The organism is Aeromonas sp. JL9 (assembly GCF_024436075.1).
GTDB lineage: Bacteria > Pseudomonadota > Gammaproteobacteria > Enterobacterales > Aeromonadaceae > Aeromonas > Aeromonas veronii.
Genome location: NZ_JANFNV010000002.1, coordinates 57672 through 111757 on the forward strand (window position 1 = coordinate 57672; position 54086 = coordinate 111757).

The window sequence follows — 54086 nt, forward strand, 5'->3', positions numbered from 1 at the left end:
GTCACGAGCGTTTTACCACCTTCGAGATGGCCGAGCTGGTGATGCCCCGCGTCATCAAGTCCAACGGCTCCCGCGAGCCGTTCAACGAAGACAAGCTGCGCGCCGGCATCCTGCGGGCGCTGGAGAAGCGGCCGGTGAGCATGGAGGCCATCGAAAAGGCGGTCAACCATATCAAATCCCGCCTGCGTGCCACCGGTGAGCGCGAAGTCGCCTCCGAGCTGGTGGGCAATCTGGTGATGGATGAGCTCAAGAGTCTGGACAAGGTGGCCTATATCCGCTTTGCCTCCGTCTATCGCAGCTTCGAAGATATTCGCGAGTTCGGTGAAGAGATCGCCAAATTGGAGAAATGATGGTATCGGATGGGCAAGTGGATATCCGCTTCGCCCTCTCTACCTCAGGACTCGAAGATATTCGCGAGTTCGGTGAAGAGATTGCCAAGCTGGAGAAGTAAACCTCCATGCTCACCCATGTTGCCGCGTCCGATTACGCTGCGCTAATCGAACCTACGATACTGCGTAAAGTCGAGATGTGTTGTCAAAGGAGCCCGAATGTTTAGTCAAGATGATTACCAATGGATGAATCGGGCCCTCGAACTGGCCCGCCGCGGCCGCTACACCACGGCCCCCAATCCCTGCGTCGGCGCCGTGCTGGTGAAAGATGGCGTGGTGGTTGGCGAAGGGTGGCATCAGAAGGCGGGCGAGCCCCATGCCGAGGTTTACGCCCTGCGCGCCGCCGGTGACAACGCCCGTGGCGCCACCGCCTATGTGACCCTCGAACCCTGCTCTCACCACGGTCGTACTCCCCCCTGCGCCGAGGCGCTGATCAACGCCGGTGTGGCCCGGGTGGTAGCTGCCATGGTCGATCCCAATCCCCAGGTGGGCGGGCGTGGCCTGCGGATGCTATCCGAAGCGGGCATCAAGACCGATTTCGGCCTGCTGGCGAGCGAAGCGGAAGCGCTCAACCCGGGCTTTTTCAAGCGGATGCGGACCGCCTTCCCGCGGGTGACCGTCAAGCTGGGGGCCAGTCTCGATGGCCGCACCGCCATGGCGAGCGGCGAGAGCCAGTGGATCACCTCTCCCGATGCGCGCCGTGACGTGCAACGGCTGCGGGCCCGCCACGATGCGGTGCTCTCCAGCGCTGAAACCGTGCTGGCCGATGGTGCCTCCCTGACCGTGCGCTGGGACGAGCTGCCCCCTTCGGTCAAGGCGAGTTATCCCAAAGAGACCCTGCGCCAGCCGCTGCGGGTCATCATCGATTCGCAAAACCGGCTCACCCCGGATCTGCCGCTATTCCAGAGCGAGAGCCCGGTACTGCTGGCCCGTCACAAGGCGTCCGGCGAGTGGCCCGAGTGGGTGCAGCAGCTGGAGCTGCCGCTGCTGGATGGCAAGCTGGATCTGGTCAGCCTCTTCATGCTGCTGGCCAAACAGAACGTCAACTCGGTACTGGTCGAGGCGGGGCCACGGCTGTGCGGCGCCCTGCTGGAGAAGGGGCTGGTGGATGAGCTGGTGCTCTATCAGGCGCCCAAACTGATGGGGGATGAGGGGCGTGGCCTGTTCCATCTGCCGGGTCTGACCCGGCTGTTCCAGGCCCCCAAGCTCGCCATCAAGGATGTGCGCATGGTGGGGCCGGATATTCGCATTACCGCCAAAATAGCCTGATTTATCAATGTTCAGGGGGGCATAATCAGCCCCCGTCATCAGCAAGGTGATCTGCATGTTTACCGGAATTATCGAAGCGGTGGGAACCCTGGCCGAGCTGCGCCGTCAGGGCGATGACATGGCCCTCACCGTCCACGCACCAGGTCTGGATTTTAGCGACGTCAAACTGGGCGACTCCATCGCCACCAATGGCGTCTGCCTCACCGTGGTGGCGCTGGGCGACAAGAGCTATACCGCTGATGTGTCGCTGGAAACCCTCTCCCGTACCGGTTTTGCCGCCGCCAGAGTGGGCGATCGGGTCAACCTCGAGAAGGCGCTGATGCCCACCTCCCGCCTCGGCGGCCATCTGGTCTCCGGCCACGTGGATGGGGTAGGGGAGGTGAAAAGCGTCTCCAGCAGCGGCCGCGCCATCGAGTACTGGATCAAGGCGCCGGGCGAGCTCTCCCGCTATATCGCCGAGAAAGGCTCCATTGCGGTGGATGGCATCAGCCTCACCGTCAACGCGGTGCAGGGCGACCTTTTCCGCTTGACGATCGTGCCCCACACCGCCCAGGAGACCACCATCGCCAGCTGGAAGCCGGGCCACAAGGTCAACCTCGAGGTGGATCAGATCGCCCGCTATCTGGAGCGGCTGATGATGGGGAAAAGTCAGGAGAGCAGCGCCTCGACCCTGACCATGGAGACCCTGGCCAAGGCCGGTTTTCTCTGACGGTGTGCGCTATATCGGCCCACCAAAACGATTTTCTGTGATCCCGCTCTGATTGAAATGGAGCCGCTAGCCCCAATCTAGAGCAACATACACTCGCATTTGCGTTGAGCCTGCGGGCTCAACCCCCAAGCACACTGATGGAGTAGCCCATGGCGCTGAGCACAACCCAGGAAATCATTGCCGATATCAAGGCTGGCAAGATGGTGATCCTGATGGATGACGAAGACAGGGAGAACGAAGGAGACCTCATCATGGCCGCTTCCTGCGTCCGTCCGGAGGATATCAACTTCATGGCCCGCTACGGCCGTGGCCTCATCTGCCTGACATTGACCCGGGATCGCTGCAAGCAATTGGCGCTGCCGCTGATGGTGGATCGCAACAATGCCCAGTTCTCCACCGCTTTTACCGTCTCCATCGAGGCGGCGGAAGGGGTGACCACGGGTATCTCAGCCGCCGATCGCGCGGTGACCGTGCAGGCGGCTGTGGCGCCCAATGCCAAGGCGGCCGATCTGGTGCAGCCGGGCCACATTTTCCCGCTGATGGCGCAGGATGGCGGTGTACTGACCCGCGCCGGTCACACCGAAGCTGGCTGCGATCTGGCCCGTCTGGCCGGTTTCGAGCCAGCAGCTGTTATCGTCGAGATCCTCAACGAAGATGGCACCATGGCGCGCCGCCCTGACTTGGAGATCTTCGCCGAGGAGCACGGCATCAAGCTTGGCACCATCGCCGACCTTATCGAGTACCGCAACCAGCACGAGACCACGGTCGAGAAGGTGGCCGAGTGCAAGTTGCCGACCGAGTTTGGCGAGTTCGACCTCATCACCTTCCGCGATACCATCGACAATCAGGTTCACTTCGCCCTGAAAAAGGGTGAGGTGCAGGCCGATCAGCCGACCCTGGTTCGCGTCCATCTGCACGACGTGCTGAGCGATCTGCTGCTGACCGACCGCCACGCCGCCCGCAGCTGGCCGCTGCCCAAATCCATGGCCCGCATCGCCGACGAAGGCGGGGTGCTGGTGATTTTGGGGGCGGAATCCCACGGCGCCGAGCTGCTGGCCCGGGTCAAGGGTTTTGAAGCCGCCGACAAGGGACTGGCACCGGAAGGGGCCAAGTGGCAGGGCACCTCGCGCCGGGTGGGTGTGGGTTCCCAGATCCTCAAGGCGCTCGGCGTGAGCAAGATGCGCCTTTTGAGCTCGCCGAAGAAGTACCATGCCCTCGGTGGTTTCGGTCTGGAAGTGGTTGAGTACATCGGCGAGTAACGTTCTACCAGAGAAGTACCATCCCCTTCCGAGCTGTTTCGATCTGGAAGTCGTGGAATTCACCGGCGAGTAAGCGCGCCGGACTGGTTAAATCGCGATCATGGCCGTCTATTGCGGCCATGGTTTTTGTCGTGGGTCTGTTGTGCTAGAATGTGCGCACTTTTGACTCCGGCCCTTTTGATTGCACAGATACAGGATTTCCAATGAAGGTTATCGAAGGAAATATCGCCGCTCCTGAGGCGCGCGTTGCTATTGTTGTTGCCCGTTTCAACAGCTTCATCAACGACAGTCTGGTGAACGGCGCGGTGGACGTACTGAAGCGTCAAGGTCAAGTGCAGGACAGCAACCTGACACTGGTAAAAGTGCCGGGCGCGGTTGAAATGCCATTGGTCATCAAGAAGCTGGCCAAGAGTGGTCAATACGACGCCATCGTGGCGGTCGGTACTGTCATCCGTGGCGGCACCTACCACTTCGACCTGGTGGCAAACGAGAACAGCAAGGGCATGGCCCAGGTAATGATGGAATATGAAATTCCCGTTGCCTTCGGTGTGCTGACCACTGAAAACATTGAACAAGCCATCGAGCGTGCAGGTACCAAGGCGGGTAACAAGGGTGCAGAGGCTGCACTGGCAGCGCTCGAAATGATCAACGTCCTGAAAGAACTGGACGTGTAACGAGGAGAAGTACATTGAAACCGTCTGAGCGCCGTAAAGCCCGCCATTGCGCCACCCAGGCCATCTACCAGTGGCAGATGACCAAGGCTAACGTGGGTGACATCGAAGAGCAGTTCAAGATCGATCAGGACACCAAGGGTGTAGACCTGAACTATTTCCGCGATCTGCTGTTCGGGGTAGCCCTCCACTGCAGCGAGCTGGACAAGGTGTTTGCACCTTTCCTCTCCCGTCCGCTGGAAGAAGTGGACATGGTGGACAAGGCGATCCTGCGTCTGGCGACCTACGAGCTGACTCGTCGTGATGATGTTCCGCCGCGCGTGGTCATCAACGAAGCGATCGAGCTGGCCAAAGCTTTTGCTGCCGATGACAGCCACAAGTTTGTCAACGGTGTACTGGACAAGGTGATCAAGTCGCTGAACAAGCGTTGATCCTGCTGTCCGTCAGCATCTAAGAGAGGAGCCAGCTTATTGCTGGCTTTTTACTGTATGGGTGAATTTGAGCTGATTGATAAGTACTTCAAGGTTCCCCACGCCCGCAAGGACGTGGTGATGGGCCCTGGAGATGACTGTGCCCTGCTGACCCTGCCCCCCGATACCCAGCTGGCGGTGAGCACCGACACTCTGGTGAGCGGCGTACACTTCTTTCCCGACATGGATCCGGTGGATCTCGGCTACAAGGCGCTGGCGGTCAATCTCTCCGATCTCGCCGCCATGGGGGCCGAGCCGCGCTGGGTCTCGCTGGCGCTGACCCTGCCTGCCATCAACGAAGGTTGGGTCGCCGGTTTTGCCGAAGGGTTTCTGGAGCTGGCCGAGTACTACAATGTGGCGCTGGTGGGCGGAGACATGACCCGCGGGCCGCTCTCCATCACCATCTCGGTGAAGGGATCGGTGCCTGCCGGGCGCGCTCTGATGCGCAGCGGTGCCAAAGCCGGTGACGGCATCTATGTGACAGGCACTCTGGGAGATGCCGCGCTGGCGCTTTCCCACCTGCTGGGCAAACGTACCCTCAACGAGAACCAGCTGGCCGCCGTGCTGCCACGGCTCGACCACCCCCATCCCCGCATTCTGGCCGGTCAGGCGCTGCGCGGGCTGGCGGGTAGTGCGCTGGATCTCTCCGACGGTCTGGCATCGGATCTCGGCCATATCCTCAAGGCGTCCGGTGTGCGGGCCCAGATCGATCTCGATAGGCTGCCGCTCTCGCCGGTGCTGCAGGATGCGGTGAGCGAGCAGGAGGCGTGGCAACTGGCGCTGGCCGGTGGTGATGACTACGAGCTCTGCTTCACCGTACCGGAGGAGCACCGCGGCGCGCTCGATACGGCGCTGGCCCACAGCGGGGTCAAGTTCAGCCGCATCGGCCGCATCGTGGCGGGCGAGCCGGGCATCGACTACCTGCGTGGCGACCAAGCGGTCGAGTTGCAACTGAAAGGGTGGGATCACTTCGCATGAGTTTGTTCAGGATAAAGCCCGAGCTGACACGACTGGATCTGAAAAATCCGCTTCATTTTTTGGCGGTGGGGTTTGGTTCCGGTCTCAGCCCCAAGGCGCCGGGCACCATGGGCACCCTGGCGGCGATTCCGCTCTATCTGCTGGTGAGCGGTCTGCCGACCTATTGGTTTATCGCCTTGCTGGTGGTGGGTTTTGTGGTCGGTATTCGTATCTGCCAGAGCGCGACCGATGCCATCGGTATGCCGGATCACGGCGCCATCGTCTGGGACGAGGTGATCGGTTTTGGCGTCACCATGATCGCAGCGCCAGCCGGTTGGGAGTGGGTGGTGGCGGGCTTCGCGCTGTTCCGGTTGTTTGACGTGCTCAAGCCTTGGCCCATCTCCTGGTTTGATCGCCGGATCCACGGTGGCCTGGGCATCATGCTGGACGATCTGATCGCCGGCCTGTTCGCCCTGTTTTGTATGCAATTACTGGCATTCTGGCTCGGTTGAGAGCCATCTTCCGGGGGATGACCGTTCTGGCATCCCCCGATTTATATCTGCTTAATTTTCATTCATCGGCATATGCTGCCGTTTATCATCCATTTCACATAAATATTCACTACTCATTCGGGGCTCGTGATCGTTTTTGAAATAGTGATAAATGCTGCTTGTTGCGTTGTTGTTGAAATTAAAGTAATGATACCAATAGATGTACGGACGCACCGGCCATTTTTGTGATGAAAATCATCATTTATCTCTGCCGAATTGGTGGTTATCTGCACAAAACATTGCGGAATTGTATAACTCAATCATTTACACCCGTGGTCAAACCGTCTAAGTTACTCGCGGGTTATTCCAAAAAAATGCAAAAAACCCGCCCGGATCGCTGGTTTCGCTGCCTCATGGATTGAGCAAATATTGCCCAAGGTAACAACCGGCATCTGCGGCTGATTTACGGACGAATTATTTGGGACGGATGTCCCCCGCAGAGGTAAACATGTCCTTGCTCGAAGTAAAGAACTTGCGGATCGAGTACCCCTCCCGCTACGGGGTGCTGGCCGCGGTGAAGGATCTCTCTTTCTCTATCGAAAAGGGTGAGATTGTCGGGGTGGTCGGTGAATCCGGCGCCGGCAAGTCCACCATAGGCAACGCCGTCATCGATCTGCTCAGCCCGCCGGGTCGCATCGCCCGTGGCGATATCTACCTCAATGGCGAGCTCATCTCCGGCAAGAGCCAGAACGAGATGCGGGCCATTCGTGGCTCCCGTATCGGGTTCATCTTCCAGGATCCCATGACCTCCCTCAACCCGCTGTTCACCGTTGAGCATCAGCTGGTGGAGACCATTCTGGCCAATACCGACCTCTCTCGCGAAGCCGCTTTTGCCAAGGCATTGGAGCTGATGGGGGCAGTGGGGATCCCGAGTCCGGAGCTGCGCATCAAGCAGTACCCACACCAGTTTTCCGGTGGCATGCGTCAGCGGGTGGTTATCGCCATCGCGCTCTCCTGCGATCCGGAGCTGATCATCGCCGATGAGCCGACCACGGCGCTCGACGTCTCCATTCAGGATCAGATCCTCCAGCTTATCCGCGCCCTCTGCAAAGAGCGTCAGGTGGGCTGTATGCTGGTGACCCACGACATGGGGGTGGTCTCCAACGTTACCGACAAGGTGGCGGTGATGTATCGCGGCGATCTGGTGGAGTTCGGCCTGACCGAACAGGTGCTGGGCAGCCCCAATCACCCCTATACCCGCAGCCTCATCTCGGCGGTCCCCCGCTCCGACGTGAAGCTGGTGCGTTTCCCGCTGGTCTCCTATATCGAGGATGCCAGTGCGCCGGATACCAATATCGACCTCAAGACCCACTGGCTCGGCCAGAGTCAGGACGAGCGTGCCTATGAAGGGGCGCTGCTGCGGGTGGAGAACGTCGATCTGAAGTTCGTCACCAAGGACTCCATCTTTCCGAGCCGCCGCCAGTATGTACGCGCTTGCAACAACATCAGCTTCGAGATCTTCGAGGGTGAAACCTTCGGTCTGGTGGGGGAGTCGGGCTCCGGTAAATCGACCATTGCCCGCGCCATCACCGGTCTCTATCCGCCTGATACCGGCAAAATCTTCTTCGAAGGGATCGATCTGACCGCCCTCAAGAGCGAGCGCGAGCGTCGCCCGCTGCGTCGCCAGATGCAGATGGTGTTCCAGAACCCCTATTCCTCGATGAACCCGCGGATGAAGGTGCGCGACATCATTGCCGAGCCGATCCGCTTCCATCAGCTGGCGAGCAGCGAGAGCCAGATTGAGGGGATTGTCGGCGATCTGCTGGATCACGTGGGTCTCGGTCGTGGTGCCGGGGTCAAGTATCCCCACGAGTTCTCAGGCGGTCAGCGCCAGCGTATCTCCATTGCCCGCGCCCTGGCCACTCGCCCGCGTTTCCTTATCTGTGACGAGCCGACCTCGGCGCTGGATGTGTCGGTGCAGGCCCAGATCCTCAACCTGCTCAAGGATTTGCAGCAGGAGCTCAAGCTCACCATGCTGTTTATCAGCCACGATCTGCCGGTGATCCGTCAGATGTGCGACCGCATCGGGGTGATGCAGCACGGTCATCTGGTGGAAGTGGCCGAGACCGAGAAACTCTTTACCAATGCCGAGCATGAGTACAGCCGCAAGCTGATCTCCCTCATGCCGGAGTTCAAGGGAATGTCCCGCGAGGGGCTGGAAATCGCAAGCTAGGAGAGCGCCGGTGCGCCGGTCTGCTTGTCAAAAAAAGTGTCATAAGAAAGCCAAAAGCATGGAGAACAAGATGAAGAAAGGATTGTCCAAGATTGCCCTGGCGCTGTTTGCCGCCGGTTTCGCCTTCAGTGTCTCAGCCGCTGATATCAAGGTGGGTGTCGCTTCTGACGCCACTTCGCTGGATCCGCAGGAGCAGCTCTCCGGTCAGACCCTGGAGATGTCGCACCTGGTATTCGATCCCCTGATGCGTTACACCCAGGACCTGCAGTTCGAGCCCCGTCTGGCCGAGAAGTTCGAGCGTGTCGATGACAAGACTGTCCGCTTCCACCTGCGCAAAGGGGTCAAGTTCCACTCCGGTAACGACTTCACCGCAGACGACGTGGTGTGGACCGTCAACCGCCTGAAATCCTCCGTCGACTTCAAGGCGATCTTCGATCCCATCAGCGAAGTGAAGAAGGTCGATGACTACACCGTCGATCTGATCACCGCCAAGCCCTTCCCGCTGGTGCTGCAGACCGTCACCTACATCTTCCCGATGGACTCCAAGTTCTACACCGGCAAGACCGAAGCGGGCAAAGACAAGGCCGAGATCGTCAAAAACGGCGACTCCTATGCCTCTACCCACGTCTCCGGTACTGGCCCGTTCACCGTCAAGTTCCGCGAGCAGGGTGTGAAGCTGGATTATGCCCGCAACGCCAACTACTGGGATAAAGCCTCCAAGGGTAACGTCGAGAACCTGACCGTGGTGCCGATCAAGGAAGATGCGACCCGTGTTGCAGCCCTGCTGGGTGGCGACGTGGACATGATCTATCCGGTTGCGCCGAACGATCTGGAGCGCGTGAAGAATGGCAAGGACTCCCAGCTGGTCACCCTGTCCGGTACCCGCGCCATCATCATCGAGCTGAACCAGAACACCAACCCGGCACTGAAAGACAAGCGAGTGCGTCAGGCGATCAACTACGCCATCAACCAGGTGGGTATCGTCGAGAAGATCAACAAGGGCTTCGGTACCCCTGCTGGTCAGCTGAGCCCGAAAGGCTATGCCGGTCACAACGAGGCGCTGGTGCCCCAGTATGATCTGGCCAAGGCCAAGGAGCTGATGAAAGAGGCCGGTTACGAGAAAGGCTTCAAGATGACCTTCATCTCCCCGGCTGCCCGCTACGTCAACGACGTCAAGATTGCCCAGGCGGTCTCCGCCATGCTGGCCAAGATCAACATCAAGGTGGATCTGAAGACCATGCCGGTGGCCCAGTACTGGCCTGAGTTTGACAAGTGCGCCGCGGACATGCAGCTGATCGGCTGGCACTCCGACACCGAAGATACCGCGAACTTCTTCGAGTTCCTGACCTTCACCAAGGACGCCAAGACCGGTATGGGCCAATACAACTGCGCCGGTTATGCCAACGCCGAAGCTGACAAGCTGGTGATGGATGCCAACGCCGAGACCGATCCGGCCAAGCGTGCCGAGATGCTGAAGAAGGTCGAAGCCATGTTGATCGAAGATGCTGCCTACGTGCCGTTGCACTGGGAAGATCTGGCCTATGGCGCCAAGAAGAACGTCGACATCAAGCCGGTGGTCAACGTGATGAACTTCCCTTACCTGGGTGACCTGGTGGTCAGCAAGTAAGAGAACGTCGCAAGGAAGGACGGGGCGGGGTGGTCAGCTGGCCACTCCGCCCACTAACAGAAGCCTGTGCCACGACACAGGCCACGTAGAAGGACAAGCATGTTTACATTCCTGCTGAAACGGTTCTATCAGGCCGTGATAGTGATGTTCGTCATCAGCCTGGTCGCCTTCTCCATCCAGGACAACCTGGGTGACCCGTTGCGCGAGCTGGTGGGACAATCCGTCTCCGAAGCCCAGCGTCACGAGTTGCGCGAGAAGATGGGCCTTAATGATCCCTTCCTCATCAAATACAGCCGCTTTTTGAAAAATGCGGTGCATGGGGATTTGGGCACCTCCTATTTCTTCAAGCGACCCGCTCTCGAGGTGATCCTCGACAAGCTGGTGGCTACCCTTGAGCTGGTGTTTGCTGCCGCGCTCATCATCGTGGTGGTTTCCATTCCACTCGGCGTCTATTCGGCGATCCGCCCGCGTAGCATTCCCACCAAGATCATCATGGCGGGGAGCAGTATCGGCATTTCGATCCCGGTGTTCCTGACCGCCATCATGCTGATGTATCTCTTCTCCATCCAGCTGGGCTGGCTGCCGGCCTATGGTCGCGGCGAGACCCGCAACCTGCTGGGCTGGGAGTCGGGCTTCTTCACTTGGGACGGCATCAAGCACCTGATCCTGCCGGCGGTGTCTCTCTCCTCCATCATGCTGCCGCTGTTTATCCGGCTGGTGCGCTCCGAGATGCTGGAGCAGCTCTCCTCCGAGTACGTCAAGTTCGCCCGTGCCAAGGGGCTGGACAACAATAAGGTCTACTACCAGCACGCCCTGAAGAACACCATGCTGCCGGTCATTACCGTCGGTGGTGTGCAGATCGGCACCATGGTGGCCTACACCATCCTGACCGAGAGCGTGTTCCAGTGGCCGGGGACCGGTTTCCTGTTCCTCGAGGCGATCCATCGGGTCGATACCCCGCTGATCACCGCCTATGTCATCTTCGTGGGCTTGATCTTCGTGGTGACCAATACCTTGGTCGACCTGCTCTACGGGTTGATCAACCCGACCGTTAACCTGACTGCCAAGGGGTAAGCGCATGACTAATGCTGTAACTGCAAGCCCAAGCCGTTGGGCACGTTTCAAGAACTCCGACATCGTCTACTACTTCCTGCGGGACAAGGTAGCCATGTTCAGCTTTGCGGTGTTCGTGGTATTTGTGCTGGCGGCGCTGCTGGCCCCCTGGCTCGCCCCGCACAACGTCTATGACCAGACCAGTTTTGATCTGATGGATGCCGAGTTGCCCCCCTCCTGGCTCGAAGGTGGCGAGGAGCGCTTCTGGCTCGGCACCGACAACCAGGGACGAGATATCTGGAGCACCATCCTCTATGGCGCCCGTATCTCCCTCACCATCGGTCTGTTTGCGGTGGCGCTGCAGCTGGTGCTCGGTATCGTCATCGGTCTGATTGCCGGTTATTTCGGTGGGCGCATCGACAACCTCTTGATGCGCTTTGCCGATGTGCAGCTGTCGTTCTCCACCATGATGGTGGCGATCATCATCTCCGCCATCTTTCAGGCAACCTTTGGCTCCGAGTTCTACTCGAAGTTCGCCATCATGATGCTGGTGGTGATCATCGGTATTGCAGAGTGGCCGCAGTACGCCCGTACTGTGCGCGCCTCTGTGCTGGCGGAGAAGAAGAAGGAGTATGTGGAAGCGGCCAAGGTGATGGGGTTCCGCGCCCCGCGCATCATGTTCCGCCACATTCTGCCCAACTGTTTGTCGCCGATTCTGGTGATCTCCACCGTGCAGGTGGCCAACGCCATCATGAGTGAAGCTGCGCTCTCCTTCCTTGGTCTGGGGATGCCGGTTGATCAGCCCTCGCTCGGTTCGCTTATCAGCGTCGGCTTCAACTACATCTTCTCCGGCTCCTGGTGGATCACCGCCTTCCCGGGTATCTGTCTGGTGGTGCTGGTGCTGGTCATCAACCTGCTGGGCGACTGGCTGCGGGATGTGTTTAACCCCAAGGTCTACAAAGGGTGAATAGAAAATCAGAGCGTTGGGAAGATTTCTGTGCAGACAAGCTCAGGTAATTTGAGCTTAACTGTGTCAAAAAGCTAAAGAAGAGGGAGGCGCAGTGCCTCCCTCTTCTTATTTGATGCCCGCTTGATGCGGGTTTTTTATCATCGCCGTGGCCGTGATCAGTGGTGATGGCCCTTGCCACCACAACCGCCGCCACCGCAGCAGCCGCCGTGACCATGGTCGTCACCGTGGTCGTGGCCATGATCGTGACCGTGGCCAGCACCGCCGCAGCAACCGCCCTGGCCGTGATCCTCATCATGGTCGTGACCATGACCGCCACAGCAGCCGCCGTGATCGTGGTCATGACCGTGATCGTGACCGCAACCACCGGCACCGTGAACGTGGCCGTGAGCCAGCTCTTCGGCAGTGGCAGCACGCACGTCCTTGATCTCGACCTTGAAGCCCAGAGTCACACCAGCCAGCGGATGGTTGCCATCCACTTTGACGAACTCTTCGGACACTTCAACCACTGTCACCGGACGGTGGCCATCGTCGGTTTCAGCCACAAAAGTATCCCCTTCGGAGACTTCCATGCCGTCGAACAGCTCGCCCGGTACTTCTTGTACCAGGGTCTCATCATATTCGCCGTAGGCCTGGCTCGGTGCCAGAGTCACTTCGAAGGCTTCACCTACCGCGCGACCTTCCAGCTCGGCTTCCAGGCCTGAGACCAGGTAACGGGTGCCGTGCAGATAGACCAGCGGCTCTTTGCCGACAGTGCTGTCGATGACTTCACCGTGCTCGTCGGTGACTGTGTATTCCAGCGTAACCACGCTCAGAGGAGCTACTTTCATGTCAGGATCCTGCGGATAGAAAAAAACGGGCTCAGAATACCCTAAAAAGCGGGCCGCGCATATGCCGTGCGGCGCCACTGAGTGACGAAAAAAACGGCAACAGCGTCAGTAAGGAGACCCTCATTCCACCCGCCATTCCCTTATCAGGGGCGAAACACCCCGATCACCTCTTCCGCCTCGCGAGTCTGCTTGTCGACCTCGGCAGGCGTTTGTACCTGGGTATCGCCACAGGCGACACAGGTCACCTTCTCGACTCCATGCTCCAGATACAGCATCATGTTGTCCAACTTGCCGCACGCCGGGCAGACTGCACCGGCAATGAAGCGTTTTTTACGTCTGGTTTCCATATTTGTTACCTCCAGGTAGCATCATATCAGGGTTTTTACATGCATCACGCCATCGAGTATCACCATTTTCCCTGCCAGGGCCTGCACGCCGGCAACCGCAAACGAACTCCGGTCGGGCAGCTGTTGCGGATCACCCAGGGCGCCGCGCTGCTGAGACTGGGCCAACATGAGCTGTTGCTGCCGGCAGGCAGCAGCTTCTGGCTCTGCGCCGATGCCCTTGCGGCCTTCAGCCCCCTCAGCGGTTGCGAGTACGATCAGCTGAATGTCTCTTTGCGCGTGGCTCAGCCGCAGCAGGCAGGCTGGCTGCAGGCCACGCCCCTGCTCGATGCCCTGCTCGACTCGCTGGCCCGGTGGCAACGTCCGAAAGAGTGGCAAGGAGCCTATGGTCAGCGACTGCAGGTGATCCTGGATGAGCTGCAACAGTGCGCCATCAGCCAGCAGGGTCACGGTGAGCTGCAAGCCTGCTGGCAAGCGCTGGCCAATGGCCAGCCGGAGTCTCTGCAACTATGGGCACAACAAGCCGATGCGCCGGTGGAAGCGAGTGAATTGCAACAACAGTGGCAACTGCTGCAGGCGCTCAGATTGCTCAAGGGCGGCAGCAAACCCGCGCAGGTGGCCAGCAAGCTGGGTTATGCCGATGAGGCCGCATTGCAAGCGGCCTGCCAGCAGTGGGGCGTTGGCGAGGATGGCGATCAATAACCGGACGCCGATGGAATACGCCAACGAAATTGGCTGAATGAGTCCAGTTTTTTGCCAGATGGTCGTTAACAAGGAAGGGCCATTCCCCCCGTAATCCTTTATGCTAGAGGCCTGAAGTGACTGCCAACGTTTCGACCAACAGGACATCTGCCATGACGAGCAAAGCCAATCAATCCCAGGGCATGTTGCTGTTTCACCTTTCAGCCAAACAATCCTTTGCCATCGGTACCCTCAAGGTGAAGGAGATAGTGCCCTACACCCAGCTGACGGCAATGCCGCACTCGCACCCGACCGTGTTGGGGGCTGCCAATATGCGCGGCTCCACCATTCCGGTAATCGACATGGCGATGGCGGTGGGCTATCGCCCCATCAGCAAGGAGGAGATGCCCCACTGCTTCATCATCATTACCGATTGCCGCCGCACTCTGGTGGGTTTTCTGGTACGGGGCATCGACAAGATCACCGAGTGCAACTGGCGCGATATCGAATCGCCCCCCGCCTCCCTCGGCCACAATGTGTTCGTAACCGGCGTGACCCGGGTCAATGACCAGCTGATCCAGCTGCTGGATGTGGAGCTGATCCTCTCCCGGGTCTATCCGGATGATCCGAGCCACCTCTATCCGGTACTGACCGATGTGCAGCGGGAGCGGATCAAGCCAATGCGGATCCTGCTGGTCGATGACTCCTCGGTCGCTCGCCGTCAGCTGATGGCCGCCCTCGACTACATCAATATCCCCTATGAGGTCTGCACCAATGGCAAGGATGCACTGACCCTGATGCAGACGCGGGCGAGCCAGAAGACCCCGATCGACATTCTGGTTAGCGATATCGAGATGCCGGGGCTCGATGGCTACGAGCTGGCCTTCGAGGTGCAGAGCGATAGCAAACTGGCGGGGGCCTACATCATCCTGCACACCTCGCTCTCCAGCGAGATCAGTGTGGAGCGGGCCCATCAGGTGGGTGCTCATGAGGCGCTGACCAAGTTCGAAGCCAATGAGCTGATCCAGGCCATGCTGCGCGGTGCCGAACATCACGATCGCCTGCTGAAATAAGCCAATGACTGGCGGGAGAAACACTCCTCCCGTCCTCCTTATCTTCGACCCAGACCGACTGACCCCATGCTGACCGAGAGCCACTTCCACGCCCCCTGGTGGGCACGCAATCCTCATCTGCAGACCATATTGCCCAAATGGCTGCGCCGCACCCCTGCCCGTTTTGTGGCGGAGCGGTTTGAACTGCAGGATGGGGACTTTGTCGACCTCGCCTGGAGCGGGGAAGTCAGCCTTGATGAACGGCCGCTGATAGTGGTGTTTCACGGGCTGGAGGGAAGCATTCACTCCCACTATGCCAAGGGATTGTTCGCCCACCTGCAACAAGAGGGCAGAGAGGCCGTGCTGATGCACTTTCGCGGTTGCAGTGGCGAGCCCAATCGCCACCTGCAGGCCTATCACTCCGGCGCCATCTGTGATGCGCAGGAGCTGATTGCCGAGCTGAGCCAGCGCTTCCCGGGCAAACCGCTGATCGCCATCGGCTTTTCACTGGGTGGCAATATGCTGGTCAATCTGCTGGCACGGGCCTGTCCTGCGGCATTGAAAGCGGCGGTGGTGGTCTCGGCCCCGCTGCAATTGGCGAGCTGCGCCGAGCGGGTCAATCAGGGCTTCTCGAAGGTCTATCAGAACTATCTGCTGCGCACCATGCGCCGCAATTTGCTCAGCAAAATCAGCCAGCAGCAGAAAGCGAGTGAACGCTGGCAACCTCGACAAGTGGAGCAGATTGCCACCCTGCGCGATTTTGACGAGCTGGTCACCGCGCCGCTGCACGGCTTTCACAGTGCAACCCACTACTACCAGAGCTGCTCGGGGCTACCACTGCTGGGCCAGATCCCCATCCCTACGCTTATCCTGCACGCCGCCGACGATCCCTTTATGTCACACGCGGTCATTCCCCGGCCGGAGCAACTCTCGCCCACGGTGCGCTATGAGTTGAGCCGCCGTGGCGGCCATGTCGGCTTTCTGCACGGCACGCCCTGGCGGCCACGGTTTTGGCTGGATGAGCGGATCAGCCGCTGGATTGCCGAACAGAGTCACTCTGCAACACAGAACTGATTGCGTCCCGACTCCTTGGCTCGATAGAGCGCCTGATCGGCCCGCTCCAGCAACTGGCTCGCCTCTTCGCCGGAGACATTGCAGGCAATCCCCTGACTCACCGTCACCCAGGGGGCAACATCGGACGCCAGATGCTCCAGCTGCAGGCTGGCCAGGCCATCTTGCAGCCGCTGCGCCACGCTGGCCGCCGCCTGACGGTCGGTATTGGGCAGCAGCAGCACAAACTCCTCTCCGCCATAGCGGGCCACCAGATCAGATGGCGTGCGAACCGCACGGTTGAGCGCTTGTGCCACCTCCTTGAGGCACATATCCCCTACCTGATGGCCGTAGTGGTCGTTGAAGCGCTTGAAATAGTCCACATCGATCAGGATGAGCGATAGCGGAGCGCCGCTCTCCTGGCTATGGGCTAACGCGCGATCCAACTCGATATTGAAATGCCGCCGGTTGGCGACACCGGTCAGAGGATCTTGCTTGGCGAGCTGATCAAGTTTGCGCAGCAGCGTCAGATTTTCATGCTCCCGCATGATCGCCAACTCAAACCAGCGGTGCAGCATGCGGCGGCCGACCTCCAACACCACCAGACCACAACCCAATCCCAACATGTATAACTGCGGAAAATCTACCCGCAGGTAAAGCTCATTCCATATCCCTAACAGCAATGAGCCAAAAACATACCCGTAAAATACCTTCCACGAAGGATAGAAAGCGATCATCGCGGCTAACAAGTTGAGGCGCATGATGCCATTTGAAAAACTGAGCCCGCCTCGCAGCTCGACCTGCCCCAACGTATAAAGATGAACAGCCCACACACAGCCCCAGACAAGGGTGACCTGCGAGGCAGCCCGCAACCATGCCCTGTCATTGAGATAATCGCAGAACAACCCTATGACAGGCAGCAGCAACAGCGCCACCATGACAAAGCCCAACTCACTCTGAAAACGCCATGGAAGAGCGCTATCACTGGCCAGGCCGGCCTGTCGATAGACCTCGTAGCGTATTGCAAGAAACAGCACCATCAACCATTGCAGTAACCAGAACCACACCATGCCTCGGGCAATCGCCTCTCGACGTGCGCTGTTCAGATGCTCAGTCAGGGTTAACGGCGCGCTGCGCTGCGCTTCAGACAACATCTCTCAGACTCCGGTGAAAAGGTAAAAAGTGATTGCATTCGCGGGATTCAACACAACAATAGCCTGACGATCACCTCTTTTGCTGTGAGACCTTTAAATGATCATTCCCTGGCAAGAACTGGACGGCGACACCCTGACCAACCTGATCGAACACTTTGTGTTGCAGGAAGGAACCGAATATGGAGAGCAGGATGTACCGCTTGGCGTCAAAGTCGATGCAGTGAGAGAACAATTACAGCAAGGCAAAGCTGTCATCGTCTATAGCGAGCTGCACGAATCGGTGAATATCGTGATGAAAGACCGCTTCATCGAGCAGTCTTGACCCAACCGCAATCCGGACCTTATAACGGAATTCCCAAGGAAGAGAGAATCCCATGTCGGCCAAGCACCCCATTATTGCCGTTACCGGTTCGTCCGGTGCCGGCACCTCCACCTCCACCAACGCCTTTCGCTCCATGTTCCATCAACTGGGATATACCGCGGCTGTGGTGGAAGGTGACAGTTTTCACCGCTACACCCGACCGGAAATGGATGTAGCGATCCGCAAGGCGCGCGAACAGGGGCGTCATATCAGCTATTTTGGCCCTGAGGCCAATGACTTCGGGCTGCTGGAGAGCTTTTTCCAGGGCTATGGGCAGGATGGCAATGGCCAGTATCGCCGCTACCTGCACAGCTTTGACGAGGCAGTGCCCTTCAACCAGATGCCCGGCACCTTTACCCCCTGGCAGCATCTGCCCAGCAATACCGATCTGCTGTTTTATGAAGGGCTGCACGGCGGTGTGGTCACCGAGGATCACAATGTGGCGCGCCACGTGGATTTTCTGATAGGCGTAGTGCCCATCGTCAATCTGGAGTGGATCCAGAAGCTGATCCGCGATACCTCGGAGCGAGGGCATTCCCGCGAGGCGGTGACCGACTCCATCGTTCGCTCTATGGATGACTACATCAACTTCATCACCCCGCAGTTCTCGCGCACCCATATCAACTTCCAGCGAGTACCGACGGTGGATACCTCCAACCCCTTCAGCGCCAAGGTGATCCCGAGTCTGGACGAGAGTATGCTGGTGATCCGGTTTCGCGGTATCAAGCAGGTGGATTTCCCCTACCTGCTGTCGATGATCGATGGCTCATTCATGTCGCGGATGAACACCATTGTGGTGCCGGGTGGCAAGATGGGCTTCGCGATGGAGCTGATCCTGCGCCCGCTCATCCAGCAATTGATCGAAACCGGCAAAATAACCTGATTCAAAGGAGTTCACGATGCGGCTTGCTTATCTCTTTGTGGCACTGCTCGCCCTGCTTGGCGGTTGCAGCAGCGGGCCAGCGGCCCCCACGCTGGAGTCCGGCACCATGCTGGTTCGCCCGATGGGCAACTGGACCTATGGTGCAACCCCGCGCTACGCCCTGGCCGAACAGTATCAATTTGCCGGTGAGTTGGCGGAAGGGTGGCTTGAGCCAATGCAGCAAGCGGTAAGCCGGGAGCTCAATGGCAAGGGGTGGCAGAGTGCACCGCTCGACGAGGCGGATCTGTGGGTCGCCATCGGCGTCGCGGGCGGCAAGGATATGAGTGACGGCGAGATATTCGCGCGCCTTGGCATGACGCCCGGGGTATATGCCTCGGCCAACCAGCGCAAAGGGTCGCTGGCCATCGTGCTGCTCGATCGCAAAACCCAGAAAGCGGTCTGGAGCAGCATCATCCAGCTGACCAGCGATGTGAGCATTGCAGACAGCCAGCGTCAGGCACTCAGCCAGCAGCTCGCGGCCGAGCTGCTCAATCGCGTCCCCACCAACTAGCGCTTGTTTAGTGATAACGGATGGATAGAAAAACGGCTTGCCTCCCGGCAAGCCGTTTTTTGTGGTCACAACCTCCTGACCCAATCAGGCCTAGGCCAGACCCGGGCACAAAGCTGCACACCTTCAGCTATCTGTGGTCACTTATTTAAGCGTACAGGTCAGCAGCGTCACCCCTTTCTGGGTGAGGAGAGCCTGTTTGTCCTGATTCCAGAAGGTGGTGACACTGTCGGAATATTTGGCGCCAGATTCAGACTCCACACGCGCCAGCTTGTGGTAAACCCCGGCATAGGGGAACTGTACCATGTCAGCCTGGGCATCATAGGTAACGGCCAGCATCTCTTCGCCACACTGGTATTGGCTGTATTGATACTGGGTAGGTTGCGGGCTGCTGCACGCCGCCAGACCCAAAAGGGGAAGCAGAGCGATCAATTTTTTCATTGCACTTTCCTTATGTAATGGCTTTATGTCATGGCCTTGTGCAGTGGCCTTACGTAACGGCCTTATGCCAGGGTACCAACGAAACTATCGTTATCAAGCTTCAACAATTTGATAACTATGGGTAATTTGTACCGCTTTTTCCAACATCAGGGAAACAGAACAGTATTTTTCCATCGACAGATCGACCGCTCTGGCCACCTGCTTCTCCGCCAATCCCTTGCCTGTCACCACGAAGTGCAGATTAATCTTCTCGAAAACCCGGGGCACGCTATCGACCCGTTCGCCACTGACATCAACATAACAGGCGGTCACCGACTGGCGCGCTTTTTCGAGGATAGAGACCACATCGATAGAGCTGCAGCCACCGACCGCCAGCAGGATCATCTCCATCGGGCTTGCCCCCTCACCGGGGTTGGCACCATCCAGGATCACTTTGTGACCGGATTCACTCTCACCCACAAACTTCATCCCTTCCACCCAGCTGACCTTGGCTTTCATCTCGCACTCTCTCCTGTTAATCATGATGATGGATCCCTAGCATAACCCAGTCGCTTATCTCTGCCGAACAGGGGGAGTTGGGATGGAAATAGATCAAAATCAACATCTCCGACCTCTATCTTCCCTAGAATGGCCGAAGCGGCGCAGCAGGCATTACTCAAAGGGCTCTGTCAAAAGCCCGCAAAGCCTTGTCAGCACAGGCAAAGGCTCTTATCCTACTGCGACCAATACAAGGAATGGCAAGATTGGCAGCTTGCCCGGACGCACAAGTCCATAAAAAGACACTACAGAGGAATTCTCATGGTCATTGGCAAACCGCAAAGCGATCCCACCCTGGAATGGTTCTTGTCGCACTGCCACATTCATAAGTATCCCGCCAAGAGCACCCTGATCCATGCGGGTGAAAAAGCGGAGACCCTCTACTACATCGTCAAGGGCACTGTGGCCGTCTTGATCAAGGACGATGAGGGCAAAGAGATGATCCTCTCCTATCTGAACCAGGGCGATTTCCTGGGCGAGATGGGGATGTTCGAGGAGAACGAGAATCCCGAGCGCTCCGCCTGGGTTCGCGCGAAAGGCTCTTGCGAAGTGGCAGAGATCTCCTACAAGAAGTTCCGCCAGCTGATCCAGGTCAACCCGGACATTCTGATGCGTCTTTCTGGCCAGATGGCCAAGCGCCTGCAGCACACCAGCCAGAAAGTGGGTAACCTCGCCTTCCTGGATGTGACCGGCCGGATCGCCCAGACCCTGCTTAACCTGGCCAAACAGCCGGATGCCATGACCCACCCGGATGGCATGCAGATCAAGATCACCCGTCAGGAGATCGGCCAGATCGTCGGCTGCTCCCGTGAAACCGTGGGCCGCATCCTGAAGATGCTGGAAGAGCAGGAGCTCATCTCTGCTCACGGCAAGACCATTGTGGTATTTGGCACTCGCTGATGACCCGTCCGCAGGCCTGACTGAGGCCTTGGGATAAAAAAGGCTGCTACGGCAGCCTTTTTTGATCCTCTCCCCTATAATCCCGAACGCCCTTCACTGTTCCGGCATTCGCCCAGAGAGTTACTATGCATCTTCAATGTCCCCGTTGCCGCAGTCCGCTCCATCTTCATGAAGCCTCCCAGGGGCGCTATTGCGACAACAAGCATCACTTCGATCCGGCACCGGAAGGTTATCTGGATCTCATCCCCGGCAAGAAAAATCCCAAAGACAGCGACAGCCGCGCCCTGATGCGCGCCAAGCACCATTTCCTGGAAGCCGGCCACCAACTGCCGCTGGTTGAGACCATGGCCGGCCTGCTCGCTCCGCTGGCCCCACAAGAGCTGATTCATCTTGGGTGCGGTGAAGGCTACTACTGCCGCGCGCTGGCAGAGCGCCTGCCCGGCTGGCAGTTTGCTGGGGTTGATATCGCCAAGAACACCATCTTTGCCGCCAAAAAAGCGCAGCCGGACGGCCAGTTTGTCATTGCCGATCCCGCTCGCGCGCCGTTGCAACCGGGTTCTGCTCAGGTGCTGTTGGTCAACGATCTCAAGGTCAAGACCGAACAGCTTGTCAGCTGGCTGGCCCCCGGTGGCTATCTGCTCTATCTGCAGCCGGGCCCGCGCCATCAGTGGCAACTGCGGGTCAGCCTCAATCCGGTAAGCATGGAACACCCCCTCAGCTGGCCAACCCTCGGCGGCCTCAATCCGATGGCTCAACAGCGCTGCCAGTTCAGCCTCACCATGGATCAGGCCATGCGCAGCTTTATTCTGGAGACCAGCCGTCTTGGCTGGCGGGCAACCGGTGAGCAGCGTCACGCTTTCGCTCAACAGGGCCCGAATGAACTGGAACAGGATCTGCTGCTGACCCTGTGGCAAAAGCCCATCTGATCACTGGTGGGGGCCTTGCAAGGCTCCCGCCCCGTTTTCCCCGACCCATTCTCCCCTCCGTGATCTAGCTCACAACTTGAGCCATCGACCTTGTTGCTCAGAACAGCCTTGATGTCAAAAAAGTCACTAGAAAATAATTCATTGAATTTAATCTCTTTTTATCTTGTCAAAAACCGTCACACCCAGTCTTGATAACGACCTCGTCACCTCAATTAAACAACGATGGATTCAGGCCCAGTCAAGGTTGGGACGCCTACCGTGTGGCTATCGGACTATTTCCGATTTCACAGAACCGACAACAAGTTCGGAAGTGTTTACATCAGAGGAATAACGCATATGAAGAAGTCTGCACTGACTATTGCCATCTCCAGCCTGCTGCTGGCGAGCGGCGCCCATGCTGCTACCGTTTACAACCAGAACGATACCAAGCTGGATATCGGTGGCCGTGCACAAGGTGCTTACTACGGTACTGACGACAACGGTTCCGAAGGTGACCAGAGCTACTTCCGTCTGCACGTTGCTGGCGAGACCAAGATTGCTCCCGAGATGAAGGCATTCGGCTTTGCCGAGTACAACCTGCCGACTTCCGGTTCTGACAACGACGAGCTGCGTTATGCCTATGCCGGCATCAAGCACGACCGTTTCGGCGCATTCAGCTATGGTCGTCAAGATGGCCTGTTCACCAAGGCCGTCAACAACTATACCGACGTTCTGCCTGAGTGGGGCGGTGACGGCCTGGGCAAAGATACCGAAGTATTCGGCACCGGCCGTACCAACGGTCTGGCCCAGTACATCTACACCTATCAGGGTCTGACTCTGGGTGCCCAGTTCACCGGTAACAACGATCCGCAAAACGCCGGTCGCAGTGCAATCACTGAATCTTTCAACGGCAACACCTACAACGGCGAAAGCTGGAATAGCAAAGGTTCTGCTGAAGGCTTCGCAGTATCTGCCAACTACGATTTCGATATGGGCCTGAGCCTGGGTGCTGCCTATAACCAGGCTGGCAAGACCGACGAGCAAGCTCGCTATGCCGCCTTCGGTGGCGACAAGGATGCCAAGCTGATGGGCTTTGGTGCCAAATATGCAACTGGCGACCTCTACCTGGCTGCAACCTACTCCCACGGTGAAGACCACCTGTTCGTCAACAACGGTTACGCCGAGAAGATGGATGGCTACGAAGCCGTTGCCCAGTACACCATCGGCAAGTTCAAGCCTTCTCTGGCCTACCTGCGCACTGACGTGAAAGACTCCGCTCGCGGTATCGATGATACCTACACCGAGTACGTATCTATCGGTGCCTGGTACAACTTCACCGAGAACTTCAACGCCTATGTTGATTACAAGCTGAACCTGCTGGACTCCGTAGATGGCAAGTCCACCAACTCTCTGGGCAAAAATACCGACGACGTAGTCGCGGTTGCCCTGCAGTACAACTTCTAAGTAATTGGAAGTCAGTTATACCCTGTGATACCAATGTCTACTGTTTGAATTACTTCCGGCCGCTCTGCGGCCGGTTTTTTATTGCGCCTTTTCAGCACCTTGCATATAACTATCGAGCGGATTGATGGCAATATCCGCGTCGTTGACAGGGACTGACAAGGAGATATTCACGGATGAGACAAGCGCGCGGGAACATAGACTGGCAACGCGGATGGCTGCTGTTGCCACTGCTGTTGATATCGCTCATCTGGAGCAGTACGGCAGATGCCAGCTGGGATCAGAGCCTCTATCGTCAACTGGGTCTGGCCGGCAAGCTGGATAAACAGACCTTTCGTCAGGCACTCAACAGTTATCAAACCGTGCGCCACAAACGCAAACCCATTCTCACCATCATCGATTACAGCAAGCCATCCACCCAGCGCAGACTGTTTGTCATCGATATGAAGCGCCACAAGCTGCTCTATCACACCTGGGTCAGCCATGGCCGCAACTCAGGTGAACTGGCCGCAGAGCGCTTTTCCAACCAGCTCAACTCCCGCCAAAGTTCCCTCGGCGTCTATCGCACCGCAGAAACCTATCTGGGCAAGCATGGCTACTCCCTGCGGCTGGACGGGCTCAGCCCCGGCAAGAACAGCAATGCCCGCAAGCGTGCCATCGTGGTACATGGCGCCGCCTATGCCAGCCCGACCCATCTGCGCAAATATGACAAGCTGGGCCGCAGCTGGGGTTGCCCCGCCCTGCCCAAAGAGCAGGCCAGGGCCATCATAGATACCATCAAGGGAGGGAGTGTCATCTACGCTCACGGCTAGCGGGCACAACACCAGAAAACGCAAGGCCAGCAATCGCTGGCCTTGTTTGTTACGCTTTTCACACTAAACGTGGCGCGTTATTGGCGCACCACCAGTACCGGACAGGGTGCATGACGCACCACAGACTCGGCGACACTGCCTACCAGCAGATGGCTGATACCGGAGCGGCCGTGGCTACCCATAACGATCAGCTCAACCTCATCCTCCTTGGCCTGAATGACAATTTCATCGGCGGCGCGGCCAAAGCGAATATCAAAGGTGGCCGGGATCGGCAGGGTGGCAACCAGCTCTTTGAGCTGAGTTCTGGCCTGACGCTCCATCTCGTGAGTGATCTCGATGGCCGTCATATGAAGGATCTTGTAACTGTCAAAACCGTGCAGTTGATCAACCACGTGGATCAGCTTGAGCTGGGCCTGATGGCTCTGTGCCATGAAAACGGCATAGTCGAGTACCGCGCGAGACATTTGGGAAAAATCGACTGGACAGAGCAGAGTCTTGATCGATGGCATAATGCAGTCTCCTCTACTGATTGGGGTGCTATTGAATCTTTACTCGATCATAACGATCCGACCGCAAATAACCCTCGACCCTGTCGCAAAATGGAGATGCGAGATGTTTTCTCCGCCCGCCGCGATCAATGGCATGGTATAAATCAGGTGATAAATGCTCTCCTCACCCCTGCGAGGATATTGCTGACCATGCTGCGCATCGGTCTGACCTGACTATATTCATTCAGCAAAAAAGAAACCCGCCATGGGCGGGTGGAAGGATTGCAACACTAACCAGGAGGAGGTGTTACCAGGTAGACCCCACCTCTTCGGTAATAGTTCAATTTTATTGAAGTTTTTTCGTTTTCTTCGCGGGGTTTCCATCGGGATCTGCGGGGGAGGATGGGTTATCATTCTGCTCCCGTCATCCGGTTGCAGAGGATCTATGCCCGCGTTTTCCTGGTTAGCGCTCTTTTTCGGCGCCTTCTATTTTGTCTACGGCGCTTACTTGCCGTTCTGGTCGCTCTGGCTGGAGGGGGTGGGCGTCAGCGCCGAGATGATTGGTCTCTTGCTGGGGGCTGGGATGGCGATCCGCTTTGCCGGCAACCTGATGGTGATGGGGCAGATCAAGGGGGCGGGCCATCTGTTGCCGGTTACCCGGTTGCTCTCCCTGCTCAGTTTGCTGGCGTTTCTCGGCTTCTATCTCAGTCATAACCTCTGGTGGCTGGTGGGCTTGACCCTGCTGGCGAACTTTATCTATCCGACCCTGATGCCGGTGGGGGAGGCGCTGGCGACCCGCATGGTGGTGCAGGCTCACCTCGACTACGGCAAGGTGCGACTGTGCGGCTCCTTTGCCTTTATCGTTGCCTCTACCCTGGTGGGGGCGCTGGTGGGCAACTTCGGTAGCGACTGGATTTTGCACACCATGGTGGCGGGGCTGGTGCTGATGCTGCTGCTCAGCTGGCTGCCGCTTTATCCGGCGCCACAGGATAGTCAGGGCGAGCGGGCCAAGGCCTCTTTGCTGGCGACTCTGCGCAGCTCTCCGGTGCGCCGTTTCCTGTTGCTGACGGCGTTGCTGCAGGGGAGCCACGCCGCCTATTACGGTTTTAGCGCCATCTACTGGAAGGCGCAAGGGTATAGCGGCACCATCATCGGCTATCTCTGGGCGCTCGGGGTGGTGGCCGAGATCTGCATGTTCGCCGCCGACAAGCGTTTCCTGCAACGCTTTGGCGCCCAGAGTCTCTTTATCGCCGGTGCCATCGGTTGTGTGGTGCGCTGGGTATTGCTGGGGGCCTCGACCGAGTTGTGGGTACTGGTGCTGGGGCAGTTGCTCCACTCGGTCACCTTTGGCATGAGTCATCTCGGGGCTGTGCGTTTCATGACTCGCCAGCTGCCCGCCGAGCAGTTGATCCCGACTCAGGCGCTCTATGCGGCCCTTGGCCTCGGCATGACGGTGGCGGCCCTGATGGCGCTCTGCGGCGTGCTGTTCGAGCCTCTCGGCGGTGGCATCTTCTTCCTGATGGTGCTGGTGGTCTTGCCGGTCTTCTTCCTGCGGCTGCGCCCCTTTGCGCCGTCTGCGCAGGAGAGTGCTCCAGCCTGATATTTGTCTATTTCACCTAACAAAAGGGAGAGCCACGGCTCTCCCTTTTTCGTTGCTGCGGTTTGCGGCGCTACTGCTGCTCGCCAAGATAGTGGCGGCTGAGGTGACGCCAGGTATCCGAGCCGATGGTGCCTGCAATCAGCTCATTAGAAGCGGCATCAAAGCGGCCATCCGGCAGCCAGCCCAGTTGGGGCAGCAGTTGCGCCAGCGTCACGTCATTGTGCTGCAGCTCCCGCTCCAGAGCCTCCCAGAAGGCGCTCCCCTTGACGTAAAAGAGCGGGTAGTAGGAGCGATCGCCCGCCAGCACCTCGCGAGCTGCCCGATAGAGGCCGCTCTCGCTATGGGGCAGCTGTTTGCCTCGCTCGGCCAGCTCGTTGACCGCCGTGACCTGATGCAGCCGAAAGCGGCGCAGCGCCTTGATGGCGAGGTACTCGGCGAGGCTCTCGTTGACCCAGGTGGGTTGCTGCTCGGAGCGGCGAGCGCTGAGGATGTGTACCGCCTCGTGGGCCGAAGTGCGTAGCAAGCGCAAGGGGGCCTGTGGCGTCGGTTTGCCATTCATGGTGGGGTAGTTGGCGACAAACACCTGATCTCCGGCGGCGCCGCCGAGGGAGCGGGTCGCCACATCCCGCCCCAGCCACACCAGTTGCCACGGGTGAGTGGGTGGAGCCACATCGAGCTGGAAGGCCAGATAGTCGATGATCTCATTCAGTTGCTGCTGCAAGGCCGGCAGATCGAGCTGGTTAGCGGTCTCGTCATGGCTCAGCACCAGCCGCGGCTCCGGCTTGGTGACGGGCACAGTTTGCAGACCAAACGGCAGGATCAGCGGCGGCTGGTTGACATCTGGCAGCGATTGGCAACTACCATCCCGTAGACAGACCTCCCCTCGGCGGCTCCCAAGCTGGCGCACCAGATTGCCCCATTCGGTCAATAGCCACTGGTTGGGGGCAAACAACAGCGACTGTTGGGCCGAGGCATCAGCACCCACAGTCGGAGCCGTTGTGAGCGTGATCTGCCAGCCGATCTCTTTGCAAGAGAAGGGCTGGTTGAGGGCAACCGGCTGGTTGTCTGCAAGGCAGACCAGCGCAGGTGAAACCGGCGCGGTACTGCCAGGCAACTGGCGGGCGGGGAGCAGGGTAAAGGGTGGCTCGCCCTGCATGGTGAGGCGCACTTGCAGCACATTGGCGCTGGCGCCCTGCTCGATAAGGTAGCGGGGGCCGCTCGCGTCATCGGCGGCGCAGGCCCACAGTGGCAGCAGCCACAGGGCAAACAGGGTGATATGACGACTCATAAGGGGGTTAGCGCTCCTGCTCGTAGCCCAGCAGATCGCCGGGCTGACATTTAAGTTCACGGCAGATGGCCTCCAGGGTGGAGAAGCGCACCGCCTTGGCGTGGCCATTCTTGAGGATCGAGAGGTTGGCCTCGGTGATGTTGATGCGCTGGGCCAGCTCGCGGGCGGTCATCTTGCGCTCGGCCAGCAGGGCATCGAGCCGGATGATGATAGGCATAGGATCCTCACACTGTCAGTTGCTGTTCGTCGGCCAGCAGTTTGGCCTCGCGCATGACCAGTGCCAGCGCCAGTACGATCAGTCCCGCCAGCAGTAGCCGGAAATCTGATGAGCTGATGGAGACGGAGCCATGTATCTCGGGTCCGCTCATGGTGAGGACGGTATCGAGCAAGGGGGTCTGGATCAACTCGACGAGGAAGGAGACGCAGAGCAGCACTCCGATCTGCCGGTAGCGGCGGATCTGCTCGAAGGTGAAGAGCAGGCCGTGGCGGTAGCCGCGAAACAGTTGGCGCAGTTGCCACAGCATCAGCATAAAGACCAGATCCGGCAGCAACTGCACCAGGGTGCCGAGCAGCCGGTTGGCGGTGCGCAGCGGATAGTCGGCCATGGTCAGGGGGGGCTCTGGGAAGAGGTCGAGGGACGGCGTTTCACCATTGGCCAGCGGTACGCCGTTGAGAATGTGCGAGCCGCTGCTGTGGATGATCTGGTTGAGCTCCTCTTGCAGCAGGTCATTGCCGCCAAACAGGTGGGACCAGGTCTCCATCAGGGTAATGGTGGGGGTGGCGAGCAGGGTAAACAGCAGCAGCCACTCGATTAGAACGCTCAGGCGTTCGAGTTTGGTCGTTCTCATCATGAACCTCATGGTGGGTGCCATCCCGCTGGCGAAATGGCGTGAAGTTTATTGTTTATCAATATGCAGATGGGCGAATGTTTATCGTTTTACGATATTCAGTCAAGGCAAAACTTATTGAAAAACGATAATTTCAATCTGCCCGAAGGGGATGACTTTTGGCTGCTGCCTCTCTAGACTGGCGAGGTTGTATACAAAAACTCAACATGGACAAGGAGTTATCGATGCACCAGGGATGGCTGCTGATCGGATTGTCGCTCACCTATCTGGGGCTGCTGTTTCTGATCGCCTTCGTGGCAGACAAGCACAAACGGCACCGTCTCAAGGGGCAACCGCTGCTCTACAGCCTGTCGCTGGCGGTCTACTGCACCTCCTGGACCTTCTTCGGCACCGTGGGGCAGGCGAGTGAATCACCCTGGTCGCCGGTGCCCATCTATCTCGGCCCCATGCTGGTCTTTCTGTTTGGCTGGCGGCTGCTGGCCCGCCTTATTCTGGTGGCCAAGCGCGAGCACATCACCTCCATCGCCGACTTTATCGCCGCCCGTTACGGCAAATCCCAGCGGCTTGCCATGGTGATCGCCCTCATCGCCATCATGGGGATCCTCCCCTATCTGGTATTGCAACTCAAAGCCATCGTCACCGGGCTGGATCTGCTGATGGTCAACAGCGGCGGCATCAGCCCGACCAGCAATACCAGCGAGTTGGCGCTCGGGGTCACTCTGCTGCTGGCGCTGTTCAGCATTCTGTTCGGCACCCGCCATCTCGATGCCACCGAGCACCACAGGGGGATGGTGGTGGCCATCGCCTTCGAGTCGGTGGTCAAATTGCTGGCCTTTATCGCAGTGGGGGGCTTTGCCCTCTGGCTGATCCTGAGCAAACCGGGCGAGGCTCACGAACAGGTGACCCGCGACTTCTTTGCGCAGGTGGTGGCGGTGAGCCCCGGCAACCTGCTGGAGCTTGCCATCTACACGGTGCTGGCGATGTGCGCTGTTATCTGCCTGCCGCGCCAGTTTCATGTGACTGTGGTGGAGAACAATCAGGGGCAGGACCTGCACTGGGCGCGCTGGATCTTCCCGCTCTACCTGTTCGTGATGGGGCTCTTCATCTGGCCGCTGGCGCTGGCGGGCAAGCAGTGGGTGGGGGCCGACATGGCCTCCGACACCTATGTGATCAGCCTGCCGATGGCCCTCGGTTTCGATGGCATGGCGATGCTGGCGTTCCTCGGCGGTACCTCGGCGGCCACCGGCATGGTGATCGTCTGCACCATCGCACTGGCGATCATGGTGAGCAACGATCTGGTGCTGCCGGTGCTGCTGCGCCGCTTCTGGCGGCAGGGGCGCGACGAGCGGCTGGTGCGGCTGCTGTTGCAGGTGCGCCGTGGCGCCATCCTGCTGATCTTGCTGGCGGCCTGGGGGCTCTACCTCTGGCTCGGCGATCTCACCAGCTTGTCGCGCATCGGCTATCTCTCCTTTGGCGCGGTGGCCCAGTTTGCGCCAGCCCTGCTGCTCGGCCTCTACTGGCGTCACGGCAATCGCAAGGGGGTCTATCTTGGGTTGAGCCTCGGGGTGAGCCTCTGGTTCGTCACCCTGCTGGTGGAGAGCGGGCTGTTGGCCGGTTCACCGCTGGCCGAGCTGCTGGCGCCGCCGGACTGGCCTGCGTTTCGCGAGCTGAGTCTCGGGGCCTGGTGCATCTTCCTGAGCCTGCTCTTCAACCTGCTCGGCTATGTGGCCGGTTCCCTGCTGTCGCGCCCTGCGGTGAGCGAGCGGCTGCAGGCGGCCAACTTTGTCGGCAAGCCGAGCCGCGATACCGCCGCCCTCTATCAGGCGCGGGTCTCGGTCAAGGAGCTGGAGATGCTGGCGGCCCGCTTTGTCGGTTCAAGCCGGGTCAAACGCGCCTTTGGTCGTTTCGCCGGTGAGCGGGGCGGCACCCTGGCGCCCCAGATGCAGGCTTCGGCCGAGCTGATTGCCCACACCGAGCGGCTGCTGGCGGGGGTATTTGGCACCTCCTCGGCGCGGTTGGTGCTTGCCTCTGCCCTGCAGGGGCGCAATATGCAGCTCGAGGAGATCGCCACCATCGTCGATGAGGCCTCCGACGTGTTTCGCTTCAACCGCGGCCTGCTGCAGGGGGCGATCGAGCATATCGGGCAGGGGATATCGGTGGTGGATCGGGAGCTCAAGCTGGTGGCGTGGAACCGGCGTTACATCGAGCTGTTCCACTATCCGCCCGGGCTTATCCAGGCGGGGCGCCCCATCGAGGAGATCATCCGCTACAACGCACTGCAGGGGCTGTGCGGCCCCGGCGATATCGAGGAGCATGTGGCACGCCGGGTCGCGTTTATGAAACGGGGCAGTGCCCATATCTCGGCGCGGGAGCGCCCCGATGGTCGGGTGATCGAGATGCAGGGCAATCCCATGCCGGCAGGCGGTTTCGTCATGACCTTTACCGACATCACCCCGTTTCGTGATGCCGAACGGGTGCTGCGCGAAGCCAACGAGCATCTGGAGGCGCGGGTCGCCGAGCGTACCCGCGAGCTCTCCGAACTCAACCGCCAGCTGCTGCTGGTCAACCAGCAGGTGGAGCGGGCCAATCAATCCAAGAGCCGTTTTCTGGCGGCGGTCAGCCACGATCTGACCCAACCCCTTAATGCCGCCAAGCTGTTTACCTCCTCCCTGCTGGAGATGTTGCCCGATGCTGGCGAGCAGGCCCGCATCGCCCGCCATATCGATGATGCGCTGGGGGCGACCGAGGATCTCATCACCGATCTGCTCGATATCTCGCGGCTCGAAGCGGGCAAGTTCAAGGCCAAGAAGCTCGACTTCGCCCTGCGCGATCTGCTCGACAACCTCAAGGCGGAGTTTGGCGTGCTGGCCCAGGCGGGGGGGATCCACTTCTCGGTGGTGGAGAGCAAGCACGCGGTGCACAGCGATGTGCGGCTGCTGCGCCGGGTGCTGCAGAACTTCCTGACCAATGCGTTTCGCTACAACCCGGGCGGCAGGGTGCTGCTTGGTTGCCGCCGGATGGGGGAGAAGATCCGCATCGAGGTGTGGGATAACGGCCCCGGCATCCCGCAAGACAAGCAGGAGGCGATCTTCGACGAGTTCTCCCGCCTCGATCACTCCCGCACCGCCAAGGAGCAGGGGCTGGGTCTGGGGCTCGCCATCGCCCGCGGCATCTCGCTGGTGCTCGGTCATCAGCTCACATTGCAGAGCTGGCCGGGCAAGGGGTCGGTCTTTGCGGTGACCCTCAATCTGGCGACCCGGCCGGTCACTGCCCATCAGCTGGCAGCGCCGGTGGCGCGTGACAGCCAGCTGGAAGGTGTAGCTGTGCTCTGTATCGACAACGAGCGGGACATTCTGACCGCCATGAGCACCCTGCTCGGCCGTTGGGGCTGCGAGGTGCGCTGCGCCGTCGATCTGGCCGAAGCCGAGGCGCTGGTGGCGGAGGGGTTTGTGCCGAGACTGGTGCTCTCGGACTATCACCTCGACGATGGCAAGACCGGGTTGGAGGCGCTCGCTGCCCTGCAACGGGTGTGTGGCGACGAACTGGGAGGCATCATCATCAGTGCCGATCGCAAGAGCGAGTTGCAGGCGCAGATCCGCGAGCGGGGGTATGGCTACATCAGCAAACCGGTCAAACCGCTCAAACTGCGGGCCCTGATGAACAGTCTGCTGCTGCGCTAGCCACAGCCGGGGCGGCTAGCCGTGAACCGGCTCACAAAACCGTGCAATGATCCCGTGGACCCTGGTCATGGATAAATGCCGAAAATAGAGATTTATTGGCGAAGATCTCTTCATCTTCCTGCGCAATCGCCGCCAGTTATAGTATTGGCTTGCCACTGTCGGTGAACGCAGACAGTGGTAGACCGGATTGGCTCACTCTATAGTCGGGATGCGATTTTTTGCATCGCAAATGAAGTAACCGAAGGGCAAACCGATCGCGAGATCGGGACGCAAAGCTTCCGGTCCAGGGATGAGCCGTACATGAGATAGCGGGGCCACCACAGGTTGTTGTGCACCTTTGCCAAGAGGCCGCACTGCCGTCTGCGTTACCTGTCAGGGCGTAGCCCTTTTCGTTGCCAACATAACGAAATAGGGAAATATAAAAATGCTGAGTCCAAAGCCTACCATGCTGGCCCTCGCGGTCGGTCTGTGCTGCGCCTCGTCCGCTTATGCTGCGGCGCCCGGCAAGCCGACCATCGGATGGGGCCCCACCAAGTTTTCCATCGTTGAAGTCGATCAGGCGGCTACTGCCTACAACAATCTGGTCAAGGTAAAGGATGCCGCCGATGTGGAGGTGAACTGGAACCTCTGGAGCGGCGATCTGGGCCAGAGTGCCAAGGTGCTGCTCAATGGTCAGGAGGTGTGGTCCGGCCCCTCGGCCGCGGCGGGCAGCGCCAAATTCAAGGTGAAGAAAGGGGGGCGCTACCAGATGCAGGTGGCGCTGTGCAACGCCGATGGCTGTACCCTCTCCGATGCCAAGGAGATCGTGGTCGCCGATACCGACGGCAGCCATCTGGCGCCACTCAAGGCGCCGCTGCAGGAGAACAACAAGCCCTACGCCAACAAGTCCGGCAAGGTGGTGGGGACTTACTATGTGGAGTGGGGGGTCTATGGCCGCAAGTTTACGGTGGACAAGATCCCTGCCCAGAACCTGACCCATATCCTCTATGGTTTCACCCCCATCTGCGGCGGGGATGGCCTCAACGACAGCCTCAAGGAGATCGAAGGGAGCTTCCAGGCGCTGCAACGGGCGTGTGCCGGCCGGGCCGACTTCAAGGTGGCGATGCACGATCCCTGGGCCGCCATCCAGATGCCGCAAGGCAACCTCACTGCCCATGACGAGCCCTACAAGGGCAACTTCGGCGCCCTGATGGCGCTCAAGCAGGCCTATCCGAACCTCAAGATCCTCCCCTCGGTCGGCGGTTGGACCCTCTCCGACCCCTTCTATTTCCTCGGTGACAAAACCAAGCGCGATGTGTTTGTCAGCTCGGTGAAAGAGTTCCTGCAGACCTGGAAGTTCTTCGACGGTGTGGATATCGACTGGGAGTACCCGGGCGGACAGGGCGCCAACCCGAAACTGGGCAGCCCGAGTGATGGTGCCACCTATGTGGCCCTGATGAAGGAGCTGCGTGCCATGCTCGACGAGCTGGAGGCCGAGACCGGTCGCCAGTATGAGCTCACCTCGGCCATTGGTGCGGGGGGTGACAAGATCCAGGATGTGGACTACAAGGCGGCCCAGTCCTACATGGACCACATCTTCATGATGACCTACGACTACAACGGTGCCTGGAGCAACACCGAGCTGGGCCACCAGACCAACCTCTATGCGGCGAGTTGGGACCCCGCTACCAAGTACACCACCGACAAGGCGGTCAATCAGCTGCTGGCGCAGGGGGTTGAACCGGGCAAGCTGGTGGTTGGTGCCGCCATGTATGGCCGTGGCTGGACCGGGGTGAGCGGTTATCAGGGCAACAACCCCTTCACCGGCAAGGCGACCGGCAAGGTGAAAGGCACCTGGGAGGACGGGGTGGTGGATTATCGCGACATCGTCAACAACCGGATGGGGGCGGGCTGGGAGAAGGGCTATGACGAAGTGGCCGAGGCGCCCTATCTGTTCAAGGCGGCGACTGGCGACCTCATCACCTATGACAACGATCGCTCGGTCAAGGCCAAGGGGCAGTATGTGCTGGCCAACAAGCTCGGTGGCCTCTTCTCCTGGGAGATCGACGCCGACAACGGCGACATCCTCAACGCCATGCACGAGGGGCTGGGCCACGGCGAGGGGACGACTCCACCAGCCAACAAGCCGCCGCTGGCCAACGCGGGCAGTGACCTCAAGGTGACCGGTCCGACTGAGGTGACGCTGGATGGGTCGGCCTCCCACGATCCGGAAAACAGCGCGCTCAGCTACAGCTGGAAGCAGATCTCCGGCCCGCAGGTTGGCTTGCTTGATGCCACTCAGGCCAAGGCCCGTGTTGTACTCGATGCGGTGGCTGCCGACATCAATCTGGTGTTCGAGCTGACAGTGACCGATGACCAGCAGTTGAGTGCCAAGGATCAGGTGGTGGTGACCAACAAGGCGCCGCAGGCCAATCTGGCGCCGGTGGTGAGTCTACCTGCCACGGCCTCTGTGGAGGCGGGCAAGCAGGTGACCATCAAGGCGACAGCCTCCGATCCGAACGGTGATCCGTTGACTTATCAGTGGAGTGTGCCGGCAGGCATCACCGCAACGGGTCAGAACAGCGCCACTCTGGTGGTCACCGGCCCGAGCGTAACCAGCGACACCGGCTATGACCTGAGCGTCACCGTCTCTGACGGCGGGCTGGATGCCAGTGCGGCAACCCGTCTGACGGTCAAACCGGCCAGCAGCGGCGGTGGTTGCACGGCGACCGATCCGGATGCGGCCAACTGGCCAGTCTGGAAACCGGCCAGCACCTATAACAGCGGCGACAAGGTGAGCCATAACCAGCTGGTGTGGCAGGCCAAGTACTGGACCCAGGGCAACGAGCCTAGCCGCACCGCGGATCAGTGGCTGCTGGTGAGCAAGGTGCAACTGGGTTGGAATGCCAATGTGGCCTACAACGGTGGCGAGCTCACCACCCATAACGGCCGTCAGTGGAAGGCGCAGTACTGGACCAAGGGCAATGAGCCCGGCAAACACGACGTCTGGCAGGATGTGGGGGCCGCCAGCTGTAAATAAGCATTGAATGGTGGCGGGGCATGCCAGTCATGCCCCGTTTTTTCTCCCCGCTTCGCCAAATCTTGGCGGGCCTGCCAACCGGTTTCCCCCAGCTTCTCTTTTGTGCTTGCAAAGCAGCCCTTCCGAACTAGTGATTAATGCTCTCCCCGCTTGCTGGCATCTGTGCTGCACGCTGCCCTTTGCCAGCCATTGAGGCTGTTGATAAGCCAGATCATCCCGGCCAGTGGCAAGGCATAAATCGTCAAACGAACAAATTTGTCGTATCTGGATAACCGGGTGCGTGAGGGCAATTCGCTGGGCATGAAGACACCTGCTGGCCATGCAAAGCGGCGATTATAAATTCATTAGTTGCGATACAGATGGGTCTTTTGTCGCATATTGTTCTTACTCATTGACTTTTCTCAATTTGGTGTGATGCAGATCAAAAAAATGATGTGAGGTATCTGGTTGGAGGTGATGAGATTATGTCTGCATATCCGGCTGTTTTTTAAACATTAATTTCTTGAAAGTGGGTAATTGTCGGGGTTGGAAACTGGTGGGCTGGCAATGGTCCGATTTGCTTACTTATCAGAATTTCCCTACAGTCAATCGGCGATTATTTTGCGATTATTTATCGCCAGAAATAACGTTGTGACAAGGGCAAACCGATTGAAAAGTCGGGACGCAAAGCTTCCGGTCTAAGGGTCAAGACGACCTAGGATAGCGGGGCCACCACAGTAGTATGCAGGCTGCCTTTGCCAAGGGGTGGTCGTTTTTGTGTCACCTGTCGTGTTGCGTTGCCCTTTCGTTTTTCCCATAACGAAACGAAAAGGAAAGCAATATGCTAAGTCCAAAACCCGCACTGCTGGCCATGATGGTCGGTACCCTGCTCGCCTCCTCCGCCGCTTATGCGGCGGCTCCCGGCAAACCCGCCATCGGTTGGGGCCCCACCAAGTTTGCCATCGTCGAAATCAACCAGTCCGCGACCGCTTATAACGAGTTGGTCAAGGTGAAGGATGGCGCCGATGTGGCCGTCACCTGGAATATCTGGAACGGCGATATCGGCCAGAGTGCCAAGGTGCTGCTGGATGGCAAGGAGGTGTGGTCCGGTCCCTCTTCCGCCGCGGGTACCGCCACCTTCAAGGTGCACAAGGGGGGCCGCTATCAGATGCAGGTCGCGCTGTGCAACGGCGATGGCTGTACCCTGTCTGATGCCAAGGAGATCGTGGTCGCCGATACCGATGGCAGCCACCTTGCGCCGCTCAAGCCTGCCCTGCAGGAGAATAACAAACCCTATGTCAACAAGTCCGGCAAGGTGGTCGGCACCTACTATGTGGAGTGGGGGGTCTATGATCGCAACTTCACCGTGGACAAGCTGCCGGCCCAGAACCTGACCCATATCCTCTATGGCTTCACCCCGATCTGTGGCGGTGATGGCCTCAACGACAGCCTCAAAGAGATTGCCGGCAGCTTCCAGGCGCTGCAACGTGCCTGTGCCGGGCGCAAGGATTTCCAGGTCGCCATTCACGATCCCTGGGCCGCGCTGCAAAAAGGGCAGGGGTCACTGGTTGCCTGGGATGAGCCCTACAAGGGCAACTTCGGCAATCTGATGGCTCTCAAGCAGGCTTATCCGGACCTGAAGATCCTCCCCTCCATCGGTGGCTGGACCCTCTCCGACCCCTTCTTCTTCATGCATGACAAGGCCAAGCGTGACGTGTTCGTCGCCTCGGTCAAAGAGTTCCTGCAGACCTGGAAGTTCTTCGACGGTGTCGACATCGACTATGAGTTCCCGGGCGGCGACGGTGCCAACCCCAATCTGGGGGACAAGACCAAAGATGGGGAAACCTATGTGCTGATCATGAAGGATCTGCGCGCCATGCTTGACGAGCTGGAGGCCGAGACCGGTCGCACCTATCAGCTCACCTCCGCCATCGGGGCCGGTTACGACAAGATTGAGGATGTGGATTACAAGGCTGCCCAGCAGTACATGGACCACCTCTTCGTGATGAGCTACGACTACAACGGTGCCTGGAGCAATACCTCCCTGGGTCATCAGGCCAACCTCTATCAGGCCACCAACGGCTCGGCCAACAAGCGCTACAACACTGATGCAGCGGTACAGCAACTGCTGGCGCAAGGGGTCGACTCGGAAAAGCTGGTGATCGGTGCCGCCGCCTACGGTCGCGGCTGGAAAGGGGTGAGCGGATATCAGGGCAACGATCCCTTCACCGGCACCGGCACCGCCACCGGCAAGATCAAGGGCACCTGGGAAGATGGCGTGCTGGATTATCGCCACATCGTCAACAGCCATATGGGCGCAGGCTGGGAGTACAACTACGACGAGACTGCCGAAGCGGCCACCCTGTTCAAGCCCTCCACCGGCGAGCTGATCACCTATGACGACGAGCGCTCGGTCAAGGCGAAAGGCCAATACGTGCTGGCCAACAAGCTGGGCGGGCTCTTCTCCTGGGAGATCGATGCCGACAACGGTGACATCCTCAACGCCATGCATGAAGGTCTCGGCCACGGCGAAGGGGTCACTCCGCCAGCCAACAAGCCGCCGGTCGCCAACGCGGGCAGCGATGTGGCGGTGACCGGCCCGGCTACCCTGACGCTGGATGGCTCAGCCTCCCACGATCCGGAAAAAGGCTCTCTGACCTACAGCTGGAAGCAGGTTTCCGGTCCGCAAGCCGTGCTGGGTGATACCACGCAGGCCAAGGTGCGGGTCGATGTGAATGCCGTGAGCGCAGATACCGCGCTGGTGTTCGAGCTGACGGTGACCGATGACCATCAACTGACCGCCAGGGATCAGGTGGTGGTGACCAACAAGGCGCCGCAGCCCAACCAGCCTCCGGTGGTCACTCTGCCCGCCAGCGTCAAGGTGGAAGAGGGCAAGCAGGTGAGCATCACTGCCAAGGCATCCGACCCCAACGACGACGAACTGATCTATCAATGGCAAGTGCCTGCCGGTATCACGGCGACCGGCCAGAACAGCGCCACCCTGGTGGTCACCGGCCCGGCGGTCGATGTCGAAACCGGTTATGACCTCTCTGTGACCGTCTCCGATGGCGCACTCGACGCCAACGTGGCCACTCGTCTCACCGTCACGCCAATCAACGAAGGCGGTGAGGGTGGCTCCTGCAACACCACAGATCCGGAAGCGGCCAACGTCCCCGCATGGCAGGCCAGCAAGGTCTATAACGGCGGTGACAAGGTGAGCCATAACCAGCTGGTATGGCGTGCCAAGTACTGGACTCAGGGTAATGAGCCGAGCCGCGCCGCCGATCAGTGGGCGCTGGTGAGTCAGGTTGAGCTGGGTTGGAACGCTGCCGTTGCCTACAACGGCGGGGATCTCACCAACCACAACGGCCGTCAGTGGAAGGCCAAGTGGTGGACTCAAGGCAATGAGCCGGGCAAGCACGATGTCTGGCTGGATATCGGGGCAGCAAGCTGTAACTGAGGCCTCCTCACCGATGACGGGGCATGGCGACATGCCCCTCATTCCCGGTAGCAATATGAACGAGAACCCGACAATGACCACAAATGTGACCCGAATCGCTGCCCTCATCATGGCAACCCTGGCGGCTGGCCCCTTGTCTGCCACCACCTCGCCCCTGATATTCAATGAGACGACACCGCAAAGCGATCTGACCGGCAGCCTGGCTGCCAGCGTGCAGTTTGCCCAGAGCCAGATCCTGCCGTCTCATCCCAAGGAGGGGGATCGCCAACCCATCCTGACCAGCCTGCGCAAGAGCCTGCTGCTGGTGAAACCGCTCCAGGCCGACGGGGTGACCCCGATGACGGTGGAGGCCCGTGACGGCAGTGGCACGCTGCTTGGCGCCCTGACCTTGTCACCGCCATCGGCGCTGCCCGAGACTGTCTACCACCTCGCGGGGGTTCCCGAAGGGGGAGTGAGCTTCATCCCGGAGAGCGGCACCACTGCCGTCATCAGCAGCAGTGCTGATTTGGCCAAACTGAACGACAAGAGCGGCGCCTTCCTCAAGGAACGGCTGACTGGTCGTGCGCTGGTGGAGATCCAGACCGCCGACGGCCGCTGGGTTCGGGATATTTACCTGCCCGTGAGCCCGGAGCTGGAGGGCAAGATGGTGCGGATCCGCTCCAGCGCCGGTTATAACTCGACGGCCTTCTATGGCGAGCGACAGGTGACCGTCTCCCGTGGCCAGACCCTGCAGTTCAAGTTTGCCAATGGGCAGTGGTTCCGTGAGGGGGAGCTGGAGAACAACCGCATCACCTATGCTGCGGATACCTGGAGCGGCGAGCTGCCTGCCGAGTGGATCCAGCCCGGACTGAACCTCTCCGTTCGTCAGGGCAATCTCAGTGGTGAACTGCGTGACATCAAGGTCGGCGCCCCCGGCGAGCTGCTGCTGCACACCATCGACATTGGCATGCTCACCACACCACGGGATCGCTTTGCCTTTGCCAATGACAAGGAGGCACATCGCGAATACTTCCAGACCATTCCGGCCAGCCGGATGATTGTCAGTCAGTATGCACCGCTCTCCCTGCCTGAGGTGATGCTGCCCAACGGTACATTGCTGACCGACTTTGACCCGAGCGAAGGGGGCTGGCATGGCGGCACCATGCGTCAGCGCATCGGCAAGGAGCTTATCTCCCACGGCATCGACAATGCCAACTACGGCATCAACAGCAGCGCCGGTGAAGGGGAGGGGAGCCATCCCTTTGTGGTGGCCCAGCTGACGGCGCACAACAGTCGCGGCAAGTATGCCAATGGGGTTCAGGTGCACGGTGGTTCCGGTGGCGGTGGCATCGTCACGCTGGATGATTCGCTGGGCAACGAGTTCAGCCACGAGGTGGGCCACAACTTCGGCCTTGGCCACTATGTGGATGGTTTCCGCGGCTCGGTTCATCGCAGTGCCGATCAACTCAACTCCAGCTGGGGCTGGGACAGTGACAAACACCGTTTCATCCCCAACTTCTCGCCGACCCGCACCAATGAGGAGGCCTGTCTGGATGGCCAGTGCCAGCCACCGTTCGATGGCCGCAAGTTTGGCCACGATGCGATGGCGGGCGGCCGCCCTCTCTCCGGCGCCAACCGTTTCACCCTCTATACCCCCAATTCGGCCGCCATCATCCAGCGCTTCCTCGAGAGCAAGGCAGTGTTCGATGCCAACTCGGCCACCGGCTTTAGCAAGTGGAACAGTGCGACGGCCAGGATGGAGCCCTATCAGCACACAATCGAGGGGATCGAGAAGGTCGATGCCCCCATGGATGCCCTGAGCGAGGCCGGGCTGAGTGCCCTGCTGGCGGATTACGGCTTGGTCAGGGTCGCCATGTGGGATGGTCGCTGGACCCGTGATATCCGGGTGCCGGTTGCCTCTGCGGACAACCGGGGGCGCAGTCTGACCATCGATCACGGGGCCGGTTACAACAGTCGCCTTTTTATCAACGGCAAGGAAATTGTGGTGAACCGGGGCTTCAAGAAGAGCTTCACCTCGGATGGCCTGAGCTGGGTGCAGGTCTCCCCCATCGATACCAAGGTTGCGCGCAAGCCCGAGCAGTTCGGCGTGCCGGTGACCACCCTGGTGGGCTATTACGATCCGCAAGGAGCTCTGCGCAGCTACATCTATCCGGCTCTGCACGGCGCCTACGGCTTCACCTATCCGGATGACAGCAACACCCTGTCCGGCAATGACTGCCAGTTGCAGGTGGAGACCCGCGATGGTCTACAGCGCTTCAGGCTGGCCAATCACAGAGCGGCCAGCAGCGTCATGAACAAGTTCCACATCAACCTGCCCACCGCCAGCGAGCCCGGCCGCGCCACCATCCAGTGCCGTGGCCAGACACTGGTACAGCAGAGCTTGCTGCCACCGCAGCAGGCGCTCTCCTTTACCGTCAACGGGCGGCCGCTGGAGCAGGGCGTGGTTGAGAACCAGCCTCCGGTGGTGACCGTACCGGCGCAGCTTGGCGGCATCGGCGGTGAGTGGCTGACCATCACTGCCGAGGCGAGGGATCCCGAGGGGGATGCGCTCAGCTACCGCTGGCACTTCCCTACGGGCTGGCAGGTTGTATAGAACCTAGAGAATTGATCATTGCAAGGATCCACCATAGACCCCGGGAATAAGTTGAATTCCTGCGGCATAAGTGGGATCTGGACTGCGCGGACATGGTGGGATAAGGTGGGATTAAGTTAACAGGAGGCCACCATGATAAAACCGCGCAACTTTGCACAGCAGCTATCGCCTGAGATGCTGAAAGCGTTCGATGATGAAGTCAGGCGCCACGGATACGGCCAGAGCCAATATCTTGCAGACTGGTTGATGGAAAGAGGCGTTAAAACCTCTAAATCAGCGGTGTGCCGCTATGAGGTGGCGCTAAGGGAGCAGGATGGAATCAACGCGCAGGGCGGCTCTGTGAAGGCCATTGTGGCCACTCAGGGCGGCGCCATGGATACGCTACCAGGATTGTATCGAAGGCTGGGAGAGCTGGAGTTTGAACGGGCTGAGATACTCGGGATGATACGGGATAAGCTGGCAGAAGAGTTTGAAGCAGGGGCGCAATAAGCGCCCCGTTTCTTTTGCGTTATCTCCAACAGGTCAGTTTTGATCACTGATCTGAAAATCGGCCAAAAAATCCGAGTGAATTGATCACTGGTGATTTTGAAAAGCGGCCTTTAAACAGGCTTTAAACACTGTTTCTTCCCAAACCAGGGTTGAAGTCCCAGCCAGGCTCGATGCCATCATCAGATGAAGGTGTCTTGACACTTCCTGATGCCAGCAACTTTTGATACTCATACTTTGAAATCTGCCGAACACCACACTTGCATCCATTGCTATTGGGAGGAAAGTGCGTTTTCCACCATGGGTCATCAACCGGTAGCACCACTCCTTTCCACTGAGGATGGCAAGGTACAATGTTTGGGCCAAGGGTATACATCAGGTATGGCATAGCTCGCTTAGTACGTTGAATTCTTTGCCATTGTTGTGCTGCTCTCTCTATTTTCTTCTCCATATCACTCTCCTACATCGTGGGCGATGTGAACAACCTGACCGATTACCTGGAAGGTGTGCTGCTCATCCTTCGGCACCTCGATCGGCTGGTAGTGCTTGTTGTCGCTAAGCAGCAGCCAGGCGCTCGGCAGCACCTGCAGGCGCTTGACCCATAGCTGGTCATCGTTGCGCACCACGTAGATATGGCCATCGACCGGCCGCGTTCGGCCAAGATGCACCACCAGGGTGTCGTTGTTGCTGATGGTGGGCTCCATGCTGTCGCCTTTGCTCCAGACGATCGCCAGCTCTTTCTCGTCAAACCCGCGCCATCTCAGCCACTTACGCCTGAATGCAAGATGCCTGCACGGCTCCAGCTCGCCCTGCGTAAGGCTGCCGTGGCCTGCCGATACCTGCACTCTGTATCCCGGGATCAGCGCGAACTCATCCAGAAACGCAGAATAAACCGTTGCATTCTCATTGACGCCAGTCAGCGTGATCTTGGGTTGCTCATAGGGTGTGCTGGAAGGGGCTTGATGCTCAACATGAACCCCATCTGGGAAAAGGCCTCTTTTTTCAAGCTCGTCTAAAACGTACTGAGGAAGGATCGATGCGTGATATTCGAATGCTTTGGTACCTGACCGCTTACGTTTAACTCCATCCTTCCCAGCGCTTAGCCGCTCCAGCTCGTCCCTTGCTCTTCTGTCCGTTGTGGGCATTCCTTCAATACCAGCAACTTCGGACGCAATGACCCATGGCGTCCGTTTGTCACCATGAGATTCGGACGCTCCGTCCGTTTCGTTATTTTCAGCGTCCGATTTATCTAAGCTATTGTTTTTCATCCTATTAACCTGTTTTTGTTATGTCGTCTTCAAATCACGAAACGGACGATACGAAAATAAATTCGTCCGTTTGTATTGCCTTTCCGTCCGATTCGTCTCTATACTCTCGTTAACTTAGTCAGTTAACCAAGTCGAGTTACTAAGATGAGTAATTACAGAGTGTCGCAGAAACGGACGGAAAATGGGAGTGACTGGCATCGCGCAGATGTTGTTGCCGCCTTGAAAAAGGTTGGGATGTCAGTTTCTCAGTTGTCACGCGATGCAGGGCTTTCCGCTTCTACATTGCAAAACACCTTTCGGGCTCCTTGGCCTAAAGGAGAGCGCATCATTGCTGATGCACTCGGACTTTCCCCAGAAGATATCTGGCCTAGCCGGTATCAACCCCTTTTGAAGAAAGCAAGCTGAGGGGGCTGGTATGGAATGGTTCACCGCAAATGAGGTCGCTGGTGTAGCAGGAATGCCAACATCAGAAAGACGTTCCAGGGATCAGCTTAATCGTCTGGCCGATGGCAACCCTGACAAATCCCGCCAACGCGAAGGCAGCAAGGCGACTGAATACCACATCAGCATATTGCCCCCCACCGTCCAAGCCGCCCTGCTGCGCAAGTCCGGCAAGGTCAAGGTCGGCAGCATGACGCTGGATCTTCCCAAGCCAAAGGCCCCGCGCTACTGCAAAGAGCAGCTGTGGGCCAACTGGAGCAAGGCCAACGACAAGGCGCACGACAAAGCCAAGGAGCGGGTCAAGGCCGTGCAGGCTGTGCATGCGCTGGTTGCCAGTGGCAGCACCCTGATGCAGGCCTACGAACATATCTCTGCCGAGTTTGATATCGCCCTGCCGACCCTGCGCCGCTACTGCGCCGCCGTGAAAGGCTTTGACGATAGCGACTGGCTGGCGGTGCTGGTGCCAAAACAGCAACAGGCCGCGCTCGAAAACCGCGCTGGCAAGCTGGCCAAGGTGAGCGAGCAGGCGTGGGAATTCTTCAAGACGGATTACCTGCGCAAAGGCAAGCCAAACGCTGCCAGCTGCTACGAGTTTCTGAAAACAGCCGCCAAGGAACATGGCTGGGTTATTCCAAGCCTTAACAGCCTGATGCGTCGCATGGATCTGGAAGTGCCGAAGGCCCAGCAGGTGATGTTGCGCGAAGGCGAGCACGCGCTGATGCAGCTCTACCCGCCGCAAGAGCGTTCTATCGAAGGCCTTGAAGCGATGGAGTGGATCAACGGCGATGGCTACCTGCACAACGTGTTTGTGAAGTGGTTCAACGGCGAAATATTGCGCCCGAAAACATGGTTCTGGCAGGACGTTTACAGCCGAAAAATCATCGGCTGGCGCACCGATATCAGTGAAAACACTGACTCGATCCGCCTGTCGCTGATGGATGTGTGCAGCAAATACGGCATCCCCCGTGAAATCACCATCGATAACACCCGGGCGGCGGCCAACAAATGGATGACCGGCGGCGTGCCGAACCGCTACCGCTTCAAGGTCAAGGAAGATGACCCGGTGGGGATCATTCCGATGCTCGGCATCAAGTTGCACTGGTCCAGCGTGCTGTTGGGCAAGGGCCACGGTCAGGCCAAGCCGATCGAACGTGCCTTCGGTAATGGCGGGCTGGAAAACTACATCGACAAGCATATGGCGCTGGAAGGCTGCTACACCGGCCCGAACCCGATGGAAAAGCCGGACAATTATGGTGAACGGGCGGCGGATGCAGTTGATTTTCTGCGCATCGTTGCCGAAGGCGTGGCCATGTACAACGCCAAGCTGGGCCGCAATACCGAGGCCTGCCGTGGGGTGATGAGCTTCGACCAGGCATTCGAACAGAGCTATGCCCAGGCTACGGTGCGCAAGGCGACCAGTGAGCAGCTGACCATGATGCTGTTGCAGTCAGAAGCCTGCCGTGTCGACCCCAAGCACGGGTCCATCACGCTGGAATCTGGCGGCACCATCCGCGACCGCAAAAACCGTTATTACCACCAAGATCTTGCTCCGTATGCAGGCCAAAAAGTGGTGGCACGTTTCGACCCGCAGCGCCTGCACGAGGCGGTGATCGTCACCACCCTCAATGGCTTGCATATCTGCGAAGCGACCTGTCTGGAGAAAGTGGCTTTCGGTGATACCCAAGAGGCCCGCGAGCACAAGCGCAAGCGCACCCAGTTCGTCAAGGCCAACAAGGCCGCTGCACTGGCCAAGAAGTCCATGTCAACGATGGAGGCCGCCGCGCTGCTGCCCAGCATCAGCGACGAAGAGGCGCCAGAGGCCAAGGTGGTAGAGATGGTGCGCCCCGTTTCACTAGGCAATGCCGCGCTCGCTGTCCAGCCAGCTCCGGCCATCGCCACCCAACAACAGCCAGAAGCTGCACCGGTTATCGACTACGAGGCCCGCTTTCAACGGGCTGCCGAAGCCATGGCTGCAAAGCAGAAAAACCGGATTTAACCGGCATTTAAACCACAAAAAAAGCGGCCATACGGGCCGCCTGAAAGGAGTAATTCAATGACCAATGTAGTCGCACTCGACCAAACCGGCAATACCGATGCCATCACCCGCATCAAGGCGCTGCTGGAACAGAACATCGTTACCCAGGCGCAGATCGCCAAAGAGATCAGCGTCAGCCCATCCACCGTCAACCAGCTGCTGAACGGCAACTACAAGGCCGACCCTGCGCCGATGCTGCAAAAGCTGGCCAACTGGCTAACCGCCCGCGACCAGCGTGCCGATGCACCCCGCGATCCCGGCTTTGTGATGACCGAGACCGCCAAACAGATCATCGCGGATATGAACTACGCGTTGGCCACCGAGAGCATCGTCATCATCCACGGCATCTCTGGCGTGGGCAAAACCACCGCCCTGCGCGAGTTCCAGCGCCAGAACAACAACGTCTGGGTGATCACCACCTCCCCGAGCCGCAGCACCATGACCGAATGCATGTATGAGCTGGCCATGGAACTGGGGATGGAGAACGCCCCCCGCCTGCGTGGCCCGCTGGCCCGCGCCCTGCGCCGCCGCCTGCTCAACACCAAAGGATTGATTGTGGTGGATGAAGCGGACCACCTCGACCGCCCCACGCTCGAAGAGCTGCGGATTCTGGTGGAGGAAGTGGGGACCGGCATGGTGCTGGTCGGCAACTCCCGCGTTTACACCCAGCTGACCGGCGGCCAGCGCAGCGAGGATTTCGCCCGCCTTTACTCCCGCGTGGCCAAGAAGCGCGCCCTGACCAAGGCCAAGAAGGCCGATGTGATGGCCGTCGCCAGCGCCTGGAACATCGAAGGCGATGCCGAGCGCAGCCTGCTGGTGCAGATCAGCGAACGCCCCGGCGCCCTGCGACTGGTCAGCAAGAACTTGAAACTGGCGGTGGCCTGCTCCGGTGGAGAGCCGCTGACCGAGCAGGTACTGCGGTACGCGTTTAACGAGCTGGAGGGGGAGTGATGGTGGCTATCTGGTTCAAATTCTTATGCTGGCTTGGCCGCAAATACCCTGCATCAGGGCTGCCGATTGCTCGTGTTTATAACGCCGTAGGTAGCGAGCACTACACCCTCTATCGAGACGGGATGGTGGTGGTGGAATCAGTTGATGGAAGCTCCATGAATGTATTGCCATTGGCGTTTTGCAGCCTGTCTCTCGTTAAAGAATTCACCAAAGAAACAGGGGGTAAGTGATGAACGCAGCCAAGGAACAAACCAGTTTCTTTGTCGTTAACAACTGGACCCACATTCACCTGCTGAGCGGTCGCCCAGGCGTGGTGGTGGATAGCAACAACGGCCAGGTGACCATGCAAGACAATACCGGCCGTCAGGAGATTTTCGACCAAGACCGGCTGCACCTCACCTGGGCGCCGCTGAACAGTGATTCACAAGGAGAGCAAGCATGAACATCCATACCAACCCAATCGGAATCAAGGCCCAGCGTATGGCCAATAAATTGCGCCGGTTCGGATGCCAGGTGCTGGCCATCAAAGCAGCCCGTCAGCGTCCGATGATCGAAATCGCCTATCCGACCGACGACCTGCGCAAGAACGCCGTCGAGATCATCGAACAGGTCGATGGCCTGCGCCGCCGCGCCTACGCCGCCCGCGAGAACGGCTGCATCGTCCACTGGCGTGAAACCGCCACCCGTGACGAGTTCGAGCGCACTGCTGATATGGCAGCCAGCGAATACATGGCCTATCGGGCCGCCGGTTTCCCCGCTTAACAGGAGCAAACAGCATGACCACTACCACCGAAAACAAGACCGAAACCCTGTACCGCAACGCCCAAGGCCATATGGTGCCGTATAGCCTGATCAAGACTATCGACCTGCTGCGCGATGACGTGGTGCGCCGTCAGATTGCCATCGCGCTGGAGCTCAAGCTGCACATGGCCGCCACCAAAATCCAGATGCAGCAGGAGCTGGAAGACTATCTGGATCTCAGCGCCAGCGAGTACGGCGTCACCTACGGCGGTGCCAAGGGAAACATCACCCTCACCTCGTTTGACGGCTCCATGAAAGTCGAACGGGCCATCGGCGAGCATCGGGTTTTTGATGAACGGATCCAGGCTGCCAAAGCACAAATCGATGCCTGCATCGAGCGCTGGTCAGAAGGTTCAAACGACAAGATTGTCGCCCTGGTTGACCACGCATTTCGCGTCAACAAGCAAGGCAAGATCGATGTGAATCAGGTGCTCAGCCTGCGCAATCTGGCCATTGAAGATGCCGAGTGGAAGGCGGCCATGGACTCCATCGCCGATGCCATCACCACCGTCAGCAAGAAGGAATACATCCGCCTCTATCAGCGCGAACCGTCTGGCAAGTACGTGGCAATCAACCTCGACTGGGCAAAGTTGTGAGGCCTGACATGAACACAATCACCGCTGAGTTGGCAAAACAGTTTCTGCTGGCCGGTCTGCTCTCCTTCAAGAGCGATACAGATGGCAGTGACTTCGAAGATGGCACCTATGAAAACGGCGTGCGAGATGCCTTGGCATGGGTATGCGGGTTCGGCAGCGAGCCGCTGCTGGAAAGCGAGTATCCGGAGTTCGCCGCCAACATCGAGCAAGAACTGATTGAAGCAGTGATGCGCGGCCCTGTTGGCACCAATGCCGGTGATGCGCTTCGCGCCGCCATCGACAACGCCAAAGCCGATGGAGTTTGAAACCCGTTATGGCCCGCTGTACGTCACCCGCCACGCTATCGAGCGCTGGGTGCAACGTACCGGCCGCAGCGAACTGGAAATGCTGGGCGCCCTGTCACGGGCTTGGCGCCCAAGCAAACGCCAGCTGCGGCGGATCCGGCAGCGCGAGGCGGGATGGAGCCCGCGCCGGATCCTCGAATGTGACGATGCCTATTTCATCTTGAAGAACGGCTCCATCGTCACCGTGTACGACAAGCAAAAAAACAGATTTGAACAGGAGTTACACCATGGCTAATGCAGTGTTGAAGGGCGACGAGATCGCCCACCAAGTCGCAAAGAACCCGAACGGTTATCTGGCACTGGCCACCCAGGCCGCCCAGCTGGAGCGTGAAGAGCGTTATGCCGCCGCAATGGAGATGTGGAAAGCCGCCGCCAAGGCCGCCAAGAACCAGCTCAACGTGGAGTATGCCCGCCAGCGCGCCGCGTTCTGCCTGACCTGCATCCACCGTTTTGGCAAGAGGGCAGCGTGATGGCTATCAGCAAAGAGCAATGGCAGGCCATCGCGGCCGAGCTGAAGTCTGGTTGGGTATCAATGTTGTTCAGGCTGCATGGCCACGAGGTTTATGTGACCCGTGAACGCAAGAGCGAAAGCACCACCGTGTTGGCTGTGTATATCGATGGCTCTGTCAAAGGAGCATGGATGAAGGTGATCGAAGATATCGACCAGGCTGACGAGTTTATGAATAAGGTGGTCAAGCAGGTTTTCTTCCACAAGTTTCACAAGCGTTATGGCAAGAAACAGCTGGAGGAGTACGCCAAGTGCAAGCGTCAGTGTGGTGCCAAGTTTGCCAATGAGCTGTATGGCAAGGATCCGGAGAAGCAGGGAACAACCTACCTGTTCCCCGCCTTCGGTAGCAGCACTGCGCTGGTGCGCCAGTTCAAGAAGATCGAAGGGCTGGAGCTGGTCAGCGAACTGAAAGAGGTGGCCGCATGAAAATCAAGCTTACTGATGAGGCGTTGATACAAGCCTTGCGTGATGTGATGGCCAGATCAGCCTGTAGCTGGGGAATTTACAACTACGTGGGTGACCGCCAGCAAATCGCTGAAGACAGATATGAGCGGCTTGTTGATGTGCTGGTGCCTCAAGTCTGCTACCGCCTCAAAGGGCATTCTGATGCCGTGGTAAGAGCTCGGATTCGCAAGCTTGCTCCTGAACTTGGCCTGACTATTTCTCAATACAAAAAAGGCACATCAATTCGTGTGCATGCAACAAAAGAGTTAAGCCAAGAACTAAAAATGCTGGCTGAAAAATGGTGGGAGTTAATGGGGTACTGCAAGGATGAGTTGCGGCCACGGGTTGCCGGTCATCGACTTCCTGATTCGGAAGCGGAACTTCGCAGCGTAGTAGGTGGGCCGTTATGAAAATAAGCCGCCGAACCTTTCGCATCCTCGCCGTGGTGTGGGGATTGGTCTGGGCCGTGCTGATTGTCGGCGCCGTCCACTTCGTCAAAAACCAATAAGCGAAACCATGCCGGGCGGTGCTCGGTATGGTCTGCCCAGCGTGGTGGCTGGGCACTGATGAGCAGCCGACCGGGCCCGGTCATAACCCACTCCTGAAACCAGAGAGGACGCTATGACCCGAGAAGTGCTGAACAACCTGTTAAACCGGCTCTATGGCGAGATGACCATAGCGCTGAATTGGAAGGAAAAGCTGGTGCTGCAGCGCCGCTTTATCGCCCTGTCGCGGGGCGCCAGAAAGTACCGCGCACACGATCTTGCCGGTGATGCCCTGCGTGGCGCCGAGCAACTGCTGGCAGAACTGGAGGCAGAACGCCTGCATCGGATGGATGGCAAGGGGGCCGTATGCACGGTGAATACACTCCTCCAATGAAACCTGGTCTTCTTGAAAAAAGGCTAGAGAGCGGAAAAGCCAGAATCGACCAAGAAATGGGGCTGGAAAAGCTATGCAATCGATGCGGTGAGTATTGGCCGCAAGATACGACCTTCTGGTCTGAATGGAAAAATGAAAAGTCACTAGACGGACTACAGCACTACTGCAAGGCCTGCGAGCAAGAGGTAGGGCGGGAACGAAGAAGGAGAAAGCGCCATGGCACTGACCCGCTACCAGCGCAGGATGGTGAATTACGTCAAAGCCAACAAGCCGTGTTACGCAAAGCGCCGCCACAAGGGCCTGAGCAAAGCCGAGCTGCGTGAACTGGAAGAGCAGGCCGATGGCGTCGCTATCTCCTGGTTAGACCAAACGGTACCGCGCTGGCGTGAAGGCCAGCCACCCAAGACCAATAAAGTGATTGTGACCGCCTCGGCGGATGATGAGGATGAAGACGATGAATGACATCACCGACCAGCAACTGAAAAAACTGGCAGGCATGATTAAGGGCTTTCGCGACTATCGCCATATGCCGGTGCGCGATATCGCGATCGGCCTTGGCCTGAGCCTGAACTGCATGTTTGAAGCCACCGCCCAACTGCGCGAGCGCGGCATGATTGAGCCGAAGAGCGACGTCGGCATGGCTGATCTGGCGCGCTATCGCCAGCTCGACAAGCTGATGGCCACCAATCCAAAGACCAAGGTCGAGGCCGCAGTGCGCGCCATCTATGGTGAAGACACCGCCAAGACCCGCTACAAGCTGCGCTATCTGATCGAGGCCTGCCGTGATGATGGCTATCTCGATGCCAGCAATATCCAAAAGCTGAAGGTGGAGCCCATCAACCACAGCCACGGCCGCGTCAGAAACAGCACGCTGCGCTTTATTCCTATCGCCCAGGTCGAGCCGGCGGCGCTGGCCGCTTTCGTCGGCATCTGCCAGATGAACGGGGGCCGCCATGCAGCCTGATGCCAAGCGTCTGCTCAAGATCGTGCAAGTCGGCCGCCGCGAACTGGGGCTGGATGAGGAGGACTATCGCGCCCTGCTGGAGTCCGTGACCGGTGCCCGCTCTGCCAAGGGGCTGAGCGCGGCCAAGCTCGATGCCGTCATCACCGCCATGAAGGGGCTGGGGTTCAAGGTCAAAGGGGGCGCCCAGGTTGCTGGGCGCCGCTCCCCGCCCAGTTCGGCCAAGGTGCAGGCGCCGGAGGTGCGCAAGGTGCGCGCCATCTGGATCACCATGTACAATGACGGATTCGTGCGCGATGGCTCGGACGATGCGCTGGGCAGCTACATCAAGCGGATGACCGCCAACGCCAACGGCGGCGCCGGTATTTCACGACCGGAATGGCTCACCTCGGCACAGTCCGAGCGGGTGCTGGAGGCGTTGAAGAAGTGGCATATCCGCCTGATGACCGCCGCCATTATCGAGCGCGGGGATATCGTCCCCGCATCACGCGGCCACCAGATTGATGCGATGCCGGGCTATGACCTGATCCGCGAAGCCTATGAAACCCCCGGCTGGCGGCCAGCGCAGATAATGGTGATCGATAGCAGCAAGCCGGTGAATGGCTAGAAGGAAAATTTTTGTGATAAGAATCAGGTGTTACTGGTGCAAGAAGTACGTATCACAAGAGGTTGTTGTTCGCCGTGACGGGTTGGGTTTTTGCTGCAATGAATGTGTCGTTGAGTTTGTGAATAATGATTTCCAACCAAAATCACACGTTAAAAAGACAGGTAAAGGAGAATTGAAATGTCCAAGATAAGCGGATTTGTTCTTGCAGGGTGCGTTGTTGTTGCGCTGGTGCGTAGTGGCATTTCATATCTTGAAGCAGAAGAGAAGCAGCAGGTAAACATCAGTCTGCAAGGCGTTCAGGATGGCATTGACCGTACTCCAGCTGTTAAAGCCGGTTTTAGCCAACTTTCAAAGCTGTGCCCTACCATTGTGGAAGCCAAAGATTTAGTCGTCACCCATGAGCAGGGGGATCTTCTTGTATGGCGAAACGAGAAGCTTGGATGGCAAAGCGATTACTACTTCAAGGCGGTTGACCGTGGTGGGGAAACTCACCACTTTTATCTGCGTGATGATGGCAAGAACGAGCTGATCATCAACGCAAAGCAGGCCAGCTTGGACTGGTGTGGTATCAAGCAGAAGATGGACGGATATTACCTGACTACCTTCTAGCCCGTGAATTGGGCGGCCAGATCCACTGCGTTATCATACAAACACCCGGCATCGTCCGGGTGTTGCTTTATCTGGAGATAGCGGAGGGTTGCGATGCGCAGCGAACGAGACAAAGACACCATCGACATGTTCGGGTGTGAGGTGGAAAAAGGCGAGATTGCGGCGGAGCTGGATCGGCTGTTTGAGGATGAATCCAGTAACGGCTGGCCGGAGGTGCTGCGCGAGCTCTACAACCTGATCGAGCGGGTGGTTGAAGAGCACCACGACTACAACACCTTCTCCATCACTCTGCTGTCAGAGATATGCAACGCCTTCGGTGGTGATGAGTTCTACCTGCCAAAGGGAAAGCGGATTGCCGGTATATTGCGCGGCATTCGGGTATGGAAAGAGTTCAAGGGAAACAACGCGTTCGAACTAGCCAAGAAATACGATGTTACAGTGCGTGAGATTCAATATATCATCGCCAGAATGAGACGGGTTGAACGGCAAAGACGGCAGCCAGATTTGTTTTCTGGTACTGAAAATGAATTGAAGTTGCCAAAAACAAAAAACGGAAGACCATATTCATAACAAAAGCAGCCAACAGGCTGCTTTTTTGTTTAGCGTGAAATTCGCCACCTGAGAGATTTTTCATTTCAAAAGCACACTTGACGAAATTCATTATTTCTCAGGTGTGCCATGTCTTCTATCAGAGCGCTTATTAAATTCGAGGAGGGTTGGGAGCCAAAACCATATCTCTGCACAGAGCGTTATCCCACCGTTGGCTTTGGTTTTCGTATCGGGCCGCAAGGTGCAGATATAAAGCTCTATCAATTCACCTTGCCGCTGGCCGCAGGCGAAGCGTGGCTGGATGAATATCTGGCGAAGATGGAACGCGAGATGCGCACCATCCCGCATCTGGCCGATGCGCTCGACGCTTGCGCCCCATCTCCCGCCCGCACTGCCGTGCTCTACTCCATGGCCTATCAGCTGGGGGTGAAGGGGCTAGGCAACTTCAAGAACACCCTTGCTGCCGTGGCCCGTGGCAACTGGGAAAAGGCCGCTGCTGGAATGCTCGATAGTCGCTGGGCCAAGCAGACCCCCAAGCGCGCCCAGCGCCACGCCGAACAGATGCGCACCGGCCTATGGGCCAGCGTGTACGGGGGCTGACATGGGCCGCAACTGGGAGTGGAGTTTTAACCATGGCCGCGAGCAGCGGCTGAAACGGGAGCGCGAGGCGGCCGAACAGGGCATCGCCGAGTGCGATGTCGATCGCAACGTGCCGCTCCACAGCCGTGACGGCACCATGCAAAGCCAGTTCAAAAAAGGGTGGTGTTCCGTGACGCCATCCGAGATCTACGACGCCCGCAACCGCCACCGCTTCAATATCCTCACCACCTGCAACGGCAAGGCCGCAGAGCACTGCGCCCGGCTGCGTGCGCTATTCAAGAAGGATGAACCATCATGCCACTCCCGTTAATCCCCGCACTGGCCGCGCTGGCGGTGCAGCAGGGCCCCGCCGTGATACGGGGTATTGCCAGCCTGTTTGGTGGCAGCGAAACCGCAAACAAGGTCGCCGATATTGTCGAGCAGGTATCCGGCATCGGTCTGACTGCTGCCCAGCAGCAGGCCAGCATCGAAGAACAGTTGAATCGCATCACCGATCCGACCGTGCTGGTCGAGCTGAAAAAGCTCAAGAACGAGATGGAGAAGGAGCAGACCCGCCGCATGGAGCTGCAACTGGCCGACCAGCAATCCGAGCAGGCCACCACCCAGCAGACCATCCGTGATGGCGATGGCGCCAAAGATGAATACGTGCGCCACACCCGCCCGCTGATGGCGCGCCAGAGCTGGCAAGCCGGGGCGCTCTATATCGTGCTGTTCACCGTGCTGAGCGCCTTTGGCTATGGAGACGGCCCCGATTTCGAAATGGCCATGCTAATGCTCACCCCGGCTTGGGCCTATATGGGCCTGCGCACCCTCGACGGTTTCGCCCCCCATCCCAAGGCCAGCGGCCAGAAGGTGGGCGCGGTGATCACCGGCACTGTCTCCAAGCTGCTGACGAGGGCCAAATGACCGACCTTTTCGACCGCGCACAACAACAAGAGCAGGAGTTTCGCGAGCGGGCTATCGCCAACGCGCGGCACCACCGCCAGGAACAACCAGATC

General features: G+C 58.8%; 61 protein-coding genes, 1 other RNA gene and 2 riboswitches (2 of these 64 cut by a window edge). Of the genes, 51 read left to right on the forward strand and 11 right to left on the reverse strand.

Annotated features, from left to right (window positions below; all coding sequences use genetic code 11):
• The 12 genes from nrdR to NOM06_RS02240 form a co-directional block, all read left to right on the forward strand.
• A protein-coding gene (nrdR, locus tag NOM06_RS02185; RefSeq protein WP_005338880.1) for a transcriptional regulator NrdR crosses the window boundary here: on the forward strand, window positions 1–350 show its 3' portion. The gene continues 100 nt to the left of window position 1, outside the view; 350 of the gene's 450 nt are visible here — the last part of the coding sequence; its start codon lies beyond the left edge, outside the window; its stop codon occupies window positions 348–350.
• A 198-nt stretch (window positions 351–548) separates the two neighbouring features.
• Window positions 549–1658 carry a bifunctional diaminohydroxyphosphoribosylaminopyrimidine deaminase/5-amino-6-(5-phosphoribosylamino)uracil reductase RibD gene (ribD, locus tag NOM06_RS02190; RefSeq protein ID WP_255909541.1) on the forward strand — a complete coding sequence of 370 codons (1110 nt, stop codon included), beginning with the start codon at window positions 549–551 and terminating at the stop codon, window positions 1656–1658.
• Between the two features lie 55 nt (window positions 1659–1713).
• Window positions 1714–2367 carry a riboflavin synthase gene (locus NOM06_RS02195; protein WP_005349507.1) on the forward strand — a complete coding sequence of 218 codons (654 nt, stop codon included), beginning with the start codon at window positions 1714–1716 and terminating at the stop codon, window positions 2365–2367.
• Window positions 2368–2516: 149 nt separating this feature from the next.
• Window positions 2517–3626, forward strand: coding sequence for a bifunctional 3,4-dihydroxy-2-butanone-4-phosphate synthase/GTP cyclohydrolase II (ribBA, locus tag NOM06_RS02200; protein WP_047438138.1), 1110 nt, complete (start codon window positions 2517–2519; stop codon window positions 3624–3626).
• Between the two features lie 203 nt (window positions 3627–3829).
• Window positions 3830–4300, forward strand: a complete 471-nt coding sequence (ribE, locus tag NOM06_RS02205) for a 6,7-dimethyl-8-ribityllumazine synthase (protein ID WP_005338866.1) — start codon at window positions 3830–3832, stop codon at window positions 4298–4300.
• A 14-nt stretch (window positions 4301–4314) separates the two neighbouring features.
• The gene (gene nusB, locus NOM06_RS02210; protein ID WP_005343514.1) at window positions 4315–4728 is read left to right on the forward strand and encodes a transcription antitermination factor NusB; all 414 of its coding nucleotides are present in this window, start codon (window positions 4315–4317) and stop codon (window positions 4726–4728) included.
• A 57-nt stretch (window positions 4729–4785) separates the two neighbouring features.
• Complete coding sequence (thiL, locus tag NOM06_RS02215) at window positions 4786–5745, forward strand: thiamine-phosphate kinase (RefSeq protein WP_255909543.1); 960 nt, start codon at window positions 4786–4788, stop codon at window positions 5743–5745.
• Entirely contained in the window at window positions 5742–6236 is a 495-nt protein-coding gene (locus tag NOM06_RS02220) for a phosphatidylglycerophosphatase A (RefSeq protein ID WP_076493814.1), read from the forward strand. Before thiL ends, NOM06_RS02220 begins: the two co-directional genes overlap by 4 nt.
• A 487-nt stretch (window positions 6237–6723) precedes the next feature.
• The gene (locus tag NOM06_RS02225) at window positions 6724–8448 is read left to right on the forward strand and encodes an ABC transporter ATP-binding protein (protein ID WP_005349510.1); all 1725 of its coding nucleotides are present in this window, start codon (window positions 6724–6726) and stop codon (window positions 8446–8448) included.
• A 70-nt stretch (window positions 8449–8518) separates the two neighbouring features.
• A complete protein-coding gene (locus NOM06_RS02230) occupies window positions 8519–10075 on the forward strand; it encodes an ABC transporter substrate-binding protein (protein ID WP_042054176.1) in 1557 nt (518 codons plus the stop codon).
• 99 nt (window positions 10076–10174) lie between these two features.
• On the forward strand, window positions 10175–11149 hold the full coding sequence (locus tag NOM06_RS02235) for an ABC transporter permease (RefSeq protein WP_005343520.1): 975 nt from the start codon (window positions 10175–10177) through the stop codon (window positions 11147–11149).
• A 4-nt stretch (window positions 11150–11153) separates the two neighbouring features.
• The gene (locus NOM06_RS02240; RefSeq protein WP_255909546.1) at window positions 11154–12095 is read left to right on the forward strand and encodes an ABC transporter permease; all 942 of its coding nucleotides are present in this window, start codon (window positions 11154–11156) and stop codon (window positions 12093–12095) included.
• Between the two features lie 158 nt (window positions 12096–12253).
• Here the strand turns inward: NOM06_RS02240 and slyD are convergent, their stop codons facing one another.
• Entirely contained in the window at window positions 12254–12925 is a 672-nt protein-coding gene (gene slyD, locus NOM06_RS02245; protein ID WP_005348264.1) for a peptidylprolyl isomerase, read from the reverse strand.
• A 143-nt stretch (window positions 12926–13068) separates the two neighbouring features.
• Complete coding sequence (locus NOM06_RS02250) at window positions 13069–13272, reverse strand: YheV family putative zinc ribbon protein (protein WP_005335287.1); 204 nt, start codon at window positions 13270–13272, stop codon at window positions 13069–13071.
• 39 nt (window positions 13273–13311) lie between these two features.
• On the opposite strand from NOM06_RS02250, the gene NOM06_RS02255 reads away from it, so the two are divergent.
• The 3 genes from NOM06_RS02255 (at window position 13312) to NOM06_RS02265 (ending at window position 16076) form a co-directional block, all read left to right on the forward strand.
• Window positions 13312–13971: a hypothetical protein gene (locus NOM06_RS02255; protein ID WP_255909549.1), complete on the forward strand. Its 660-nt coding sequence runs from the start codon at window positions 13312–13314 to the stop codon at window positions 13969–13971.
• A 152-nt stretch (window positions 13972–14123) separates the two neighbouring features.
• The gene (locus tag NOM06_RS02260; RefSeq protein ID WP_005335289.1) at window positions 14124–15023 is read left to right on the forward strand and encodes a chemotaxis protein; all 900 of its coding nucleotides are present in this window, start codon (window positions 14124–14126) and stop codon (window positions 15021–15023) included.
• Between the two features lie 66 nt (window positions 15024–15089).
• Window positions 15090–16076 (forward strand): hydrolase, encoded by a 987-nt coding sequence (locus tag NOM06_RS02265; protein ID WP_255909551.1) that lies wholly within the window; start codon window positions 15090–15092, stop codon window positions 16074–16076.
• Here NOM06_RS02265 and NOM06_RS02270 read toward each other — a convergent pair.
• Window positions 16055–17206 (reverse strand): GGDEF domain-containing protein, encoded by a 1152-nt coding sequence (locus NOM06_RS02270; protein WP_255909553.1) that lies wholly within the window; start codon window positions 17204–17206, stop codon window positions 16055–16057. The genes NOM06_RS02265 and NOM06_RS02270 overlap by 22 nt on opposite strands.
• Window positions 17207–17303: 97 nt before the next feature.
• Here NOM06_RS02270 and NOM06_RS02275 point away from each other — a divergent pair, with 97 nt between their 5' ends.
• The 3 genes from NOM06_RS02275 to NOM06_RS02285 are packed head-to-tail and all read left to right on the forward strand — an operon-like array spanning window position 17304 to window position 19000.
• On the forward strand, window positions 17304–17528 hold the full coding sequence (locus NOM06_RS02275) for a YheU family protein (RefSeq protein WP_005335298.1): 225 nt from the start codon (window positions 17304–17306) through the stop codon (window positions 17526–17528).
• 52 nt (window positions 17529–17580) lie between these two features.
• Entirely contained in the window at window positions 17581–18450 is an 870-nt protein-coding gene (locus tag NOM06_RS02280) for a phosphoribulokinase (RefSeq protein WP_005335299.1), read from the forward strand.
• A 16-nt stretch (window positions 18451–18466) separates the two neighbouring features.
• Entirely contained in the window at window positions 18467–19000 is a 534-nt protein-coding gene (locus tag NOM06_RS02285; protein WP_255909555.1) for a DUF4136 domain-containing protein, read from the forward strand.
• Between the two features lie 141 nt (window positions 19001–19141).
• Here the strand turns inward: NOM06_RS02285 and NOM06_RS02290 are convergent, their stop codons facing one another.
• Both NOM06_RS02290 and NOM06_RS02295 read right to left on the reverse strand, forming a co-directional pair.
• Window positions 19142–19438, reverse strand: a complete 297-nt coding sequence (locus tag NOM06_RS02290; RefSeq protein ID WP_040067985.1) for an MliC family protein — start codon at window positions 19436–19438, stop codon at window positions 19142–19144.
• Window positions 19439–19531: 93 nt separating this feature from the next.
• Window positions 19532–19936, reverse strand: coding sequence for an OsmC family protein (locus tag NOM06_RS02295; RefSeq protein WP_069526485.1), 405 nt, complete (start codon window positions 19934–19936; stop codon window positions 19532–19534).
• Between the two features lie 300 nt (window positions 19937–20236).
• Here NOM06_RS02295 and crp point away from each other — a divergent pair, with 300 nt between their 5' ends.
• From crp to NOM06_RS02315, 4 genes are all read left to right on the forward strand, one after another.
• Complete coding sequence (gene crp, locus NOM06_RS02300) at window positions 20237–20875, forward strand: cAMP-activated global transcriptional regulator CRP (protein WP_005335304.1); 639 nt, start codon at window positions 20237–20239, stop codon at window positions 20873–20875.
• A gap of 125 nt (window positions 20876–21000) precedes the next feature.
• Entirely contained in the window at window positions 21001–21801 is an 801-nt protein-coding gene (locus NOM06_RS02305) for a putative RNA methyltransferase (RefSeq protein ID WP_255909557.1), read from the forward strand.
• A gap of 336 nt (window positions 21802–22137) precedes the next feature.
• Window positions 22138–23244, forward strand: a complete 1107-nt coding sequence (locus NOM06_RS02310) for a porin (protein ID WP_139428688.1) — start codon at window positions 22138–22140, stop codon at window positions 23242–23244.
• Window positions 23245–23417: 173 nt separating this feature from the next.
• On the forward strand, window positions 23418–24053 hold the full coding sequence (locus tag NOM06_RS02315) for a murein L,D-transpeptidase catalytic domain family protein (protein ID WP_108613185.1): 636 nt from the start codon (window positions 23418–23420) through the stop codon (window positions 24051–24053).
• A 77-nt stretch (window positions 24054–24130) separates the two neighbouring features.
• Here the strand turns inward: NOM06_RS02315 and NOM06_RS02320 are convergent, their stop codons facing one another.
• On the reverse strand, window positions 24131–24562 hold the full coding sequence (locus NOM06_RS02320) for a universal stress protein (RefSeq protein ID WP_005335309.1): 432 nt from the start codon (window positions 24560–24562) through the stop codon (window positions 24131–24133).
• 424 nt (window positions 24563–24986) lie between these two features.
• Here NOM06_RS02320 and NOM06_RS02325 point away from each other — a divergent pair, with 424 nt between their 5' ends.
• Window positions 24987–26141 (forward strand): 3-phenylpropionate MFS transporter, encoded by a 1155-nt coding sequence (locus NOM06_RS02325; protein WP_255909567.1) that lies wholly within the window; start codon window positions 24987–24989, stop codon window positions 26139–26141.
• Window positions 26142–26211: 70 nt separating this feature from the next.
• On the opposite strand, the gene NOM06_RS02330 is transcribed toward NOM06_RS02325, so the two are convergent.
• The 3 genes from NOM06_RS02330 to NOM06_RS02340 are packed head-to-tail and all read right to left on the reverse strand — an operon-like array spanning window position 26212 to window position 28277.
• Entirely contained in the window at window positions 26212–27429 is a 1218-nt protein-coding gene (locus tag NOM06_RS02330; protein ID WP_255909569.1) for a hypothetical protein, read from the reverse strand.
• Window positions 27430–27436: 7 nt separating this feature from the next.
• A complete protein-coding gene (locus NOM06_RS02335; RefSeq protein WP_108612585.1) occupies window positions 27437–27646 on the reverse strand; it encodes a helix-turn-helix transcriptional regulator in 210 nt (69 codons plus the stop codon).
• A 7-nt stretch (window positions 27647–27653) separates the two neighbouring features.
• The gene (locus NOM06_RS02340) at window positions 27654–28277 is read right to left on the reverse strand and encodes a DUF2975 domain-containing protein (protein ID WP_201983915.1); all 624 of its coding nucleotides are present in this window, start codon (window positions 28275–28277) and stop codon (window positions 27654–27656) included.
• Between the two features lie 224 nt (window positions 28278–28501).
• On the opposite strand from NOM06_RS02340, the gene NOM06_RS02345 reads away from it, so the two are divergent.
• The 5 genes from NOM06_RS02345 (at window position 28502) to NOM06_RS02365 (ending at window position 41497) form a co-directional block, all read left to right on the forward strand.
• Window positions 28502–31957, forward strand: a complete 3456-nt coding sequence (locus NOM06_RS02345) for a PAS domain-containing hybrid sensor histidine kinase/response regulator (RefSeq protein WP_255909595.1) — start codon at window positions 28502–28504, stop codon at window positions 31955–31957.
• Between the two features lie 234 nt (window positions 31958–32191).
• Window positions 32192–32279, forward strand: a riboswitch (cyclic di-GMP riboswitch).
• A gap of 102 nt (window positions 32280–32381) precedes the next feature.
• The gene (locus NOM06_RS02350) at window positions 32382–34976 is read left to right on the forward strand and encodes a glycosyl hydrolase family 18 protein (RefSeq protein WP_255909597.1); all 2595 of its coding nucleotides are present in this window, start codon (window positions 32382–32384) and stop codon (window positions 34974–34976) included.
• Window positions 34977–35604: 628 nt separating this feature from the next.
• Window positions 35605–35692: riboswitch (cyclic di-GMP riboswitch) on the forward strand.
• Between the two features lie 104 nt (window positions 35693–35796).
• Window positions 35797–38415: a glycosyl hydrolase family 18 protein gene (locus NOM06_RS02355; RefSeq protein WP_255909599.1), complete on the forward strand. Its 2619-nt coding sequence runs from the start codon at window positions 35797–35799 to the stop codon at window positions 38413–38415.
• A 73-nt stretch (window positions 38416–38488) separates the two neighbouring features.
• Entirely contained in the window at window positions 38489–41008 is a 2520-nt protein-coding gene (locus tag NOM06_RS02360; RefSeq protein ID WP_255909600.1) for a M66 family metalloprotease, read from the forward strand.
• Between the two features lie 132 nt (window positions 41009–41140).
• The gene (locus NOM06_RS02365) at window positions 41141–41497 is read left to right on the forward strand and encodes a hypothetical protein (RefSeq protein WP_255909602.1); all 357 of its coding nucleotides are present in this window, start codon (window positions 41141–41143) and stop codon (window positions 41495–41497) included.
• A gap of 121 nt (window positions 41498–41618) precedes the next feature.
• Here the strand turns inward: NOM06_RS02365 and NOM06_RS02370 are convergent, their stop codons facing one another.
• Together NOM06_RS02370 and NOM06_RS02375 are read right to left on the reverse strand one after the other, a co-directional pair.
• Window positions 41619–41945, reverse strand: a complete 327-nt coding sequence (locus tag NOM06_RS02370) for a hypothetical protein (protein ID WP_255909604.1) — start codon at window positions 41943–41945, stop codon at window positions 41619–41621.
• Window position 41946: 1 nt separating this feature from the next.
• Entirely contained in the window at window positions 41947–42762 is an 816-nt protein-coding gene (locus NOM06_RS02375; RefSeq protein WP_255909613.1) for a S24 family peptidase, read from the reverse strand.
• Window positions 42763–42906: 144 nt separating this feature from the next.
• On the opposite strand from NOM06_RS02375, the gene NOM06_RS02380 reads away from it, so the two are divergent.
• The 23 genes from NOM06_RS02380 to NOM06_RS02490 all read left to right on the forward strand — a co-directional run.
• Window positions 42907–43167 carry a helix-turn-helix transcriptional regulator gene (locus NOM06_RS02380; RefSeq protein ID WP_255909615.1) on the forward strand — a complete coding sequence of 87 codons (261 nt, stop codon included), beginning with the start codon at window positions 42907–42909 and terminating at the stop codon, window positions 43165–43167.
• A gap of 10 nt (window positions 43168–43177) precedes the next feature.
• A complete protein-coding gene (locus NOM06_RS02385) occupies window positions 43178–45199 on the forward strand; it encodes a transposase domain-containing protein (RefSeq protein ID WP_370688895.1) in 2022 nt (673 codons plus the stop codon).
• A 57-nt stretch (window positions 45200–45256) separates the two neighbouring features.
• A complete protein-coding gene (locus tag NOM06_RS02390) occupies window positions 45257–46189 on the forward strand; it encodes an AAA family ATPase (RefSeq protein WP_255909619.1) in 933 nt (310 codons plus the stop codon).
• Window positions 46189–46419, forward strand: a complete 231-nt coding sequence (locus NOM06_RS02395) for a hypothetical protein (protein ID WP_255909620.1) — start codon at window positions 46189–46191, stop codon at window positions 46417–46419. Before NOM06_RS02390 ends, NOM06_RS02395 begins: the two co-directional genes overlap by 1 nt.
• Window positions 46419–46631 (forward strand): hypothetical protein, encoded by a 213-nt coding sequence (locus NOM06_RS02400; RefSeq protein WP_255909622.1) that lies wholly within the window; start codon window positions 46419–46421, stop codon window positions 46629–46631. Before NOM06_RS02395 ends, NOM06_RS02400 begins: the two co-directional genes overlap by 1 nt.
• Before the next feature lie 38 nt (window positions 46632–46669).
• On the forward strand, window positions 46670–46951 hold the full coding sequence (locus tag NOM06_RS02405; protein ID WP_255909624.1) for a hypothetical protein: 282 nt from the start codon (window positions 46670–46672) through the stop codon (window positions 46949–46951).
• A gap of 14 nt (window positions 46952–46965) precedes the next feature.
• Window positions 46966–47586, forward strand: coding sequence for a DUF3164 family protein (locus NOM06_RS02410; RefSeq protein WP_255909626.1), 621 nt, complete (start codon window positions 46966–46968; stop codon window positions 47584–47586).
• An 8-nt stretch (window positions 47587–47594) separates the two neighbouring features.
• Window positions 47595–47891: a hypothetical protein gene (locus NOM06_RS02415; protein WP_255909628.1), complete on the forward strand. Its 297-nt coding sequence runs from the start codon at window positions 47595–47597 to the stop codon at window positions 47889–47891.
• The gene (locus NOM06_RS02420) at window positions 47881–48165 is read left to right on the forward strand and encodes a hypothetical protein (protein ID WP_255909630.1); all 285 of its coding nucleotides are present in this window, start codon (window positions 47881–47883) and stop codon (window positions 48163–48165) included. The genes NOM06_RS02415 and NOM06_RS02420 overlap by 11 nt, the downstream gene beginning before the upstream one ends.
• A complete protein-coding gene (locus tag NOM06_RS02425) occupies window positions 48158–48400 on the forward strand; it encodes an ANR family transcriptional regulator (protein ID WP_255909641.1) in 243 nt (80 codons plus the stop codon). Before NOM06_RS02420 ends, NOM06_RS02425 begins: the two co-directional genes overlap by 8 nt.
• A complete protein-coding gene (locus NOM06_RS02430) occupies window positions 48400–48864 on the forward strand; it encodes a hypothetical protein (RefSeq protein WP_255909644.1) in 465 nt (154 codons plus the stop codon). The genes NOM06_RS02425 and NOM06_RS02430 overlap by 1 nt, the downstream gene beginning before the upstream one ends.
• Window positions 48861–49292, forward strand: a complete 432-nt coding sequence (locus tag NOM06_RS02435) for a hypothetical protein (RefSeq protein ID WP_255909646.1) — start codon at window positions 48861–48863, stop codon at window positions 49290–49292. The genes NOM06_RS02430 and NOM06_RS02435 overlap by 4 nt, the downstream gene beginning before the upstream one ends.
• 96 nt (window positions 49293–49388) lie before the next feature.
• An RNA gene (locus NOM06_RS02440) (hammerhead ribozyme type II) lies at window positions 49389–49462 on the forward strand.
• A 41-nt stretch (window positions 49463–49503) separates the two neighbouring features.
• Window positions 49504–49761, forward strand: coding sequence for a hypothetical protein (locus NOM06_RS02445; protein ID WP_255909649.1), 258 nt, complete (start codon window positions 49504–49506; stop codon window positions 49759–49761).
• A 216-nt stretch (window positions 49762–49977) separates the two neighbouring features.
• Window positions 49978–50223 (forward strand): hypothetical protein, encoded by a 246-nt coding sequence (locus NOM06_RS02450; protein ID WP_255909667.1) that lies wholly within the window; start codon window positions 49978–49980, stop codon window positions 50221–50223.
• Window positions 50216–50725, forward strand: a complete 510-nt coding sequence (locus NOM06_RS02455; RefSeq protein ID WP_255909670.1) for a hypothetical protein — start codon at window positions 50216–50218, stop codon at window positions 50723–50725. The genes NOM06_RS02450 and NOM06_RS02455 overlap by 8 nt, the downstream gene beginning before the upstream one ends.
• On the forward strand, window positions 50715–51329 hold the full coding sequence (locus NOM06_RS02460) for a gp16 family protein (protein ID WP_255909672.1): 615 nt from the start codon (window positions 50715–50717) through the stop codon (window positions 51327–51329). The genes NOM06_RS02455 and NOM06_RS02460 overlap by 11 nt, the downstream gene beginning before the upstream one ends.
• Before the next feature lie 177 nt (window positions 51330–51506).
• Window positions 51507–51938, forward strand: coding sequence for a hypothetical protein (locus tag NOM06_RS02465; protein WP_255909674.1), 432 nt, complete (start codon window positions 51507–51509; stop codon window positions 51936–51938).
• Window positions 51939–52031: 93 nt separating this feature from the next.
• Entirely contained in the window at window positions 52032–52508 is a 477-nt protein-coding gene (locus tag NOM06_RS02470; RefSeq protein ID WP_255909676.1) for a Mor transcription activator family protein, read from the forward strand.
• Window positions 52509–52616: 108 nt separating this feature from the next.
• Window positions 52617–53087 carry a lysozyme gene (locus tag NOM06_RS02475; RefSeq protein WP_255909677.1) on the forward strand — a complete coding sequence of 157 codons (471 nt, stop codon included), beginning with the start codon at window positions 52617–52619 and terminating at the stop codon, window positions 53085–53087.
• 1 nt (window position 53088) lies between these two features.
• Window positions 53089–53397: a hypothetical protein gene (locus tag NOM06_RS02480; RefSeq protein WP_255909679.1), complete on the forward strand. Its 309-nt coding sequence runs from the start codon at window positions 53089–53091 to the stop codon at window positions 53395–53397.
• Window positions 53382–53993 carry a hypothetical protein gene (locus NOM06_RS02485; protein WP_255909681.1) on the forward strand — a complete coding sequence of 204 codons (612 nt, stop codon included), beginning with the start codon at window positions 53382–53384 and terminating at the stop codon, window positions 53991–53993. The genes NOM06_RS02480 and NOM06_RS02485 overlap by 16 nt, the downstream gene beginning before the upstream one ends.
• Window positions 53990–54086 carry the 5' portion of a TraR/DksA C4-type zinc finger protein gene (locus NOM06_RS02490; RefSeq protein WP_255909693.1) on the forward strand. It continues 143 nt past the right edge of the window, so only the first 97 of its 240 coding nucleotides appear in the window; it begins with the start codon at window positions 53990–53992; its stop codon lies off the right edge, out of view. Before NOM06_RS02485 ends, NOM06_RS02490 begins: the two co-directional genes overlap by 4 nt.

Coding starts and splice junctions, on each gene's coding strand:
- NOM06_RS02275 (WP_005335298.1), top strand. CDS start 17,304: ATGATCATTCCCTGGCAAGAACTGGACGGCGACACCCTGACCAACCTG.
- NOM06_RS02285 (WP_255909555.1), top strand. CDS start 18,467: ATGCGGCTTGCTTATCTCTTTGTGGCACTGCTCGCCCTGCTTGGCGGT.
- NOM06_RS02480 (WP_255909679.1), top strand. CDS start 53,089: ATGGGCCGCAACTGGGAGTGGAGTTTTAACCATGGCCGCGAGCAGCGG.
- NOM06_RS02485 (WP_255909681.1), top strand. CDS start 53,382: ATGCCACTCCCGTTAATCCCCGCACTGGCCGCGCTGGCGGTGCAGCAG.
- NOM06_RS02295 (WP_069526485.1), bottom strand. CDS start 19,936: ATGAAAGCCAAGGTCAGCTGGGTGGAAGGGATGAAGTTTGTGGGTGAG.
- NOM06_RS02380 (WP_255909615.1), top strand. CDS start 42,907: ATGAGTAATTACAGAGTGTCGCAGAAACGGACGGAAAATGGGAGTGAC.
- NOM06_RS02445 (WP_255909649.1), top strand. CDS start 49,504: ATGACCCGAGAAGTGCTGAACAACCTGTTAAACCGGCTCTATGGCGAG.
- NOM06_RS02455 (WP_255909670.1), top strand. CDS start 50,216: ATGAATGACATCACCGACCAGCAACTGAAAAAACTGGCAGGCATGATT.
- NOM06_RS02220 (WP_076493814.1), top strand. CDS start 5,742: ATGAGTTTGTTCAGGATAAAGCCCGAGCTGACACGACTGGATCTGAAA.
- NOM06_RS02290 (WP_040067985.1), bottom strand. CDS start 19,438: ATGAAAAAATTGATCGCTCTGCTTCCCCTTTTGGGTCTGGCGGCGTGC.
- NOM06_RS02475 (WP_255909677.1), top strand. CDS start 52,617: ATGTCTTCTATCAGAGCGCTTATTAAATTCGAGGAGGGTTGGGAGCCA.
- NOM06_RS02425 (WP_255909641.1), top strand. CDS start 48,158: ATGGCTAATGCAGTGTTGAAGGGCGACGAGATCGCCCACCAAGTCGCA.
- NOM06_RS02355 (WP_255909599.1), top strand. CDS start 35,797: ATGCTAAGTCCAAAACCCGCACTGCTGGCCATGATGGTCGGTACCCTG.
- NOM06_RS02365 (WP_255909602.1), top strand. CDS start 41,141: ATGATAAAACCGCGCAACTTTGCACAGCAGCTATCGCCTGAGATGCTG.
- NOM06_RS02345 (WP_255909595.1), top strand. CDS start 28,502: ATGCACCAGGGATGGCTGCTGATCGGATTGTCGCTCACCTATCTGGGG.
- NOM06_RS02450 (WP_255909667.1), top strand. CDS start 49,978: ATGGCACTGACCCGCTACCAGCGCAGGATGGTGAATTACGTCAAAGCC.
- NOM06_RS02260 (WP_005335289.1), top strand. CDS start 14,124: ATGACGAGCAAAGCCAATCAATCCCAGGGCATGTTGCTGTTTCACCTT.
- ribE (WP_005338866.1), top strand. CDS start 3,830: ATGAAGGTTATCGAAGGAAATATCGCCGCTCCTGAGGCGCGCGTTGCT.
- NOM06_RS02385 (WP_370688895.1), top strand. CDS start 43,178: ATGGAATGGTTCACCGCAAATGAGGTCGCTGGTGTAGCAGGAATGCCA.
- NOM06_RS02360 (WP_255909600.1), top strand. CDS start 38,489: ATGACCACAAATGTGACCCGAATCGCTGCCCTCATCATGGCAACCCTG.
- NOM06_RS02395 (WP_255909620.1), top strand. CDS start 46,189: ATGGTGGCTATCTGGTTCAAATTCTTATGCTGGCTTGGCCGCAAATAC.
- NOM06_RS02325 (WP_255909567.1), top strand. CDS start 24,987: ATGCCCGCGTTTTCCTGGTTAGCGCTCTTTTTCGGCGCCTTCTATTTT.
- NOM06_RS02390 (WP_255909619.1), top strand. CDS start 45,257: ATGACCAATGTAGTCGCACTCGACCAAACCGGCAATACCGATGCCATC.
- slyD (WP_005348264.1), bottom strand. CDS start 12,925: ATGAAAGTAGCTCCTCTGAGCGTGGTTACGCTGGAATACACAGTCACC.
- NOM06_RS02305 (WP_255909557.1), top strand. CDS start 21,001: ATGCATCTTCAATGTCCCCGTTGCCGCAGTCCGCTCCATCTTCATGAA.
- NOM06_RS02435 (WP_255909646.1), top strand. CDS start 48,861: ATGAAAATCAAGCTTACTGATGAGGCGTTGATACAAGCCTTGCGTGAT.
- NOM06_RS02270 (WP_255909553.1), bottom strand. CDS start 17,206: ATGTTGTCTGAAGCGCAGCGCAGCGCGCCGTTAACCCTGACTGAGCAT.
- thiL (WP_255909543.1), top strand. CDS start 4,786: ATGGGTGAATTTGAGCTGATTGATAAGTACTTCAAGGTTCCCCACGCC.
- NOM06_RS02350 (WP_255909597.1), top strand. CDS start 32,382: ATGCTGAGTCCAAAGCCTACCATGCTGGCCCTCGCGGTCGGTCTGTGC.
- NOM06_RS02400 (WP_255909622.1), top strand. CDS start 46,419: ATGAACGCAGCCAAGGAACAAACCAGTTTCTTTGTCGTTAACAACTGG.
- NOM06_RS02320 (WP_005335309.1), bottom strand. CDS start 24,562: ATGCCATCGATCAAGACTCTGCTCTGTCCAGTCGATTTTTCCCAAATG.
- NOM06_RS02315 (WP_108613185.1), top strand. CDS start 23,418: ATGAGACAAGCGCGCGGGAACATAGACTGGCAACGCGGATGGCTGCTG.
- NOM06_RS02330 (WP_255909569.1), bottom strand. CDS start 27,429: ATGAGTCGTCATATCACCCTGTTTGCCCTGTGGCTGCTGCCACTGTGG.
- NOM06_RS02375 (WP_255909613.1), bottom strand. CDS start 42,762: ATGAAAAACAATAGCTTAGATAAATCGGACGCTGAAAATAACGAAACG.
- ribD (WP_255909541.1), top strand. CDS start 549: ATGTTTAGTCAAGATGATTACCAATGGATGAATCGGGCCCTCGAACTG.
- NOM06_RS02465 (WP_255909674.1), top strand. CDS start 51,507: ATGTCCAAGATAAGCGGATTTGTTCTTGCAGGGTGCGTTGTTGTTGCG.
- NOM06_RS02415 (WP_255909628.1), top strand. CDS start 47,595: ATGAACACAATCACCGCTGAGTTGGCAAAACAGTTTCTGCTGGCCGGT.
- NOM06_RS02340 (WP_201983915.1), bottom strand. CDS start 28,277: ATGAGAACGACCAAACTCGAACGCCTGAGCGTTCTAATCGAGTGGCTG.
- NOM06_RS02430 (WP_255909644.1), top strand. CDS start 48,400: ATGGCTATCAGCAAAGAGCAATGGCAGGCCATCGCGGCCGAGCTGAAG.
- NOM06_RS02255 (WP_255909549.1), top strand. CDS start 13,312: ATGCATCACGCCATCGAGTATCACCATTTTCCCTGCCAGGGCCTGCAC.
- NOM06_RS02370 (WP_255909604.1), bottom strand. CDS start 41,945: ATGGAGAAGAAAATAGAGAGAGCAGCACAACAATGGCAAAGAATTCAA.
- NOM06_RS02460 (WP_255909672.1), top strand. CDS start 50,715: ATGCAGCCTGATGCCAAGCGTCTGCTCAAGATCGTGCAAGTCGGCCGC.
- NOM06_RS02335 (WP_108612585.1), bottom strand. CDS start 27,646: ATGCCTATCATCATCCGGCTCGATGCCCTGCTGGCCGAGCGCAAGATG.
- NOM06_RS02265 (WP_255909551.1), top strand. CDS start 15,090: ATGCTGACCGAGAGCCACTTCCACGCCCCCTGGTGGGCACGCAATCCT.
- NOM06_RS02250 (WP_005335287.1), bottom strand. CDS start 13,272: ATGGAAACCAGACGTAAAAAACGCTTCATTGCCGGTGCAGTCTGCCCG.
- NOM06_RS02310 (WP_139428688.1), top strand. CDS start 22,138: ATGAAGAAGTCTGCACTGACTATTGCCATCTCCAGCCTGCTGCTGGCG.
- NOM06_RS02420 (WP_255909630.1), top strand. CDS start 47,881: ATGGAGTTTGAAACCCGTTATGGCCCGCTGTACGTCACCCGCCACGCT.
- NOM06_RS02230 (WP_042054176.1), top strand. CDS start 8,519: ATGAAGAAAGGATTGTCCAAGATTGCCCTGGCGCTGTTTGCCGCCGGT.
- NOM06_RS02470 (WP_255909676.1), top strand. CDS start 52,032: ATGCGCAGCGAACGAGACAAAGACACCATCGACATGTTCGGGTGTGAG.
- NOM06_RS02280 (WP_005335299.1), top strand. CDS start 17,581: ATGTCGGCCAAGCACCCCATTATTGCCGTTACCGGTTCGTCCGGTGCC.
- ribBA (WP_047438138.1), top strand. CDS start 2,517: ATGGCGCTGAGCACAACCCAGGAAATCATTGCCGATATCAAGGCTGGC.
- NOM06_RS02240 (WP_255909546.1), top strand. CDS start 11,154: ATGACTAATGCTGTAACTGCAAGCCCAAGCCGTTGGGCACGTTTCAAG.
- NOM06_RS02225 (WP_005349510.1), top strand. CDS start 6,724: ATGTCCTTGCTCGAAGTAAAGAACTTGCGGATCGAGTACCCCTCCCGC.
- crp (WP_005335304.1), top strand. CDS start 20,237: ATGGTCATTGGCAAACCGCAAAGCGATCCCACCCTGGAATGGTTCTTG.
- NOM06_RS02410 (WP_255909626.1), top strand. CDS start 46,966: ATGACCACTACCACCGAAAACAAGACCGAAACCCTGTACCGCAACGCC.
- NOM06_RS02405 (WP_255909624.1), top strand. CDS start 46,670: ATGGCCAATAAATTGCGCCGGTTCGGATGCCAGGTGCTGGCCATCAAA.
- NOM06_RS02235 (WP_005343520.1), top strand. CDS start 10,175: ATGTTTACATTCCTGCTGAAACGGTTCTATCAGGCCGTGATAGTGATG.
- NOM06_RS02195 (WP_005349507.1), top strand. CDS start 1,714: ATGTTTACCGGAATTATCGAAGCGGTGGGAACCCTGGCCGAGCTGCGC.